At 73.1% G+C, this 55,102-nt stretch carries 59 protein-coding genes and 1 pseudogene (2 of these 60 cut by a window edge); 30 read left to right on the top strand and 30 right to left on the bottom strand.

From position 1 onward, the window contains the following. The 3 genes from ACN27C_RS24445 to ACN27C_RS24435 all read right to left on the bottom strand — a co-directional run. Window positions 1–480: the start of a beta-glucosidase family protein gene (locus tag ACN27C_RS24445; protein WP_422748391.1), read on the bottom strand. It extends 1,929 nt beyond the left edge of the window; only the first 480 of its 2,409 coding nucleotides appear in the window; it begins with the start codon at window positions 478–480; its stop codon lies off the left edge, out of view. 238 nt (window positions 481–718) lie between these two features. Then, window positions 719–1,915, bottom strand: coding sequence for an ROK family transcriptional regulator (locus tag ACN27C_RS24440; RefSeq protein WP_422748389.1), 1,197 nt, complete (start codon window positions 1,913–1,915; stop codon window positions 719–721). A gap of 47 nt (window positions 1,916–1,962) precedes the next feature. After that, a complete protein-coding gene (locus ACN27C_RS24435; protein ID WP_422748387.1) occupies window positions 1,963–4,326 on the bottom strand; it encodes a TIM-barrel domain-containing protein in 2,364 nt (787 codons plus the stop codon). A 115-nt stretch (window positions 4,327–4,441) separates the two neighbouring features. On the opposite strand from ACN27C_RS24435, the gene ACN27C_RS24430 reads away from it, so the two are divergent. After that, a complete protein-coding gene (locus tag ACN27C_RS24430; protein WP_422748385.1) occupies window positions 4,442–6,451 on the top strand; it encodes a beta-galactosidase in 2,010 nt (669 codons plus the stop codon). Between the two features lie 15 nt (window positions 6,452–6,466). On the opposite strand, the gene ACN27C_RS24425 is transcribed toward ACN27C_RS24430, so the two are convergent. After that, the gene (locus ACN27C_RS24425) at window positions 6,467–7,117 is read right to left on the bottom strand and encodes a LysE family translocator (RefSeq protein ID WP_358176744.1); all 651 of its coding nucleotides are present in this window, start codon (window positions 7,115–7,117) and stop codon (window positions 6,467–6,469) included. A gap of 179 nt (window positions 7,118–7,296) precedes the next feature. Between ACN27C_RS24425 and ACN27C_RS24420 the strand changes: the two genes are divergently transcribed. Continuing rightward, window positions 7,297–7,839: a GNAT family N-acetyltransferase gene (locus ACN27C_RS24420; RefSeq protein WP_120569921.1), complete on the top strand. Its 543-nt coding sequence runs from the start codon at window positions 7,297–7,299 to the stop codon at window positions 7,837–7,839. On the opposite strand, the gene ACN27C_RS24415 is transcribed toward ACN27C_RS24420, so the two are convergent. Then, window positions 7,834–8,238, bottom strand: a complete 405-nt coding sequence (locus ACN27C_RS24415) for a YkvA family protein (protein WP_422748382.1) — start codon at window positions 8,236–8,238, stop codon at window positions 7,834–7,836. The genes ACN27C_RS24420 and ACN27C_RS24415 overlap by 6 nt on opposite strands. A 134-nt stretch (window positions 8,239–8,372) precedes the next feature. On the opposite strand from ACN27C_RS24415, the gene ACN27C_RS24410 reads away from it, so the two are divergent. Further along, on the top strand, window positions 8,373–8,843 hold the full coding sequence (locus tag ACN27C_RS24410; RefSeq protein ID WP_422748380.1) for a DUF1992 domain-containing protein: 471 nt from the start codon (window positions 8,373–8,375) through the stop codon (window positions 8,841–8,843). A gap of 6 nt (window positions 8,844–8,849) precedes the next feature. On the opposite strand, the gene ACN27C_RS24405 is transcribed toward ACN27C_RS24410, so the two are convergent. Continuing rightward, window positions 8,850–9,416 carry a maleylpyruvate isomerase N-terminal domain-containing protein gene (locus ACN27C_RS24405; protein WP_121683776.1) on the bottom strand — a complete coding sequence of 189 codons (567 nt, stop codon included), beginning with the start codon at window positions 9,414–9,416 and terminating at the stop codon, window positions 8,850–8,852. 5 nt (window positions 9,417–9,421) lie between these two features. Then, complete coding sequence (locus ACN27C_RS24400) at window positions 9,422–10,198, bottom strand: class I SAM-dependent methyltransferase (protein WP_422748378.1); 777 nt, start codon at window positions 10,196–10,198, stop codon at window positions 9,422–9,424. Between the two features lie 234 nt (window positions 10,199–10,432). Here ACN27C_RS24400 and ACN27C_RS24395 point away from each other — a divergent pair, with 234 nt between their 5' ends. Both ACN27C_RS24395 and ACN27C_RS24390 read left to right on the top strand, forming a co-directional pair. Further along, on the top strand, window positions 10,433–11,398 hold the full coding sequence (locus ACN27C_RS24395; protein ID WP_422748377.1) for a TerC family protein: 966 nt from the start codon (window positions 10,433–10,435) through the stop codon (window positions 11,396–11,398). A 35-nt stretch (window positions 11,399–11,433) separates the two neighbouring features. Then, the gene (locus ACN27C_RS24390; RefSeq protein ID WP_120573780.1) at window positions 11,434–12,291 is read left to right on the top strand and encodes an MBL fold metallo-hydrolase; all 858 of its coding nucleotides are present in this window, start codon (window positions 11,434–11,436) and stop codon (window positions 12,289–12,291) included. 26 nt (window positions 12,292–12,317) lie between these two features. Here the strand turns inward: ACN27C_RS24390 and ACN27C_RS24385 are convergent, their stop codons facing one another. Beyond that, window positions 12,318–12,977 carry a hypothetical protein gene (locus tag ACN27C_RS24385; protein ID WP_422748375.1) on the bottom strand — a complete coding sequence of 220 codons (660 nt, stop codon included), beginning with the start codon at window positions 12,975–12,977 and terminating at the stop codon, window positions 12,318–12,320. A 319-nt stretch (window positions 12,978–13,296) separates the two neighbouring features. Between ACN27C_RS24385 and ACN27C_RS24380 the strand changes: the two genes are divergently transcribed. Beyond that, window positions 13,297–13,758: a tetratricopeptide repeat protein gene (locus tag ACN27C_RS24380; RefSeq protein ID WP_194802540.1), complete on the top strand. Its 462-nt coding sequence runs from the start codon at window positions 13,297–13,299 to the stop codon at window positions 13,756–13,758. A gap of 15 nt (window positions 13,759–13,773) precedes the next feature. Here the strand turns inward: ACN27C_RS24380 and ACN27C_RS24375 are convergent, their stop codons facing one another. Beyond that, entirely contained in the window at window positions 13,774–14,367 is a 594-nt protein-coding gene (locus tag ACN27C_RS24375; protein WP_194802541.1) for a TetR/AcrR family transcriptional regulator, read from the bottom strand. 127 nt (window positions 14,368–14,494) lie between these two features. On the opposite strand from ACN27C_RS24375, the gene ACN27C_RS24370 reads away from it, so the two are divergent. Further along, window positions 14,495–15,682, top strand: coding sequence for a macrolide family glycosyltransferase (locus tag ACN27C_RS24370; protein WP_422751668.1), 1,188 nt, complete (start codon window positions 14,495–14,497; stop codon window positions 15,680–15,682). A gap of 43 nt (window positions 15,683–15,725) precedes the next feature. Here ACN27C_RS24370 and ACN27C_RS24365 read toward each other — a convergent pair whose 3' ends face one another. Beyond that, complete coding sequence (locus tag ACN27C_RS24365) at window positions 15,726–16,262, bottom strand: DUF1062 domain-containing protein (RefSeq protein WP_281601074.1); 537 nt, start codon at window positions 16,260–16,262, stop codon at window positions 15,726–15,728. 333 nt (window positions 16,263–16,595) lie between these two features. On the opposite strand from ACN27C_RS24365, the gene ACN27C_RS24360 reads away from it, so the two are divergent. Then, a complete protein-coding gene (locus ACN27C_RS24360) occupies window positions 16,596–17,204 on the top strand; it encodes a TetR family transcriptional regulator (protein WP_422748371.1) in 609 nt (202 codons plus the stop codon). A 51-nt stretch (window positions 17,205–17,255) separates the two neighbouring features. Continuing rightward, window positions 17,256–18,824 (top strand): MDR family MFS transporter, encoded by a 1,569-nt coding sequence (locus tag ACN27C_RS24355; RefSeq protein WP_194802545.1) that lies wholly within the window; start codon window positions 17,256–17,258, stop codon window positions 18,822–18,824. Window positions 18,825–18,891: 67 nt separating this feature from the next. On the opposite strand, the gene ACN27C_RS24350 is transcribed toward ACN27C_RS24355, so the two are convergent. The 3 genes from ACN27C_RS24350 to ACN27C_RS24340 form a co-directional block, all read right to left on the bottom strand. Then, a complete protein-coding gene (locus ACN27C_RS24350; protein ID WP_194802546.1) occupies window positions 18,892–19,200 on the bottom strand; it encodes a hypothetical protein in 309 nt (102 codons plus the stop codon). A gap of 135 nt (window positions 19,201–19,335) precedes the next feature. Continuing rightward, window positions 19,336–20,154, bottom strand: coding sequence for a TIGR04222 domain-containing membrane protein (locus ACN27C_RS24345; protein ID WP_194802547.1), 819 nt, complete (start codon window positions 20,152–20,154; stop codon window positions 19,336–19,338). A gap of 13 nt (window positions 20,155–20,167) precedes the next feature. Beyond that, entirely contained in the window at window positions 20,168–21,709 is a 1,542-nt protein-coding gene (locus ACN27C_RS24340; RefSeq protein ID WP_422748367.1) for an ArnT family glycosyltransferase, read from the bottom strand. Window positions 21,710–21,817: 108 nt separating this feature from the next. On the opposite strand from ACN27C_RS24340, the gene ACN27C_RS24335 reads away from it, so the two are divergent. The 6 genes from ACN27C_RS24335 to ACN27C_RS24310 all read left to right on the top strand — a co-directional run bounded on the left by ACN27C_RS24335 (window position 21,818) and on the right by ACN27C_RS24310 (window position 25,726). After that, a complete protein-coding gene (locus ACN27C_RS24335) occupies window positions 21,818–22,306 on the top strand; it encodes a GNAT family N-acetyltransferase (protein ID WP_120569909.1) in 489 nt (162 codons plus the stop codon). A gap of 67 nt (window positions 22,307–22,373) precedes the next feature. Further along, complete coding sequence (locus ACN27C_RS24330; RefSeq protein WP_422748365.1) at window positions 22,374–22,928, top strand: isochorismatase family protein; 555 nt, start codon at window positions 22,374–22,376, stop codon at window positions 22,926–22,928. A 150-nt stretch (window positions 22,929–23,078) separates the two neighbouring features. Continuing rightward, window positions 23,079–23,606 (top strand): DUF2087 domain-containing protein, encoded by a 528-nt coding sequence (locus ACN27C_RS24325; protein ID WP_422748364.1) that lies wholly within the window; start codon window positions 23,079–23,081, stop codon window positions 23,604–23,606. Further along, the gene (locus tag ACN27C_RS24320; RefSeq protein WP_422748363.1) at window positions 23,603–24,112 is read left to right on the top strand and encodes a GNAT family N-acetyltransferase; all 510 of its coding nucleotides are present in this window, start codon (window positions 23,603–23,605) and stop codon (window positions 24,110–24,112) included. The genes ACN27C_RS24325 and ACN27C_RS24320 overlap by 4 nt, the downstream gene beginning before the upstream one ends. A gap of 74 nt (window positions 24,113–24,186) precedes the next feature. Then, window positions 24,187–24,621 (top strand): Hsp20/alpha crystallin family protein, encoded by a 435-nt coding sequence (locus ACN27C_RS24315; RefSeq protein ID WP_121683763.1) that lies wholly within the window; start codon window positions 24,187–24,189, stop codon window positions 24,619–24,621. 115 nt (window positions 24,622–24,736) lie between these two features. Further along, window positions 24,737–25,726: a tyrosine-type recombinase/integrase gene (locus ACN27C_RS24310; RefSeq protein ID WP_357236592.1), complete on the top strand. Its 990-nt coding sequence runs from the start codon at window positions 24,737–24,739 to the stop codon at window positions 25,724–25,726. A 55-nt stretch (window positions 25,727–25,781) separates the two neighbouring features. Here the strand turns inward: ACN27C_RS24310 and ACN27C_RS24305 are convergent, their stop codons facing one another. Beyond that, a complete protein-coding gene (locus ACN27C_RS24305; protein WP_120569904.1) occupies window positions 25,782–26,153 on the bottom strand; it encodes a VOC family protein in 372 nt (123 codons plus the stop codon). Window positions 26,154–26,252: 99 nt separating this feature from the next. Between ACN27C_RS24305 and ACN27C_RS24300 the strand changes: the two genes are divergently transcribed. Then, a complete protein-coding gene (locus ACN27C_RS24300; protein ID WP_120569903.1) occupies window positions 26,253–26,711 on the top strand; it encodes a hypothetical protein in 459 nt (152 codons plus the stop codon). Between the two features lie 3 nt (window positions 26,712–26,714). Here the strand turns inward: ACN27C_RS24300 and ACN27C_RS24295 are convergent, their stop codons facing one another. The 3 genes from ACN27C_RS24295 to ACN27C_RS24285 form a co-directional block, all read right to left on the bottom strand. Further along, window positions 26,715–27,401, bottom strand: a complete 687-nt coding sequence (locus tag ACN27C_RS24295) for a thymidine kinase (protein ID WP_374669042.1) — start codon at window positions 27,399–27,401, stop codon at window positions 26,715–26,717. Between the two features lie 98 nt (window positions 27,402–27,499). Then, window positions 27,500–28,891, bottom strand: a complete 1,392-nt coding sequence (locus ACN27C_RS24290; protein ID WP_422748359.1) for an MFS transporter — start codon at window positions 28,889–28,891, stop codon at window positions 27,500–27,502. A 20-nt stretch (window positions 28,892–28,911) separates the two neighbouring features. Further along, entirely contained in the window at window positions 28,912–29,679 is a 768-nt protein-coding gene (locus tag ACN27C_RS24285) for a glycerophosphodiester phosphodiesterase family protein (protein WP_120569900.1), read from the bottom strand. An 88-nt stretch (window positions 29,680–29,767) separates the two neighbouring features. Between ACN27C_RS24285 and ACN27C_RS24280 the strand changes: the two genes are divergently transcribed. Next, window positions 29,768–30,217, top strand: coding sequence for a helix-turn-helix domain-containing protein (locus ACN27C_RS24280; RefSeq protein ID WP_233585525.1), 450 nt, complete (start codon window positions 29,768–29,770; stop codon window positions 30,215–30,217). Beyond that, complete coding sequence (locus tag ACN27C_RS24275; protein WP_252453289.1) at window positions 30,210–30,578, top strand: DUF4180 domain-containing protein; 369 nt, start codon at window positions 30,210–30,212, stop codon at window positions 30,576–30,578. Before ACN27C_RS24280 ends, ACN27C_RS24275 begins: the two co-directional genes overlap by 8 nt. Before the next feature lie 151 nt (window positions 30,579–30,729). Here ACN27C_RS24275 and ACN27C_RS24270 read toward each other — a convergent pair whose 3' ends face one another. Both ACN27C_RS24270 and ACN27C_RS24265 read right to left on the bottom strand, forming a co-directional pair. After that, the gene (locus tag ACN27C_RS24270) at window positions 30,730–31,377 is read right to left on the bottom strand and encodes a flavodoxin family protein (RefSeq protein WP_422748356.1); all 648 of its coding nucleotides are present in this window, start codon (window positions 31,375–31,377) and stop codon (window positions 30,730–30,732) included. A 62-nt stretch (window positions 31,378–31,439) separates the two neighbouring features. Beyond that, entirely contained in the window at window positions 31,440–32,207 is a 768-nt protein-coding gene (locus ACN27C_RS24265) for a lysophospholipid acyltransferase family protein (RefSeq protein ID WP_121684272.1), read from the bottom strand. Window positions 32,208–32,402: 195 nt separating this feature from the next. Between ACN27C_RS24265 and ACN27C_RS24260 the strand changes: the two genes are divergently transcribed. Then, window positions 32,403–33,815, top strand: coding sequence for a cytochrome ubiquinol oxidase subunit I (locus ACN27C_RS24260; RefSeq protein ID WP_252453295.1), 1,413 nt, complete (start codon window positions 32,403–32,405; stop codon window positions 33,813–33,815). A 17-nt stretch (window positions 33,816–33,832) separates the two neighbouring features. Further along, a complete protein-coding gene (gene cydB, locus ACN27C_RS24255; protein WP_121684271.1) occupies window positions 33,833–34,831 on the top strand; it encodes a cytochrome d ubiquinol oxidase subunit II in 999 nt (332 codons plus the stop codon). 71 nt (window positions 34,832–34,902) lie between these two features. Here the strand turns inward: cydB and ACN27C_RS24250 are convergent, their stop codons facing one another. Then, window positions 34,903–35,592, bottom strand: a complete 690-nt coding sequence (locus ACN27C_RS24250; protein ID WP_422748353.1) for a hypothetical protein — start codon at window positions 35,590–35,592, stop codon at window positions 34,903–34,905. Window positions 35,593–35,657: 65 nt separating this feature from the next. Then, window positions 35,658–36,122, bottom strand: a complete 465-nt coding sequence (locus ACN27C_RS24245) for a peroxiredoxin (RefSeq protein ID WP_256487405.1) — start codon at window positions 36,120–36,122, stop codon at window positions 35,658–35,660. A 90-nt stretch (window positions 36,123–36,212) separates the two neighbouring features. Between ACN27C_RS24245 and ACN27C_RS24240 the strand changes: the two genes are divergently transcribed. Beyond that, window positions 36,213–36,605 carry a YciI family protein gene (locus tag ACN27C_RS24240; RefSeq protein ID WP_355511719.1) on the top strand — a complete coding sequence of 131 codons (393 nt, stop codon included), beginning with the start codon at window positions 36,213–36,215 and terminating at the stop codon, window positions 36,603–36,605. A 19-nt stretch (window positions 36,606–36,624) separates the two neighbouring features. After that, on the top strand, window positions 36,625–37,353 hold the full coding sequence (locus tag ACN27C_RS24235; RefSeq protein ID WP_422748350.1) for a sigma factor: 729 nt from the start codon (window positions 36,625–36,627) through the stop codon (window positions 37,351–37,353). 18 nt (window positions 37,354–37,371) lie between these two features. On the opposite strand, the gene ACN27C_RS24230 is transcribed toward ACN27C_RS24235, so the two are convergent. Further along, the gene (locus ACN27C_RS24230) at window positions 37,372–38,205 is read right to left on the bottom strand and encodes a patatin-like phospholipase family protein (protein ID WP_252453301.1); all 834 of its coding nucleotides are present in this window, start codon (window positions 38,203–38,205) and stop codon (window positions 37,372–37,374) included. A gap of 75 nt (window positions 38,206–38,280) precedes the next feature. On the opposite strand from ACN27C_RS24230, the gene ACN27C_RS24225 reads away from it, so the two are divergent. Then, window positions 38,281–39,009, top strand: coding sequence for an SDR family NAD(P)-dependent oxidoreductase (locus ACN27C_RS24225; protein ID WP_120569888.1), 729 nt, complete (start codon window positions 38,281–38,283; stop codon window positions 39,007–39,009). Between the two features lie 50 nt (window positions 39,010–39,059). On the opposite strand, the gene ACN27C_RS24220 is transcribed toward ACN27C_RS24225, so the two are convergent. After that, a complete protein-coding gene (locus ACN27C_RS24220; protein WP_255419521.1) occupies window positions 39,060–39,185 on the bottom strand; it encodes an MFS transporter small subunit in 126 nt (41 codons plus the stop codon). Next, on the bottom strand, window positions 39,182–40,600 hold the full coding sequence (locus ACN27C_RS24215; protein WP_120569887.1) for an OFA family MFS transporter: 1,419 nt from the start codon (window positions 40,598–40,600) through the stop codon (window positions 39,182–39,184). The genes ACN27C_RS24220 and ACN27C_RS24215 overlap by 4 nt, the downstream gene beginning before the upstream one ends. 179 nt (window positions 40,601–40,779) lie before the next feature. Between ACN27C_RS24215 and pdxY the strand changes: the two genes are divergently transcribed. The 5 genes from pdxY (at window position 40,780) to ACN27C_RS24190 (ending at window position 45,468) form a co-directional block, all read left to right on the top strand. Beyond that, the gene (gene pdxY, locus ACN27C_RS24210; protein WP_120569886.1) at window positions 40,780–41,631 is read left to right on the top strand and encodes a pyridoxal kinase PdxY; all 852 of its coding nucleotides are present in this window, start codon (window positions 40,780–40,782) and stop codon (window positions 41,629–41,631) included. Between the two features lie 96 nt (window positions 41,632–41,727). Further along, on the top strand, window positions 41,728–42,192 hold the full coding sequence (locus ACN27C_RS24205) for a helix-turn-helix transcriptional regulator (protein WP_121684696.1): 465 nt from the start codon (window positions 41,728–41,730) through the stop codon (window positions 42,190–42,192). A 5-nt stretch (window positions 42,193–42,197) separates the two neighbouring features. After that, window positions 42,198–42,608 (top strand): VOC family protein, encoded by a 411-nt coding sequence (locus tag ACN27C_RS24200; protein ID WP_120573776.1) that lies wholly within the window; start codon window positions 42,198–42,200, stop codon window positions 42,606–42,608. 8 nt (window positions 42,609–42,616) lie between these two features. Further along, window positions 42,617–43,066 (top strand): pyridoxamine 5'-phosphate oxidase family protein, encoded by a 450-nt coding sequence (locus tag ACN27C_RS24195; protein ID WP_422748345.1) that lies wholly within the window; start codon window positions 42,617–42,619, stop codon window positions 43,064–43,066. Window positions 43,067–43,092: 26 nt separating this feature from the next. Then, window positions 43,093–45,468 carry an ATP-binding cassette domain-containing protein gene (locus tag ACN27C_RS24190; RefSeq protein WP_422748343.1) on the top strand — a complete coding sequence of 792 codons (2,376 nt, stop codon included), beginning with the start codon at window positions 43,093–43,095 and terminating at the stop codon, window positions 45,466–45,468. A 40-nt stretch (window positions 45,469–45,508) separates the two neighbouring features. On the opposite strand, the gene ACN27C_RS24185 is transcribed toward ACN27C_RS24190, so the two are convergent. The 3 genes from ACN27C_RS24185 to ACN27C_RS24175 form a co-directional block, all read right to left on the bottom strand. Then, window positions 45,509–46,216: a response regulator gene (locus ACN27C_RS24185; protein ID WP_252453322.1), complete on the bottom strand. Its 708-nt coding sequence runs from the start codon at window positions 46,214–46,216 to the stop codon at window positions 45,509–45,511. A gap of 98 nt (window positions 46,217–46,314) precedes the next feature. Continuing rightward, window positions 46,315–47,577, bottom strand: coding sequence for a sensor histidine kinase (locus ACN27C_RS24180; RefSeq protein ID WP_252453325.1), 1,263 nt, complete (start codon window positions 47,575–47,577; stop codon window positions 46,315–46,317). 6 nt (window positions 47,578–47,583) lie between these two features. Next, the gene (locus tag ACN27C_RS24175) at window positions 47,584–48,000 is read right to left on the bottom strand and encodes a hypothetical protein (protein ID WP_252453328.1); all 417 of its coding nucleotides are present in this window, start codon (window positions 47,998–48,000) and stop codon (window positions 47,584–47,586) included. 441 nt (window positions 48,001–48,441) lie between these two features. Between ACN27C_RS24175 and lanKC the strand changes: the two genes are divergently transcribed. Together lanKC and ACN27C_RS24165 are read left to right on the top strand one after the other, a co-directional pair. After that, window positions 48,442–51,087 (top strand): class III lanthionine synthetase LanKC, encoded by a 2,646-nt coding sequence (gene lanKC / locus ACN27C_RS24170; protein WP_422748340.1) that lies wholly within the window; start codon window positions 48,442–48,444, stop codon window positions 51,085–51,087. 355 nt (window positions 51,088–51,442) lie between these two features. Beyond that, complete coding sequence (locus tag ACN27C_RS24165; protein WP_422748338.1) at window positions 51,443–52,711, top strand: MFS transporter; 1,269 nt, start codon at window positions 51,443–51,445, stop codon at window positions 52,709–52,711. A 106-nt stretch (window positions 52,712–52,817) separates the two neighbouring features. On the opposite strand, the gene ACN27C_RS24160 is transcribed toward ACN27C_RS24165, so the two are convergent. From ACN27C_RS24160 to ACN27C_RS24150, 3 genes and pseudogenes are all read right to left on the bottom strand, one after another. After that, window positions 52,818–53,963, bottom strand: a complete 1,146-nt coding sequence (locus ACN27C_RS24160; protein ID WP_422748336.1) for a winged helix DNA-binding domain-containing protein — start codon at window positions 53,961–53,963, stop codon at window positions 52,818–52,820. A gap of 57 nt (window positions 53,964–54,020) precedes the next feature. Next, on the bottom strand, window positions 54,021–54,863 hold the full coding sequence (locus tag ACN27C_RS24155; protein ID WP_422748334.1) for an NAD(P)H-binding protein: 843 nt from the start codon (window positions 54,861–54,863) through the stop codon (window positions 54,021–54,023). Between the two features lie 62 nt (window positions 54,864–54,925). Then, window positions 54,926–55,102, bottom strand: a pseudogene (locus ACN27C_RS24150) (epoxide hydrolase family protein); it runs 1,001 nt beyond the window's last position.

Genomic DNA, 55,102 nt, shown 5'->3' with positions numbered 1-55,102 from the left:
GTTGTTGTAGCCGAGGAAGTGTTTGAGCGTCGGTGCGGTCCGCAGCCGGATCGGGTGGTCGCCGCGCAACCCGAGCGCGTACGCGGTGGCGAGCCGGCCGGTCAGCCACGGGTCCTCGGACCAGCCTTCCTCGTTGCGTCCCCACCGGGGGTCGCGCAGCGGGTTGACCACCGGCGCCCACACGTTGAGGCCGACGCGGTCGGGGTCGGCCCGGTGCTTGACGCGTACCTCGTCGCCGACGGCGGCGCCGACCGCCCGGATCAGGTCCGGGTTCCAGCTCGCGGCCAGGCCGATCGCCTGCGGGAAGACGGTGGCCGTGCCGAGCCACGCGACGCCGTGCAGCGCCTCGGTGCCGGTGCGGAACGCGCGCAGGCCGAGCCGGGGCACCGGCGCCTGCCACTGGTGCAGCAGGCCGAGCTTCTCCGGCAGCGTGAGCCGGGCCAGCAGGTCGTCGAGACGGTGGGGGACGGGGTCGGTCATGGTGGGCGCCTCCGGTCGGCGTACGTGTTGCCACTCGTCCGTCGAAGCGCTTCGACGGACGAGCCGGTGATGCGGCGTCGCGTACGCGAAAAGGGGTGGTGGGGGTGCGGCGGTGTCGGCCCGGAGCGGTGGTGAAGCGCTTCGACAACCGCCGAAGAACACGCCGCTTCGCAGGTTGCCCGGTCCCGGAACGCGGCGCTACCGAGGTTGGCACCTTCCGGCCGGTGCGGTCAAGGGGTCATCCGGCGGGCAGGCGCCCGGCCTCCACTGTGGCCAGTGCGGCGGTGGCTCCGCCCAGTGCCCCGGCCGCGGACCCGAGCGTGCTGGCCTCCAGCCGCACGCCGGGCGGGACCGGTGTGCGGGCGGCGAGTTCGGCGTGGGCGGCCGGCAGCAGCCACGGCGCGAGCGCCGCCAGGTGCCCGCCGACCACCACCACCTCCGGGTCGAGCAGCCCGGACAGCACCGACGCCGCCTGCCCGAGCAACCGGCCGATCTCGGTGAGCCCGGTCCGTACCGGCTCGTCCCCGGCGCGGGCCAGGGCCTGGATCCGTTCGATCTCCGGCAGGTGGTCGGTGACCGGTCCGGCGTCGGGCAGCAGGCGGCGGATCACCGCGTCCACGCCGAGCAGCGCGGTGAGGCAGCCGCGCCGCCCGCAGTCGCAGGACGGTCCGTCCGCGGCCAGGGGCAGGTGCCCGACGTCGCCGGCGAAGCCCCGCCCGCCGCGCAACAGCCGGCCGCCGCTGATCAGGCCCGCGCCGATCGCCGGGCCGCCGGTGAGGTGCACCAGGTCGGTCGTGGCGGCGTACGGGCCGTGTCGTCGCTCGGCCAGCACGGCGAGGTTGGCCTCGGTGTCGACGGCGACGGGGAAACCCCTGTCGCGCAGCGCGCGGCGCACCGACGCCGCAAGCGGCACGCCGCGCCAGCCCAGCGCGGGGGCGGCCGGCACGTCGCCGTCCGGGTCGACCAGCCCTGGTACGGCAACGGTCAGGCCGAGCACGGTGCGGTCGGCGCCGATCCGGGTGACGGCGCGCCGGACCAGCGCGGCGAGCGCCTTCACCGTCTCCTCGGGACCGGCGGTGGCGGCGGGGAACGCGCGCCGCCAGGTGAGCACCGGGTCGCCGCCCGGTCCGGCGGCGACCGCGACCAGTTCGTCGGCGCCGACGCGCAGGCCGAGCCCGGCGTAGCGGGAGCCGTCGAGGACGAGCATGGTGGCCGGGCGGCCCACCCGGTTCTCGGTCAGCCCGGTCTCCCGCAGCATGCCGTGCTCGATCAGCTCGGCGACCAGGCTGGAGACGGTGGCCTTGTTCAGCCCGGTGTGCGCGGCCACATCAGCCCGGGAGCAGGGGGCGTGGCGGCGGACGTGCCGGAGCACCGCGGCCCGGTTGGTCACCCGCACGTCGCCGAGGTCGGCCGTCGGCCGGTCGATGCTGATCACGTACTGCCCGCCTCCTGCGCCCGGCCCGAGTTCGGCTACAGCTTAAACTAAATGGGCGAGATGCCGGCCGGCCGGTCCCGGCCGCCGAACCACGGCGCGAACGGCGTCACCGGCATCGGCTCGCCGTCGAGCACCACCCGGCGCGGCAGGTCCGTCCCGACCACGCTGACCGCCCGGACGTCCAGCGGCCCGTCCACGCGTACGCGGAGCGTGTCGCCGTCACGTACCGCGGTGACGGTGGTGTCGCCGTCGGGATCCCGCACCACGCTCACGCCGTCGACGCCACCCCAGGCCACGAGCGTGACATCCCGGAACGGGCCGGTCCCGACCGTCGTCGCGGGTGCCACGGTGGGGATCAGCGCGCCGTGGCGCACGTACAGCGGCAGCCGGTCCAGCGGCACGCGTACCCGCAGGTGCCGGCCGCCGGGGTGCCGCTGCCCGGTGTACGCGTCGAGCCAGTCGTCGCCCGCCGGCAGGTAGACGGCGCGTTCGCCGGACGGGTCGAGCACCGGCGCCACCAGCAGATCCGTGCCGAGGCGGTACTGGAGGTCGGCGGTCCAGGCGGCCGGGTCGTCCGGGGTGTCGACGAGCAGCGCCCGCAGCATCGGCCCGCCGGTTCGGGCGCTCGTCACCGCCGCCGACCAGAGGTACGGCAGCAGCCGGTAGCGCAGCCGCAGCGCGTCCACCGCGTGCCGTTCCGCCTCGGGCGGGAACTCCCACGGCAGCCGGCTGGTGGTGCCGTGCAGCCGCACCAGCGGGGAGAGCGCGCCGAACTGGGTCCAGCGCACGTACAGGTCCGGCTCGGGGGTGCCGTGGAAGCCGCCGGTGTCGTGGCTCCAGAACGGCACCCCGGACAGCCCGTGGGACAGGCCGCCGCGCAGCGTGCTGGCCATGCCCGGCCAGGTGGCGTTGACGTCGCCGCTCCACTGCGCGCTGTGCCGCTGCCCGCCCAGGTACGACGAGCGCGCCCACACGGTGCGGTGCCCGGCCACCTCCTCGGTGACGTCGGCTACCGCGTCGTTGAACAGCAGCGCGTACACGTTGTGCAGTTCGACGCCGGTCATGCCGTTGTGTGCGACCGCGTCGGCGGGCACGCCCTCGGCGAAGTCGGTCTTGAACACGGCGACGCCCTGCGCCAGCAGTGGCCGCAGCAGGCCCTGGAACCAGCGCACCGCGGCCGGGTCGGTCAGGTCCACGATGGCGCATTCCGGGTAGCTGCCGTGCCAGGTGTCGGCGACGTACGTGCTCCCGTCCGGGCGGCGCAGGAGGTACCCGGCGGCCTCGGCCTCGGAGTAGAGCGGGCTGCCGGTCATCAGGTACGGGTTCATCCACAGACACACCCGGAAGCCCTGCTCGGTGAGGTCCTTGAGCATGCCGTCCGGGTCGGGGAAGGCATCGGCGTCCCAGCGCAGGTCCGACCAGTGCCCGGCGACCTGCCAGTAGCAGTCCAGGTGCAGCACGTCGCAGGGGATGTCCCGCTCGCGGATGCGCCGGGCCCGTTCCAGCACGCGCTGCTGGCTGTCCGGGAAGAAGCCGGACGAGATCCACGCGCCGAATGCCCACCTCGGCGGCAGGTACGGTCGTCCGGTCAGCGTGTCGAGCCGGTCGAGCACCTGCGACGGGGCGGGTCCGGCCAGCACGTAGTAGTCGAGCAGGTCGTCCGGGACGAGGATCTGCACGCTGCTGTGCGTGCTCGCGCACACGTCGAACTGCACCGGCAGCCCGCTGTCGACCAGGACGCCGTAACCCCTGTCGGACAGGTAGAACGGCACGTTCTTGTGCGAGCGGTCGGACTCGCCGCCGAAGGCGTCGAAGTTCCACATCAGCGGGCGCTGGCCGCGCTTGTCCAGCGGGGTGAACTTCTCGCCGAAGCCGACGAACCGTTCGTCGCCGGGCGCGACGAAGCTCTCGTGCCAGGCGACCGGCTCGCCGTCGAACGTGGAGCGGCCGAGCGGCAGCGTGCGGCGGCGACCGCTGATGTCCCGGGTACCGCCGTCGGAGGCCAGCAGCAGCCGCCCGTCGGAGGTGAGGAACCGCAGCCCCCACGGGTCCAGGCGCAGCTCGGCGACCACGCCACCGGCGCCGACCCGGACGTGTCCGTCGGTGACGGTCACGGCGGCGGGGTGCGGCTGCGGGTGGACCAGTGTCAGCGCGGCCGCGGACCGGCTGCGGACCGAGAGGTCGTCGGCGAGGCGTACCCGGATGATCCCGTCGCCGGCGGCCTCGACCCGCGCGACGAGCGTGCGGCCGGACGCGCAGGTCGCGGTGAGGGTGACCCCGTGCGCGTCGGTCGCGGCCACCTCGGCCCGCAGCACGTCGTCGGCGCCCTCCTCGCCGGGGGCGCGGACCGGCAGGTCGGGCGGGTCGGCCACGAACGTCTCGTACGGGACCAGCGGCGGGCGGTACGGCATGGGCGTCTCCTCGCGGCGTCCACGGGCGGTCCCGCCAGTTTCTTTGGAAGCCCAACTAACTGTCAATGATCGACGGCATTGACTTTCCTTCCCACCTGTTCCTATTTTGGCCGGGATGACAACTAAAGCGCCGTGGGACGACGGCCGTCTCTGCTACGGCGGCGACTGGAACCCGGAGCAGTGGCCGCCGCGGGTGTGGCGCGAGGACGTCGCCCTGATGCGCGCCGCCGGGGTCAACCTGGTCACCGTCGGCGTGTTCGCCTGGTCCCGGCTGGAACCCGAGCCCGGCCGGTACACGCTCGACTGGCTCGACGACGTGCTGGACCTGCTGCACTCGGCCGGCATCCGCGCCGCCCTGGCCACCCCCACCGCCTCGCCGCCGCCCTGGTTCTCGCTGCGCCACCCGGACGCGCTGCCGGTCACCGCCGACGGCGTCCGCCTGACCCACGGCAGCCGGGACACCTACTGCGCCGCCGCGCCCGCGTACCGCGACGCCGCCCGCGGCATCGCCGAGGCGCTCGCCGCCCGGTACGCGCACCACCCGGCACTCGCGCTGTGGCACGTGCACAACGAGTACGGCACCACGTGCCACTGCCCGCACGCCGAGGCGGCGTTCCGCCGCTGGCTCACCACCCGCTACGGCGACCTCGACGCGCTCAACGACGCCTGGGTCACCAGCTTCTGGAGCCAGCACTACTCCGACTGGGCGCAGGTCGGCACGCCCCGCGCCACCCAGTACCTCGCCAACCCCGGCCAGCTGCTCGACTTCCGCCGCTTCTGGTCCGACACGCTGCTGTCCGCGTACACCGAACAGCGGGACCTGCTGCGCGCGGCGAACCCGGCCGTGCCGGTCACCACCAACTCCGTGCTCGGCGACTGGGTGCCGGTCGACCACGCCCGCTGGGCGCGAGAGGTCGACCTGGTGGCGATCGACCACTACCCGTCCACGACCGACGCGGGCGCGGAGGAACAGACCGCGCTCGCCGCCGACCTCGCCCGCGGCTGGGCCCGCCACGGCGCCGGACGGCCGGTGCCGTGGCTGCTCATGGAGAGCGCGCCCAACCAGATCCACACCGCCGGGCGGATGCACACCAAGGAACCCGGCCGGATGACCCGGCAAAGCCTCACCCACGTCGCACGCGGCTCCGCCGGAGTGATGTTCTTCCAGTGGCGCGCCCCGGCCGGCGGCGCGGAACGCTTCCACTCCGCAGTGGTGTCGCACGCCGGGGCGGACACCCGCGTGTTCCGCGAGGCCACCGACCTGGGCGCCGCGCTGGGCCGGCTCGCCGGGACCGCGCCGGGCCGCGTCCAGGCGGCCGTGGCCGTCGCGTACGACGCGGCGAGCAGCTGGGCGCTGCGGCACCCGGGGATGCCCCGCGACGGACTCGACCACCCCGGCGAGGTGGCCGCCGCGCACCGGGCGCTGTGGCACGCGGGCGTCACCGCCGACGTCGTGCCGCCCGGCAGCCCGCTCGACGGCGCCCGGCTGCTCGTGCTCCCCGCCCTCTACCTCGCCTCGGACGCCACAGTCGACTGGGTACGCCGGCACGTCCACGGCGGCGGGCATCTGCTGGTGACGTGGCTCAGCGGCGTGGCCGACGAGCACGCCCGGGTGCGCCTGGGCGGCTACCCCGGGGCGTACCGGGACCTGCTCGGCGTGCGGGTGGAGGAGTTCCACCCGCTCGCCGACGACGAACAGGTGCCGCTGACCGGCGGCGGGACCGGCCGGATCTGGTCGGAGACGGTGCACCCGGCCGGCGCCGAGACCATCAGCGCGTACGCCGGGGGAGTGCTGGACGGCCGGCCCGCTGTCACCCGCAACCGGGTCGGCGACGCGTACGCCTGGTACGTCTCGACCCGCCCCGACGACGACACCTACCGCCGGCTGCTCACCGAGGCGGCCCGGCTCGCCGGTGTGACCCCCACCTGCCCCGGCGCACCCTCGGGCGTGGAGGCGGTACGCCGGCACGACGCCGACGGAAGCCTGCTCTACCTGCTCAACCACACCGACCAGCCGCAGCGGGTGCCGGTCACCGGGCTCGACCTGCTGACCGGCGCGACGGTCGACGGCTCCCTGACGCTGGAGCCGGGCGGAGTGGCGGTGCTACGCGAGGCAGTGCGCTGATGCGCGTACCCCGGGTCAGGGGGTGGCGACGGCGGCGCGGGAGCGGTCGGCGGCGATCCGCACCGCGAGCGCCGCCAGCACCGTGCCCATCACGTACCGCTGCAGGCGCGCCCAGCCCGGCCGGCGGGTGAGGAACGCCGACACCGAGCCGGCACTGAGCACGATGAGCGCGTTCACGGTGAGCGCCACGACGATCTGGGTCAGGCCGAGCAGCAGACTCTGCACCGCCACGTGCCCGCGCGCCGGGTCGACGAACTGCGGCAGCAGCGACACGTACAGGATGGCGATCTTCGGGTTGAGCAGGTTGGTGACCAGGCCCATGGTGAACAGGCGCCGGGGCCGGTCGGGCGGCAGCGGCGTCGGGGTGAACGCCGACGTGCCACCGGGACGCAGCGTCCGCCAGGCCAGCCACAGCAGGTACGCCGCGCCGGCCAGCTTCACCGCCGTGTACAGCGGCGGGACCAGCACGAACACGGTGGCGATACCGGCCACCGCGGCGGCCAGGTAGACCAGGAAGCCGGCCGCCACGCCGAGCAGCGACACCAGCCCGGCCCGCCGCCCCTGCGTCACCGACCGCGACACCAGGTAGACCATGTTCGGCCCGGGCGTGAGCACCAGACCGAGCGCCACCAGGCCGATTCCCATCACCGCACCGACAGTGACCACGACGCCTCCCCGTTTGCCGCCCTTCCCCGGACCCTACGCCCACCCACCCTCCACTTCCGCCCCTCTGCTTCGGCGATCATGAGGTTGGCTGCCGTTGGCGTCCGATTTGTCGCCGCCAACCTCATGATCGCGGGAGCAGGGGGCGGTGGTGCCGGTGTGGCGGCGGTGATACTTGCGGCATGTCGATCGTGCTGTCCGCGCCGGCCACCCCGACCGCGCCCGCCCTGCTGCTGCGTCCGTGGCGCGACGGTGACGCCGACGCGCTGATCGAGGCGTACCGGGATCCGGTGCTGCGTGCCTGGACCAGTCATCCGGTGACCGGCCCGGCGCAGGCGCAGGTGTTCCTGCGCCGCAGCCACCAGGGCTGGGCCGCCGGGCACCGGTTCATGTTCGCGGTGCTGGAGGGGGAACAGGTGGTGGCCTGCGTGGTGCTCAAGGACGTCCGCCCGGGACGCCCGGCCGCCGAGGTCGGCTACTGGACGGCCGCGCCGGCCCGGGGCCGGGGCGTCGCGCCGCGGGCGGTCGAGGCGGTCACCGCGTGGGCGTTCGCGCGGTTCGCCGCCACCGGGCTGACCCACCTGGAGCTGCTGCACCAGGTCGACAACCCGGCGTCCTGCCGGGTGGCGGAGAAGAGCGGGTACGCGTTCGCCGAGGTGCTGCCGGCCCGCCCGCCGTTCCCCCGGGACGGCCACCGCCACGTCCGCCACCGGCCGGTCTCATGACGAAGAAGTGACAGTGCCGCCGATCAGGCGCAGCAGCAGCCGCGGCTCGCCCGGCCACGCGTCGAGCAGCACCTGCCGGGGCATCTGCCGGGCGGTGTAGCGCAACGCGAGCGCCACCACCACGATGTCGTCGAGCGGGCCGATCACCGGCAGGAACTCCGGGATCAGGTCGATCGGGCTGGCCACCCAGAGCCCGGCGACCACGATCGCGACCCGGGCGCGGCGGGGCACCCGCGGGTCACGGCGCAGCCGTCGCACGGCGGTCACGCAGTCGGGTACGAACGCGGCCAGATCGCGCAGGATCCCCGGCGGCAGGCGCCGGGCCAGCAGCACCAGCACCGCCCAGCTCGCGACCAGGCAGGCCGTCGCCACAGCGAGTCCGATGAGCCAGTCGCGCACGCCGTCACCCCTTTCCGTTTCCGGTGGCACGCTACGGGGCGTCCCCGCCCGGGCGCGCGGGAACAGTCGGGCCCCGCACGACGCTGAGTCTTGTCGGACGGCGGCGGATACCGTGGGTACGGGAGGTGACGGCGGTGACGACAGGCTGGGAGGCCGCGGTCGAGGCGCAGATCCGCTCGGCCCAGGAACGTGGCGAGTTCGACAACCTGCCGGGTGCCGGCAAGCCCATCCCGGGGCGCGACATGCCCTACGACGAGGGCTGGTGGATCCGCAGCTTCATGGAGCGCGAGCAGATCCCGTCCGACCTGCTGCTGCCCACGCCGCTCCAGTTGCGCCGCCGCATCGAACAGCTCCCGGCCGAGCTGCGCGACCTGCCCACCGAGGAGGCCGTCCGCTCGTACGTGGCGGCGCTCAACACCGAGGTGGTGGCCTGGCTGCGTACCCCGACCGGGCCACGCGTGGTGGTCCGCCCGGTGAACGTCGAGGAGGCGGTGCGCCGCTGGCGTGCCGATCGGGACGGCGGCGCGCCGGCCGTCACGGCACCGGAGCCGCCCCGCGCCGACCCGGCCCGCCCGCGCCGCCGCTGGCGCTGGTGGCGCCGCTGAGAACGCTCAGCGAAGCGCCGCCTGCCAGGTCCACGCGGTACGCCGCGGCCGGTCGCCGAGCGGCGCGCGGCCGGTCAACCACAGCAGCACCGGCGCCGGCTCGCCGTCCGGTGCGTCGGGGAACAACCGGTGCACCACCCCGGCACACAGCCCGGCGGGTGGCGACCAGTCCAGGCCGAGCCCGCGGGCCAGGTCGCCTGTGTGCAGCAGGATCTCGGCCACGCCCATCGCGGCGAACCCGCCCGGATCGCACGGGCCGAAGTGCCACGCCCGGTCGTCCGGGCTCGCGGCGTCGACGGTGGCGGCGAGCATCCCCGCCGCGGCCGCCGCGACAGTGAGCACCTCGGCGGGCGCGGCGTCGGCCCGTACCCGCAGGTCGAACGGCAGATAGCCACCGTCGGGCCGGCCCGAGACCTGACCGGTGTACGCGACCAGGTCGTGCGCGATGTGCGCGGCGGTGGTCCAGCAGGACCAGTCCAGGTCTCCGGCGCGTACCGTCCAGTCCCGGCCGGCGGCGGGCCGCAGCACGGCGGCCATCGCGGCGGCGGCGGACCGGACGTCCGCGCCGGTCATCGTCCTCACAACCGGCGTAGGCGCAGCACGCAGGTCAGCATCGGAAGCGTGAACTCACCGTCGGCCGTCTCCGGCCGGCTCGCCAGGTACGCGCGGATGCGGTCGAGGGTCTCCGTGCGTTCCTGTTCCGGCATGACCAGCATCCCGGCCCGGGTGGCGAGCGTCGCCACGAGCGAGTCGGCGGTACGGCGCTGCCCGTGCGGGAACTCCGCCTGCTCGGGTGAACCGAACCGGGCCTCGCCCGTCTTCGGCAGGTGCATGCCGGCCGTGGCGGCGCGCCAGCTCGCGGGCGTGTCCCGGGGACCGATGGCGGCGCTGCCACTGACCGCCGCGAGCCCTGCCACCCAGTCGACCCGGTCGTCCACCACGTTCCACAGTCCGGCCAGGACACCGCCGGGGGAGAGGACGCGGGCGATCTCCGGCCCGGCCACCGCCATGTCGAACCAGTGCATGGCGTTGCCGGCGACCACCGCGTCGACGGAGGCGTCCGGCACCGGGATCGCCTCCGCGCTGCCGGACAGCGCCCGTACGTCCGGCAGGGTGCGGCGCAGTTCGGCGAGCATCGCCGGGTCCGGCTCGACCGCGGTCACGTCGCCGCTCACCTCGACCAGCGTGGCGGTGAGCTTGCCGGTGCCCGCGCCGAGGTCGAGCACCCGCGCGCCGGGGGCGGGTTCGAGCACCCACCGCAGGGCGGCTCGCGCATAGTCCGGGCGGTGTTCGGCGTACGCGGTCGCCGCCGCGCCGAACGACGAGGAGTGCCGGCGTCGTGCGTCTTCGTCCATCCGGTCACCCTATCGACGGCCCGGCTCCCTTGACGTACGAACGGTGCTTCGTGAATACTGGATCGTAGTTCGAGGGGGAGTACCCGACGATCCACGCACCGCCGTCAGTACGGGCCCGGCCCATCCGGCTCCCGGCGATGCAGTCACCGTCAGAGGTGGCCCGGGGAGACCTTCGTCCAGCAGCGCCGGCGCACCTCGCGTGGGCCGGCCCGGGCGAGAGGTCTTCCCGTCGTCATGTCGGTGTCCTGGTGGATCTGGGCCGTGCTCATGCTCGCGATCGCGGCGATGCTCGCCGTCGACCTGTTCCTGCACCGCGACAACCACGTCGTCGGCTTCCGTGAGGCAGCGGCCTGGTCCGGCATCTGGATCGCCGCCGGCCTGCTCTTCGGCGCCGTCCTCTGGGCCTGGCAGGGCGGTGACGTCGCCGGCACCTACTACGCCGGCTACCTGATCGAGAAGGCGCTGTCGATCGACAACGTCTTCGTCTTCGCGCTGATCTTCACCTACTTCGCCGTGCCCGCCGCGTTCCAGCACAAGGTGCTGTTCTGGGGTGTCATCGGCGCCCTGGCCTTCCGGCTGGTCTTCATCTTCGTCGGCGCCGAGCTGCTCGAGACGTTCTTCTGGACCGCGTACGTCTTCGGCGCGTTCCTCGTCTGGACCGGCTACAAGATGGCGTTCCGCCACGATCAGCAGACCCCGCCGGACCGCAACCCCGTCGTCCGGCTGGTCCGCAGGGTCGTTCCGACCGACCCGGCCTTCCACGGTGACAGGTTCTTCGCCCGGGTCGACGGCAGACGGGTCGCGACGCTGCTGTTCGTGGTCCTGATCGCGGTCGAGGCCACCGATCTGATCTTCGCCATCGACAGCGTCGCCGCGATCCTGGCCATCACCACCAGCACGTTCATCGTCTGGACCGCCAACGCCTTCGCCGTCCTCGGCCTGCGCAGCCTCTACTTCTGCCTCGCCGGGCTGCTACGCCGCTTCGTGCACCTGCACTACGGTCTGGCCGTCCTGCTCGCCTTCGCCGGCGTGAAGTTGATCCTCTCGGAGACGCCGGTCGGCAAGCTGCCCATCCCGGTCACCCTCGGCGTGATCGTGGTGACGATCGCGGTGTCGATCGGGTGGAGCCTGCGCAGCACCACTCCGGACACCGAAGCACGTGGCGCCGACGCCGGCTCCTCGCCGGGCACGGCGCGCTGATGATCAGCGGCTCGTCGGCGCACTACCATCCGTCCATGGGCTCCAGCGGGGCATCCGTCGAAGCCACCTTCTTCGGCACCACGACCGTCCACCTGTCCGACGGGACGTCGGGAATCCTGATCGACGGCTTCCTGAGCAGGCCGTCCCTGCTCCGGGTCGCGCTCGGCCGCGTCGCCCCCGACCTCGGGCGGATCAACCGCGCCCTGACCCGGGCCGGTGTGACAGATCTCGACGCGCTCTTCGTGGCCCATTCCCACTACGACCACGCCATGGACGCCCCCGAGATCGTCAAGCTGCTCGGCGGACGACTGTTCGGCTCCGAGTCGACTCTTCACGTGGGGCGCGGCTCGGGCCTCGGCGAGGAGTCGATGACGCGGATCGCCGACGGCGACGAGCACACGATCGGCGCGTTCACCGTGCGCGTGCTCGCCGGCGCCCACAGCCCCGGCAACAGGTTCCCGGGCACGATCGAGCAGCCGCTCGTTCCGCCGGTCAGGGCGAGCAGTTACCGCGACGGCGGATGCTTCTCCTTCTTCATCACCCACCCGGGCGGCTCGCTGCTGATCCATCCGAGCGCCAACTTCGTCCCGGGCAGGTTCGACGGGCTCGACGCCGACGTCCTGTATCTCGCCGTCGGCGCCCTGGGGGTGCAGCCGCAGCAGTTCCAGAGCGACTACTGGCGGCACGTGGTGGAGGCGACGCGTCCGGACCTGATCGTGCCGATCCACTGGGACGACTTCTTCGTCTCGCTGGACCGCAGGCTGCGCCCGCTGCCGGCCGTCTTCGACAGGTTCGCCGTGACGAAGGCGTTTCTCGACCGCAAGAGCGCAGAGAGCGGCATCCCGGTGCGGTTCCCCGAGCCGTTCGAGATGATCAGGCCGTTCGCGCGCTAGGACAGGGTCCGGAGCACGTGCCGGTCTCAGCGGAACCGGTCGACGGTGACAGGGATCATCCCCTGCCGGCGCATCTGCGTCGTCAGACCGCGCAGCAGCACACCGACCGCCTCGTCGCGATCCCCGAGAAGATCGCAGGTCACGTCCAGACCCCAGGCCGCACCCGCAGCGACCCTGCGCAGATCCCAGCGAAAGGCGTCGCCCGAGACCTGACGGCGCACCGGGCCCAGCGTGCGCACCCGGGGATCCGCCAGGTCGCCGGTGATCGGCATCTGCCAGGCCTCACTGAGCGCCGCAAGTCCGTCCGGGCTCAAGTCGCCGGCGAACAGGATCCGGTAGACGCGCGTCTCGCGGAACCCCGGCCGGGGCTCGGAACCACCCAACCGCAAGGGGGACGGTGGCTGAGACGGAGGGGCACCGAAGCACTCCCGCAGAGCGTCCTCGTCCGGCAGGTCCGCACCGCAGAGGTCCCGATAGAGCGTCGCTGCCGCGGAGCGGCCGACGGGGGTCACTCGCTTGCGCAACACAGGGTCCACGCGTAGGCGCCGGCTGGTGGCCGACGCCTCGTACCAGCGCCCCTCCGGCTGGCTCCAGCCACCGCTCGCCAGTCCGACGGAGGAGTGGTCCGCCGCGAACAGGAACTCCTCAGCCAGCAGCCCTTCCAGCGCGCCGGCAGCGTCGTACACCAGGTAGTAGTGCAGTGCGGGAGGTGAGCCCGCTGCCTGTCGCGTGCGAGAAGGCGTCGTCATGCGTTGATTTTCGAGCCGGGCGGGACGCGCCGCCTTCCGGCGCGCCGAGGGCTCTGCCGACGCGGAAGAGAACCTCCCCCAAGTCCGCCGCTGTTATGGTCAATTATCGGATTACCGGTAACAGCAATCATCTAATCCATGCGGTCAAAAAGGACAAACCGATGGCGCACCATAATGACAGTTATGTGCGCGCGGGTTCAGGAGGCCGCTGTCGGCGTACGATCAGGCCACCGCAGCCGACCCCAGAAAGCAGGCGATGGTGTTCGACGCGACGCTGACCCGGATCAACGACGGCGTGCAGATGCACCACCAGCACGGCCGACGGGAGGACGCCCGCGACCTGTTCGCCCGGATCTGGGACGAGATCGGCGGGGAACAGGGCGACCCCCTGCACGTCTGCGTCCTCGCCCACGCGATGGCCGACGTGCAGGACGACGCACGTCAGGAGCTTGCCTGGGACCGGCGGGCGCTCGCGGCGGCCGACCTGCTCACCGATGCCCGGGTCGCACAGGCCGGGGTGCCGATGTCGGTCGCCGGGCTGTACCCGTCGCTGCATCTGAACCTGGCGGAGTGCCACCGCAAGCTCGGCGAACTCGACCAGGCCCGGGACCACCTCCAGCGGGCCCGGGAGGGGATCGGCGCGCTCGGCGACGACGGCTACGGAAAGCTGATAAGGGCTGGACTCGATCGGCTGTCGCAGGAACTGGCCGCCGGATAGGCCGCAGACGACTGGCTAGCCGCTGGTGCGCGCTGACGGGGTGACGGCGGCGACGACCAGGTCGACGATGCCGTCGGCGTAGTCGTCGGTCAGTGGGCCGTTGCGCAGCAGCCAGCGGTGGTAGAGCGGGCCGAACAGCAACTCCACCACCTGGTCCAGGGCGGCGTCGGGGCGCACCTGGCCGGCCTCGCGGGCGGCCTCCAGGCGGGCGCGGACCGCGTTCAGCTGGGGACGGAGCAGCCGGTCGCGCGCCTGGCCGCCCAGGTCCTCGTCGGCGAGTGTCTCGATGGTGACGGCGCGGGTGGTGGCGGACAGCCGTGGATCGGCGAACTCGGCGACGGTGGCCCGGAGCACCTGGCGCAGATCGGCCCGCAGGTCACCGGTGTCGGGAAGGGTGATGACCTCCGGCATGTCGTCGGCGAGCGCGTCCAGGATGACCGCGCCCTTGCCGCGCCACCAGCGGTAGATGGTCTGCTTGCCGACCCCGGCACGGGCGGCGATCGCCTCGACGGTCAGGGCCTGGTAGCCGGTCTCGGTCAGCAGCTCCAGCGCGGCGGCGAGGATCGCGCGGCGGGACTGCTCGTTGCGGCGGGTGGGCTGCGGGGTCACAGCGAGAGCCTACAACGAGACGAGACGTATCGTCTTGACGGCCACGTCGAGCTGTGCTCTGCTTTGGCAAGCGAGACGGGACGTCTCGTCTCAACAGAGATCAGGAGATCACGTGCCGCACATCGCAATGGTCAGCATTCCGTTCCACGGCCACGTCAACCCGAGCCTGGAGATCATCAGTACCCTCGTGCGGCGCGGTCACCGGGTCACCTACGCCAACGATCCCGCCTTCGCCGAGGTCATCCGCGCCACCGGCGCCGAGTTGAAGCCGTACACGTCGACGCTGCCCGCCGACGGCGGCGCCGGCATCGACGACCCGATCGCGCAGCTCACGCCCTTCCTCGACGATGCGATCGCCATGCTGCCGCAGCTGCGGGCCGCCTACGCCGACGACCGGCCGGACCTGTTCCTCTACGACATCGCCGGCGCGCCGGCCCGGCTGCTCGGCGAACAGTGGGGGATCCCGGCCGTCCAGCTCTCCTCGACGTTCGTCGCCTGGGACGGCTACGAACAGGAGATGGCGCCCGCCGTGGAGGCGATGCGGGCCGATCCGCGCGGCGCCGACTACTACCGGCGGTTCACTGAATGGCTGACCGCCGAGGGTTCCTCGGTCACCGACAGCATGGCGTTCCAGGGGCGGCCGGTGCGCAGTCTCGTCCTGCCACCGGAGGCGCTCCAGCCGAACGCCGACCGGGTGGACCGGTCGGTCTACAGCTTCGTCGGCCCGGTGCTGGGCGACCGCTCCGGCCAGGGTTCCTGGGTACGACCGGAGCGCGCCGAGAAGGTCCTGCTCGTCTCGCTCGGCTCTGCCTTCACCCGGCAGCCCGAGTTCTACCGCCGCTGTGTCGCCGCGTTCGGTGACCTGCCCGGCTGGCACACCGTTCTCCAGATCGGCAAGCACGTCGAACCCGCCGAACTCGGTCCCGTCCCGGACAGCGTCGAGGTGCACCGGTGGGTGCCGCAGCTGGCCGTACTGGAGCAGGCGGACGCCTTCGTCACCCACGCCGGCATGGGCGGCAGCAGCGAGGGTCTCTACTGCGGGACGCCGATGATCGCCGTACCGCAGGCGGCCGACCAGTTCGCGAACGCCGAGCAGCTGGCCGCGCTCGGCGTCGCCCGGGTCGCCGACTCGGCCGGCGTCACCGCCGCGGAACTGCGCGAGACGCTGCTCGCCCTCACCTCGGACCCCGCCGTGGCCGCCCGCAGCGCGGAACTCAAGCGGCAGGCCCGCGCCGCCGGCGGCGCCGACCGGGCCGCCGACCTGATCGAAGCCGAACTCGCCGCGGTACGGGGCGGCGCCGCGAGCGGCGGGTGAGGCGTGGTCGCGGCGGCACCCGGCCGCCGCGACCACGCCCCGGTCAGTCCTCCGCCAGCACCGTGAAGGTGAAGGCGGAGCTCGTCGGACGCTTCAGCGGAATGTCGCACTTGACCCGGCGCAGCACCTCGGACCGGGTGAGCCCGAACCGGCGGGCGATGAGCCGGTCCGGGCGTACCGGCACCGGGTCGGCGAAGGTGACGTCCACCTGGACGGGCCACCGGTCCAGCGGCACCGTGGGCGCATCGAGCGTCCACGCGTCCGTCCAGTCCAGGGTGAAGCGGCAGCGCCGGGCGAACGCCGGATCCAGCAGTGTGGCAGCCACCAGGGCGGGGTCGTTGAGCTGGTGGCCGTGCAGCTCGGTGGGATCGAACGAACTGACGGTCGCCCGCTCCCGGACGGTGAGCTTGACGGTGCGGTCGCAGGACACGCACCGGACGAGCAGCCACACGTCCAGCAGCTTGCCGTTGGCGTTGACGCGGAACCGGCCCTTGGCGGCGGTGGCCGACTCGGCCCGGCAGACGGCGCAGCGCAGCGACAGCAGCGGAAGGCGGGTCCGGCGCACGACCCAGGGCAGCACGATATGCGGTTGGGATGACATGGAGACCTGATCTCTGAAGACCTGACGCGAGGCCGATTACGCGCGGCCTCGGACGCTGTGGCCGGGCGCGCGAGGGCAGCCCGGGGAGCCGGCGCGCAACGGCCGGCTACAGGCGTGGGGAACGTGTCAGGTTCTAGAGAGCAGGAGGGGTCACGCGAAATCGTCCTTCTTCGCTGCGGCAGGAGTGCGGGAAACGTACGGGACGTCCGGAACCGCTCTCAACCCGTTTTCCGGCGCCGCTGCCATGGGGCGCCCGTCACTTCACTCACTAAAAGTTTGCACTGTCTGCAAGATCACTCGTAGAGTCGGCGCGTGACCCCGGATCAGGGCCGCCCCGGCCTGCGTGACCGCAAGAAGCGCCAGACCCGCGCCGCCCTCAGCGCCGCCGCGCTGCGCCTGGTCGCCGAACGCGGCCTGGACCAGGTGACGGTGGAGGAGATCAGCGAGGCCGCCGACGTGTCGGCCCGCACCTTCTTCAACTACTTCCCCAGCAAGGACGAGGCGCTGCTCGGCGACCAGCCGACCGACCGCGAGGTGCTTGCCGCCCGCATCGTCGCCGCCCCGCCGGAGCTGTCCGCGTTCGACGCGCTGCGGCAGGCCTTCGACGACGTGGTCGAGGCCATCGAGGCAGATCGGGACGTGTGGCTGCTGCGCCTGCGGGTGATCGCGGCGAACCCGTCGCTTCTTCCGCGCCTGATCAGCGGCAACGCCGAGACCGAGCAGGTGATCGTCGCGGCGGTGGCCACCCGGCTGGGGCTCGGCCCGTGCCACGGCCACCCGACGCTCGTCACCACAGTCGCCGGCGCGGTCTTCCGCACGGCCCTCATGCAGTGGGTCGAGCGACCCGGCACGGCGACGCTGCGCGAACTGACCGCCGAGGCGTTCGCCGCCGTCGCCGCCGGCCTGCCCGACCCGTACTGACCCCTCCCGCCCGCGCACGGCCGCTCGCCTGCGCACACGACAAGGAGTTCGATGACCACCGCCACTGTTCCGCCCGCCGAGACGGGTACGCGGATGTCACGCCGGGAGGTCCTCCAGGCGTTGTCCGGCCTGATGGTCGGCATGTTCGTGGCGATCCTCGCCTCGACGGTGGTGGCGAACGCGCTGCCCCGGATCATCGCCGACCTCGACGGCAGTCAGACCGTCTACACCTGGATCGTCACCAGCGAGCTGCTGGCGATGACCGCGACGGTGCCGCTGTGGGGCAAGATGGCCGACCTCTACAGCAAGAAGCTGCTGATCCAGTTGTCTCTCGGCCTGTTCGTGGTCGGCTCGCTGGTCGCCGGCTTCACCCCGAACGTCGAGGTGCTGCTGTTCAGCCGGGTCATCCAGGGCATTGGCGCGGGCGGCATGACCGCGCTCGCCACGATCGTCATGGCGGCCATGATTCCGCCGCGTGAGCTGGGCCGGTACGCCGGAATCTTCGGCGCCGTCTTCGGTGTCGGCACCATCGCCGGCCCGCTGATCGGTGGCGTCCTGGTCGACACGTCCTGGCTCGGGTGGCGCTGGTGCTTCCTGATCGGCGTGCCGTTCAGCCTGCTGTCCATCGCGCTGCTGCAGAAGACGCTGCACCTGCCTGTGGTACGCCGCAAGGTCCGCATCGACTGGCTCGGCGCCCTGCTGATCACCTCGGGCGTGTCCACGCTGCTGATCTGGTCGTCGCTGGCCGGCAACAAGTTCGACTGGGCGTCCGGCTGGACCGCGCTGCTGGTCGGCGGCGGGCTGGCGCTGCTCGCGCTCGCCGTGTTCGTCGAGTCCCGCACCGAGGAGCCGATCATCCCGCTCGGCATCTTCCGCAACCGCACCGTCAGCCTCACCACGATCGCGAGCATCCTCGTGGGCGTGGCGATGTTCGGCGGCACCGTCTTCCTGTCGCAGTACTTCCAGACCTCGCTCGGCAAGTCGCCGACGGCGGCCGGCCTGATGAGCCTGCCGATGGTCCTCGGCCTGCTGGTCTCCTCGACGGTGGCCGGCCAGCTGATCACCAAGTACGGCCGATGGAAGATGTTCCTGGTCGCCGGCGCCGCGGTGATGACGGTCGGCATGCTGCTGCTGAGCACCATCGACGCGAACACGAGCGTGCCGATGCTGTCGGTGTACATGGCGGTGCTGGGTGTCGGCGTCGGCATGCTCCTGCAGAACCTGGTGCTGGCCGCGCAGAACGACGTACCGGCCGCGGAACTCGGCGCGGCCACCTCGGTGCTGACGTTCTTCCGCAGCATGGGCGGCGCGGTCGGCGTGAGCGCGCTCGGCGCGGTCCTGGCGAACCGGGTGACCTCGCTGACCGTCGAGCGGCTGGGCCCGATCGCGACCGGCGGCGGATCGGCCGAGGTGCCGGACCTGTCCGCCCTGCCGGAACCGGTGCTGCGGATCGTGCAGGACGTCTACGGCATCGCCACGTCGGAGATGTTCCTCATCGGCGCGCCGTTCGCGCTGCTCGCCCTGATCGTCGTGCTGTTCATCAAGGAGAAGCCGCTGAACACGCTCAGCGGAGACGAGCGCCGGGCCCGCGAGGAGGCGGCAGCAGCCGGCATGCACTGACCGCGTCCGGTCGAGCGTGACGGGCCGCCCCCGGGAGCACCGGGGGCGGCCCCTTTCTCCCGTACGGTCAGCGTTCGGTGCGGTCGTTGATCTCGGTGCCGGACTCGCCGGGCATGGCGCCGATCGCCTCCTCGGCGGCCCGGCCGCCGGTGCTCTCGTCGCCCTGCGTCAGCGAGCTGCGGGGCAGCCCGGCCAGGTGCGCCGGGTCCTCGATCGGCTGGGGCGGCCACTGGTCCTGCGTACCGTTCGTCACCCCGGCGCGGCGTAGCGCCTCGACCAGTTGGTCCGGCGACAGGCGGTCGACCTCCTGTATGCCGGCCCCGCGCGCAATCGCCTGCAGTGTCTTCAGGTCTTCGCTCACGAATGTCTCGGCCATGCCCGAGCCTTCCCGGCCCCCAAGACAAGGAAACCGGCGGGCCTGCCCCGTCCGGGTCGATCATGAAGTTGTACCGGACAAACCGGGGCGCCGGACACCGTCAACCTCATGATCGACGCGAAATGGGGGGTTCGGTCAGCGGCGGGCGGGTTTGCGGTCGGGGCGAGGACGGTCCCGTTCCGGGTCGACGCCCACCTGCACGGCGAACGCCGGGTCCACCGCGAGCAGGGGACGGGGGCCGAACAGGGCCATTCCGGTGAGCAGCGTGTCGGTGTCCCGGCCCTGCCAGACCGGGCGGCGCTCGGGGTCGAGGTCGGCGTGCTCGCGGCGCAGCCGTCGCAGCAGCGCGCGGGCGGCGGCGCCGGTCTCCGGCACCTCGGTCAGCCACCAGCCACCGAGCGCGGTGGCCAGGCAGCACAACAGCAGCCCGGCGACCGACGCCGGACCGCCCGCCGAGCGCCCCTCGACAGCGCTGTCCACGAGCCGGGTCAAACCGACCGCGGCGACCGCGAACAACGGCACCGTGCCCAGCGCGATCCGCCGCCGCTGCCCGGGGGTGAGCAGCCAGCCGTCGCGGACCAGCCGCCCGACCGTACGGCGCAGCGCCCGGCCCACCGCCGGGTCGGCGAGCACCGCCGCCCAGGTCTGCGGGCGGCGCAGCGCGGAGTGCAGGGCGCGCACCAGCGCGGGCGAGCCGGCCGGGGGCGGTCCCTGCGCGTGCAGGGTGGCGAGTTCGCCGACGTCGACCCCGCCTGCGCGGCGCAGCGCGGCCACCCCGACCTGGCAGGCCAGCAGCGCCCGGTCGGTCAGGTACGCCAGCTCGACCCGGTCGGGTGTCGCACCGCGGGTACGGCGGCCGGTCAGTTCGCGTACCGCCACGGCGATCACGACTGCCACGGCGACCGCGCCGAGGTAGTCGAGGAGGAAGATCGGCCCGCTGACTCCCCAGAGCATGGCGGCAATTATCTCAGGAGCCGTGGCGTACCTCGGTGTCCCAGATCTGTGACCACGGACGCCGCAGGCCCCGGGCGAGGAAGATCGGCTCGCCGTTCTCGTCGTTGTCGACGTCGACCCGCTGGTCGACCCGGCCCGCCTCGGTGACCTCGGTGAACCAGGCACGCAACGGCTCCGGCCGGGACCAGCCGACGACGATCACCACGTCGGCGTCGTCGGGCGGCCGGCCGAACGTGGCCATGCTGTTGTGCCCGGAGTACGCGCGGGGCAGTCCCCGGGCCGGCCCGTACCGGGCCAGCGCGCCGGCCTCGCCGTAGTTGCCGGTCAGCACCACCGCCCGGTCGCGCTCGGCCGGCGGCAGCGCGCGGTGCACGGCGGCCACCGAGTCGGCGAACTCGGGCCAGCCAATGGTCTCGCCCGCGTCGTAGTTGGCCGCGACCACGAACCCGGGCAGCCGGTCGGCCGGCAGCGTGGGCAGCAGCAGCACCGCGCTGCTCGCGGCCATCAGCACGGCGGCGGTGACCAGCAGCGCCTGCCGGGCCCGGGCCGCACCACGCCGCGCCCACTCGACGGCCGGCACCACCCCGGCGGCGGTGAGCACCAGCAGCAGCGGCGCGTCGTAGTAGCCCTTGCCGCCGGCCACCACCACGATCGCGACCACCGCCAGCCACGCCCAGGCCAGCGACCGGTACGCCGCCCAGGACGGCCGGCGCAGCAGCGCGACCAGCCCGGCGACCCACACCGGAACCGCGAACGGGCTGATGATCAGGAACTGGAGCACCACCGCGTCGATCCGGCCGCTGTAGGAGCTGTCGCCGCCGGCGATCGACGCGGCGACGTCGAGCTGCGGGAAGCCGTGCGCTGCCTGCCACGCCGCGTACGGCACGGCGAGCAGCAGGGCGACGCCCGCTCCCGCGAGCACCCACCGGTCGCACAGCAGCCGGCGCGGCCCGGCGATCAGCACACCGGCGACCAGGCCCACGCCGAGCAGGGCGGGCAGCGGCTTGTTGAGCAGGCCGGTGCCGAGCGCGAGCCCGGCACCGAGCGCCCACCGGGTGTCGCCGGTGCGCAGCATCCGTACCACGCAGAGCGCGGCGGCCAGCCACACCAGCAGGTCGACGCTCGTGGTGCTGAGCAGGTGGCCCCCGGCCAGGACGATGCCCGAGGCGGCGGCGAGCACCGCCGCCGCCGTCTGGGCGGCGCGGCCGGCGCCGAACTGCCGGGCGATCGCGGCGACCAGGACCACCGCCGCGCCGCCGATGAACGCCGACGGGGTACGCAGCACCACCAGGTTGCCCGGCGCGATCGTGTCGGCCAGCCGCGCCAGCGCCGGCACGAGCGGCCCCTGGTCGACGTAGCCCCAGTCGAGGTGCCGCCCGCACAGCAGGAAGTACAGCTCGTCGCGGTGGTAGCCGTAGCGGCCGGCGAGCGACAGCAGCACCGCGGTGAGGACCGCGCCGACCGCCAGGGGCACTGCGGTACGCGGACCGGCGGGCGGCGGGCCACCGGGCGCGGCGGCCTCGCTCCGATCGACGTCGGCGACTGATTCGGCCACCTGTCCATGATGGCCCCGGCCGGTGGTCCGCCGATGCCCCGCCGCCCTCGGCCGGGTGGACGGAAACCGGTGGCCGGACGGCCGGGGCGGCGGCTAGCGTGCGCGCCGATGCTGATTCGTGACTACACCGACGCCGACTGGGACCAGGTCGGGCCGATCCTCGCCGACGTCGTCACCGCCGCCGACACCTTCCCGTACGACCCGGACTGGCCGCCGGAGACGTTGCGGGAGGTGTGGGTGGAGCGCCCGCCGGGGCGTACCTCGGTCGCGGTGGACCACGACGGCGCGGTGCGCGGCACCGCGAAGATGGGCCCGAACCGGCCCGGGCCGGGGTCGCACGTGGCGACGGCCAGTTTCATGGTCGCGGCGCACGCCCGCGGCCGGGGTGTGGGCCGGGCGCTGTGCGAGGAGGCGCTGGACTGGGCCCGCCGGCACGGTTTCGCCGCGATGCAGTTCAACGCCGTGGTGGAGACCAACACGGCGGCCGTGGAGCTGTACCGGCGGCTCGGCTTCAGCGTGATCGGCACCGTGCCGGAGTCGTTCGCGCACCCGGCGCGGGGACGGGTGGGGCTGCACGTCATGCACCGGCGGCTGTGAGCGCGAACCGGAACTGTCGGGGGCCGGGGCTAGGTTGACCTGGACCGTCACCACCCGAGGAGCCGCCATGACCACGCTCACCGACCGCCCGCGCACCGCGCTGCTCGTCATCGACGTGCAGAACGGCGTGGTGCGCGGCGCCCACGACCGCGACCGGGTCGTCGCCACCATCGCCGGCCTGGTCGACCGGGCCCGCGCCGCCGACGTTCCGGTGGTGTGGGTGCAGCACCGCAGCGACGACCTGCCGGCCGACAGCGAGCAGTGGCGGATCGTGCCCGAGTTGACGCCACGCGACGACGAGCCGCTGGTGCACAAGGCCTACGGCGACTCCTTCGAGGACACCGACCTGGAGCCGGTGCTCGCCACCGCGCGGGTGGGCCGGCTGGTCGTGACCGGCGCGCAGACCGACGCGTGCGTCAGCTCGACGCTGCACGGCGCGTTCACCCGCGGCTACGACGCCACGCTCGTCGCCGACGCGCACACCACCGAGGACCTGTCCGCCTACGGCGCGCCGCCGCCCGCGCAGGTGATCGCCCACACCAACCTCTACTGGCGGTTCCAGACCGCGCCGGGGCGCACCGCAGGCACCGTCGACGCCGCCGACGTGGACTTCGCCGCCTGACCCGCCTCACCTGCGGGCTCGCCGGTCGGCGTTGCTCGGCGTCGGAGCCCGCGCAGGCCGGCGCCGTGAACCGCACGGCCGTCGGCGCGGGCCGGGTGCGGCACGAAAACGCCTGGCCGGATCCGGCGGGTTGCTGACAGGCTGCCCGCCATGACCGCTCATGCCCTCGCCGGGGCGCTCGCCGACGAGCGCCGCCGGACCGTGTTCGCCGCGATCGTGCTCGGCGCCCGGGACGTGCCGGCCGTGGTGGCCCGCACCGGCCTGCCCGCCCGCGACGCCGCAGTGGCCGTCCGCCGCCTCACCGACGCCGGGGTGCTCGCCGACGACGAGGGCGGGCTGCGGGTCGACGCCGAGCGGCTGCGCGAGTTCGCCCGCGCCGGTGCGGCGTCCCCGGCGGTCCCGGCCGCGAACCCGCGCGAGGCGATCCTGCGCACGTTCCTGCGCGACGGCGCGCTGACCCGGCTGCCCGCGCAGCGAGGGCGCCGCCGGGTGCTGCTGGAACACATCACCGAACGCAGCTTCGAACCCGGGCGGCGCTACCCGGAGCGGGAGGTGAACGACGCGCTGCGCCGATGGTGCGAGGGCGGCGAGGCAGACCACGTGACGCTGCGCCGCTACCTGATCGACGACATGCTGCTCACCCGCGAGCAGGGCGTCTACTGGCGGACCGGCCCGTGACCGGCTGGAGCACGCGGGCCGCGCGCCCGGACGAACCGGACGCGACGCTGATGTTGCGCGAGTACATGGCGGAGATGGTGCGCCGCTGGTACGGCCGTCCGGAGCGGCCCGGTGAGGTGGACGCCGCGCTCACCGAGGACCCGAGCGACGACCTGGCCCCGCCGACCGGGCTGCTGGTGCTGGCCCGCCGCGACGGCCGGCTCGCCGGGTGCGCCGGGCTCAGGTGGCAGCCGGGCTGGGCCGAACTGACCCGGGTGTACGTGCGCCCGGAGCACCGGGGCGCCGGGGGCGGGGCGGCGCTGATCACGGCGATCGAGGCGTACGCGGCCGGCGGCGGGGCGACGCGGATCCGGCTGGACACCCGCTCCGACCTGGTCGAGGCGCGTGCCCTGTACGCCCGGCACGGCTACCGGGAGATCCCCGCCTTCAGCAGCGGTCCGTACGCGCAGCACTGGTTCGAGAAGGCGCTCGCGGGCCGGGTTGACGACGCGGCGGAGGCGCGCTAAAACAGAACCAGGAACTTGAGTCACCCGGACTCAACTTGAGACCTTGGGCCAGGAGAACCGAGGAGGCAAGAGCCATGTTGATGCGTACCGACCCGTTCCGCGAGATCGACCGGATCGCCGAGCAGTTCTTCGGCACCACCGCCCGGCCCGCCGTGATGCACCTGGACGCGTACCGCGACGGTGACCACTTCTACGCGGCGTTCGACCTGCCCGGCGTGGACCCGGACAGCATCGACTGCACCGTCGAGCGCAACGTGCTGACCGTCCGCGCCGAGCGCCGCCGTCCCACCGGTGAGAACGTCGAGCTGGTCGCCGCCGAGCGTCCGATGGGCACGTTCACCCGGCAGCTGTTCCTGGGCGACACGCTCGACACCGACCGGCTGGAGGCCGGCTACGACAACGGGGTGCTGACGCTGCGCATCCCGATCGCTGAGCGCGCCAAGCCGCGCCGGATCACCGTGAGCACGCCCGCCGAGGGCAACGGCCGGCGTCAGCTCACCACCGCCTGAGCACGTCACACCGACACGCGGGGGAGGCCGGGCCACCGGCCGACCCCGCTTCGTCGTACCGGCGGATCAGCGCGCCTCGTCGCCAAACCCCCCGCCGGCTGAGAACCTTTCTCACATGCTTCGCCCCGAGGTGCTGCCCCGCGCCCGCCCCGCCGCCCTGCCCGCCGGCCCGGCCGACGTCACCGAGGCGTGGCTGCGCAACCGGCGGCTGTCCGAGCACACCCGCGACGCGTACCGCCGCGACGTCACCGGCTGGCTGACCTGGTGCGCCGAGCACGCCGTCGACCCGCTGCGGGCCACCTTCCTCGACGTCAACACCTACGGCCGCGAACTGGAGTCCACACCCCGCGGCCGCGCCGGCCGCCCGCTCACCCCGGCCACCGTCGCGCGCCGGCTGTCCGCGCTGTCGAGCTGGTACGACTTCCTCGTCAAGCTGGGCGCGGTGCCCGCCAACCCGGTGTCGGCGGCGGACCGGCCGCGCGTCGACCGGGACCACTCCGCCACCGTCGGCCTCACCCCCGACGAGGTCGACGCGCTGATCGCCGCCGCCGAGGCCGACACCGGCCCGGCCGCCGCCCGCAACCAGGCCGCCGTCGCGCTGCTGGCCGACCTGGGGCTGCGGGTCGGGGAACTGGTCGCGCTCGACGTGTCCGACCTGGGCACGGAACGCGGTCACCGCAGCGTCCGCTTCGTCGGCAAGGGCGGCAAGGTACGCCGGCGCGCGCTCACCCCAGGCACCGCGTACGCGGTCGACGCCTACCTGGCCGCCCGGGCCGCCGCGCAGGGTGTCACCGTGCCGGAGCTGACCGGTCCACTGCTGATCACCGCCACCGGCGGCCGGATGGACCGGCACGCCGTGTTCCGGCTGGTGCGCCGCCTCGCGCAGCGGGCCGGGATCGCCGCGTGGGCGAAGTTGTCGCCGCACTCGCTGCGCCACGCGTTCGCCACCACGGCGCGCTCGGAGGGGGTGCCGCTGGAGGACGTACAGGACGCGATGGGGCACGCCGATCCGCGTACCACCCGCCGCTACGACCGGGACCGGCACAACCTGGACCGCGATCCGGCGTACGCGATCTGGGCGGCCCGGGCCCGCCGCCGCGGCTGACCGCCACCAGCCGCGCAGCGGGCCGCGGAGCACTGCGGCCCGCTGCGCTGACCGGTCAGCCCTGCGGGCGGGGGCAGAGGCAGAACGGCTGCCCGATCGGGTCGATCAGCACGGTCCACCGCTCGCCGCCGGGCTGGAACTCGGGCCGGGTCGCGCCGGCCGCCACCAGGTCCTTCTCCGCGACCGCCACGTCGTCGACGTAGAGGTCGAGGTGGTAACGCTTGTCGCCGCTCTCGTCCGGCCATGCCGGCGGCGTGTACCCGGGCACCAGGCCGAACCCGATCGCCGGACCGTCCTTGACGATCATGGCGTACTCGGCCTCGCTGTGGGTTATCTCCCACCCCAGCGCCTTGGCGTAGAAGGCGGCGTGCGCGGCCGGGTCGGAGCTGTCGATACTGATCATGGCGATGTCGGCGTGAGCTGTCATGCGGACAGTCTGCCGCCGATGCCCGCCATTTGCTGTCCGGTACGAGCGCGCGTCGCAACCGGCTGCGCGTCACCGTCCGGTTGCCTACCGTCGACAGTGATGGGCAGGCAGCGGGAGTGGCACCACACGGCCCGGCGTCGCCGGCCGCTACGCGCGGGCGTGCTGATCGCCGGTCTCGGCGTGGGCACCTGCCTGATCGGGGTGGCCGGGCTGGCGGCGTGGAACGCGCAGGTGGTGCTCCAGGCCGACGGGCCCGTGCGGGAGACCGCCGACGGGTTCTTCCGCGACGTCGCGGCCGGCGACACCGACGCGGCGTACGAGCGGCTGTGCGCCGAGGCCCGCGGCAAGTGGAGCCGTACCGGCTTCGGGAGCTGGGTGCGGACCCCGCCCCAGGTGAGCGGCTACGAGATCGTCGACGTGTCGGTGGCGACCCGGTCCGGCAAGCCGACGGGGACGGTGATCGTGCGGATCAACCGCGACGGCGGTGGCAGCGAGGAACGTGAGTTGCCGGTCGTGCCGGAGGGCGGGTCGTGGCGGGTCTGCGGGGATCCCTTCTGAGGCTCAGGCACGCGGGCCGAGGTCGCCCGAGCGGTAGTGGCGCCGGCACAGCACCTGGTAGCGCACGTCGGCGGTGTCCACGGTGTCGCCGATGACGACCTGCGCGCCCTCGCGGACCACCCGGCCGCCGACCACACGGGCGTTGAGCAGCCCTTCCCGGCCGCACCAGCACAGCACCTCGACCTGGATGCGGGCCACCTCGTCGGCCAGCTCGAACAGCCGCTGCGCGGCCGGGAACAGGCAGGAGCGGAAGTCGGTGGCCAGGCCGAAGGCGTAGACGTCGACGTCGAACCGGTCGACCAGCTCGGCCATCTGCTCGATGTGTTCGAGGTTGTAGAACGAGGCCTCGTCGCAGATCAGGTAGTCCACCCGTACCCCCTCGGCCCACGCGTCGCGGACCAGGACGCGCAGGTCGAGGTCGTCGGTGACCTCGACGGCCTCGTGGGCCAGGCCGATGCGGGTGGTGACCTGCGGGCCCAGCGAGCGGTCGATGCGGGTGGTGACCAGGCCGCGGCGGCCCTGCCGGGCGTGGTTGTGGTTCATCTGCAACGCCATGGTGGACTTGCCGCAGTCCATCGGCCCCCAGAAGAACTTGAGCGCGGCGGCGTGCAGCGGCCGGCCGTCGACGCCGCGGGCGGCGGCGCAGCCGGAGGCTCGGTCGTCGCCGGGCCCCGGCAGGGGGCGGGCCAGGCAGGTCGGGGCGGCGTCGTCGGTCACGTCGGGGCAGCCTAGTCCATCGACGCCGCCTGATCCGGCCCGCGATGATCCACAGGTCGGGGCTCCGGGGGTCAGAGCACCCGGGGCGGGGTGTTGCCGGCGGCGATGATGGCCCGGCGCATCGGCACGGCGGCCAGCAGCGCGAAGCCGACCACGAAGAAGATCAGCAGCGACACCAGGCCGACCCGGTACGACGAGGTCAGCTGGAAGACCAGGCCGAACGCCAGCGGGCCGAGCCAGCTCGTGCCCTTGTCGCTGATCTCGTAGAAGCCGTAGTACTCGCCCTCCTTGCCGGCGGGGATGAGCTGGCTGAACAGCGACCGGCTCAGCGCCTGGCTGCCGCCGAGCACCAGGCCGATGCAGCCGCCGAGGATCATGAACGGCACGGGCGCCTCGGCCGGCAGCCGGAACGCGGCGATGATCACACCGGTCCAGAGCACCAGCGACAGCAGCACGGTCTTCCAGGCGCCGATGCGCTTGGCGAGCGCGCCGAGGGCGAGCGCGCCGCCGAAGGCGAGGAACTGCACCAGCAGGATGGTCACGATCAGCGTGCTCTGCTCCAGCCGCAGTTCCTCGGTGCCGTACTGGCTGGCCAGGGTGATGACGGTCTGGATGCCGTCGTTGAAGACCAGGAACGCGAGCAGGAAGTACAGCGTCAGCGGGTACGCCTTGATCTCGCGCAGGGTGCGCCCGAGCTGCCGGAACCCGTCGGTGAGCACGTTGCCGCCCGCCTGCAGGGCCGCGGCGGTGGGGTGTTCGCGCAGCCAGCGCAGCGGGACCAGGGTGAACGCGGCCCACCACACGCCGGCCGACACGATCGACCAGCGGGCCAGGTCCAGCGTGCGCTGGGCGTTGCCCTCCTGGCTGAGCATGGTGACCGCGACCAGGTTCAGCGCGAGCAGCAGACCGCCGCCGAGGTAGCCGATGGCCCAGCCGCGACTGGAGATGCCGTCGCGCTCGTCCGGGCCGCCGAGTTGCGGCAGGAACGAGTTGTAGACGACCACGGCGGCGCCGAAGGAGATGTTCGCGATCAGGAACAGCGCGCCGCCGAGCAGGTAGCGCTCGCCGGTGACGAACGCGAACGCGATGGTCGCGCCGGCGCCGGTGAACGCCGCGCCGGCGAGCAGCCGCTTCTTGTGCGCCGACCGGTCGGCGATCGCGCCGATCACCGGCAGCACGAACACGGTGAGGAAGACCGACAGCGAGATCAGGTACGGGTAGAACGAGCCGGCGGCCACCTTGACGCCCAGCGGGTACACGGCTCCGTCGCAGCTGTCCGCGCCCAGTTCGCAGCCGGCGGCGAGTTCGGTGACGGTGGTCAGGAACGGCCCGAGGAAGACCGTGATGACTGTGGTCTGGAACGCGGAGTTCGCCCAGTCGTAGAAGTACCAGCCGGTGCGCTCGCGGCGGGTGCTGCCCGGTCCGGCGGGGTCGGCGACGGCGGGGGTGACCGTATCGGCCATCGGGGGTCGTCCTCGGGGGCTCAGGCGGCCCAGTGGCCGCGACTGCGATAGACGTCACGGAGCACGCTGACGTGATCGGTCATGATGCCATCCACACCAAGATCAAGTAAGTGGTGCATCTGGGCGGGTTCGTCGATCGTCCAGACGTGCACCTGCAACCCGATCCGGTGGCAGTACGCGAGGAACCGCCGGTCCACCACCGGCACCCGGCCGAAGGAGACCGGCACCTGCGCGGCGACCACGGACGGGGGCAGCCGCAGCGGCCGTCCGTGCAGCGAGGCCAGCCGCAGCCGGGCCACGCCGCGCATGCCGAGGCTGGTGGCGGCCTTCGGCCCGGCCAGTGCCCGCAGCCGTGCCAGCCGGGCGTCGCTGAACGAGGCGAGCAGCACCCGCTCGCCCGCGCCCGCCCGGGTGACAGTGGCGACTGTGGGTTCCACGCCGCCGTCGGACTTCACGTCGATGTTGAACCGCACCTGCGGCCAGGCGCCGAGCACCTCGTCCAGGCGGGGGACCAGCGCGGCGCCGCCGACGCGTACCGAGGACAGGTCGGCCCACCGCAGGTCCGCGATGCGGCCCGGCTCGCCGGTGACCCGGCGCAGCGTCGGGTCGTGAAAGACCACCGGTACCCCGTCGGCGGTGGCGTGCACGTCGGTCTCCACGTACCGGTAGCCGAGGGCGACGGCACGGGCGAACGCGGCGGCGGTGTTCTCGTCGCCGTCGGCCGCGCCGCCGCGGTGGGCGAACGCCAGCGGGGCGGGCGCGTCGAGGTAGCCGTGACGGGGCTGCACGCGGGCAGTATGCCCGGCGTGGGTGGCGCACACATGGCCGGGCGGTGGAATTACCTATCGTTCCCTTAGATAGCTAGGATAGGGTGCGATGAGTAACGACATGTACTCGGTGGAGCAGGTCGCGGACCTGCTCGGCCTGCACGTGCGCACCGTGCGCGGCTACATCCGCTCCGGCCGGCTGCGGGCCACGCGGATCGGCAAGCAGTACCGGATCGCCCGCGCGGACCTGGACGCGCTGACCGGCCGGCCCGCGTCGCCCTCGGCGCCGGGGGCGGAGGTGTCGAGCGTCGTGCGCCTCGACGGCGTCGACCGGGCCGCCGCCGACCGGCTCGGCACGCTGGTGCTGGCCGGTGTGAACACCCACCACGACCCGGACCGTCCGCTGCGCGTGCAGACGGTCCACGACGAGGAGCGGCACCGCATGACCATCGTGATCCTGGGCGACCTGACCGCCACCGCCGACCTGCTGCGCCTGCTCGACGGGGTGCTCGACGGCGGCAACGGCCTGCTCGGCGGCGGGGAGCACGGCCGTGGCTGACCTGATGCAGGAGCGCGCCGGCGTGCCGGTGCTGGTCTGCGACCCGGACGGCCCGCCGATCGCCACCGAACGCGACGCGCTGGACCTGATCGGCGCGGCGTTCCTCGGCGCGACAGTGGTGGCGGTGCCGGCCGACCGGCTCGATCCCGACTTCTTCACGCTCGGCACCCGCTTCGCCGGTGAGGTGATGCAGAAGTTCGTCAACTACCGGCTGCGCCTGGCGATCGTCGGCGACATCTCCGCGCATCTGGAGCGCAGCGGCGCGCTGCGCGCCCTGGTGGCCGAGTCGAACCGGCACGACCAGGTGTGGTTCGTCCCCGACCTGACCGCCCTCGACGACCGCCTGCGCGCCACCCCCTGACCCCCCGCGCCCCGCCCCGCGCTCGCCTCACCTCGTCGATCTTGCGGTTGCGGCCCTCGTCGGGGGCGGTTGGCCGGGTTCGCCCGGGCACCAACTGCAAGATCGACGGCGGTGCGCGCAGGCGGCCAGCGCGGCCGGGGTCGGGGCCGGGTCAGCCGGGCTGAGTGCTGGGGCCGACGCCCGCGTCGCGGGTTCCGGGCGGCGGGTAGGGCCGCTCCGCGAGCAGCCGGGCCAGGTGGGCGCTGTTGAGCGCCAGCGCGGCGGTGGTGCGGCCGGTCGTGTCGGGCTTGGGGCGGGCGTCGACGTAGTCGGTCTTGTGCAGCGCCTCCCCGACCCAGTACGTGGCCCCGGCGGCCGGGCAGGTGAACCCCACCTCGTTGAGCGCCTGCTGCACCTCGGCGATGGTGTGGTGCGCGCCGTCCTCGTTGCCGACCACGGCCACGCCGCCGACCTTGCCGTAGGTGCGCAGGCGGCCCTGCTCGTCGGTCTCGGACAGCTCGGCGTCCAACCGTTCGAGGACCATCTTGGTCACCGACGAGGGCTGACCGAGCCAGATCGGCGTGGCGATGATCAGGATCTGGGCGGCGAGCAGCTTGGCGCGGATGTCGGGCCAGCCGTCGCCGTCGCCCTCGTCGACGGACACCCCGAAGCGCACGTCGTGGTCGACCACCCGGACGATCTCGCCGTCGACACCCTGCTCGGCCAGCGCGTCGAGCACCTCCTGGCCGAGCACCTGTGAACTGGACGTCGCCGGGGAGCGCTTCAGGGTGCAGTTGAGAACGAGTGCTCGAACGGTCATGGCCGGGTCCTCTCCGCGTACGGGATGCGCGGCTTGATACCCGCGACCGGGCCCGGGATGCGTCAGCCGGTACGGCGGCGGTGCGCGCGACTGTCGTCCACCGGGCGGCCGGGGTCGACGTGCCGGGGCCGATCGGGCTCGTCGGGGCGCAGCGGCACGAGATCCTCGGTGATCGCGTCGATGATCCGGTCGGTGGCCTGCCGGGCCGCGCCGGGGGAGTCCGACCGCAGGTCGTCCAGCGGCACCGGGGCGCCGAAGTGCACCCGGATGACGGGCCGGCGGGCGACCGCCCGCGCCACCGCGCCGAGCATTCCCCTGGGCGCCCGGTAGGGCAGCACCTCGTGCGAGCCCCACTGGGCCACCGGTACGACGGCGGCGCCGCTGGCGAACGCGAGCCGGGCCGCGCCGGTCTTGCCCCGCTCGGGCCACATGCCCGGGTCGAGCCCGATGCGTCCCTCCGGGTAGACCAGCACCACCGACCCGCCGGCCACGGCCCGGGCGGCGACCTCCAGCGAGCGGTGCACCGCTGCGGTGCCGCGGTCGACGCGGATGTGCCCGGCGCGGCGCATCAGCGCCCCGATCACCGGGGCGCGGAACAGCCCGCCGGTCGCCATGATCCGGGGCGCGACGCGCCGGACCCGGCAGGCGGCGGCGAGCACCACCGGGTCGAACGGGCTGATGTGGTTCGCGGCCAGGACCAGCGGGCCGTGGCGCAGCGCGTCGGGCACGTCGCCGGTGACCTCCAGCCGGCCGACCAGCCCGACGACCGCGCGGGCGAGCGTCTGCGCGCCCCGCCACAGCAGCGGCGCGCGCCAGGGGGTGCTGTTCATCAGTGCTGGATCGTCGCACGAGCCGGGGCGACCCCGGTGCCCGGCACGGGTGAGCCCGGGACCGCAGGTCCTCCGGCAAGGGTGATCAGGGTCATTGGTCCCGGGCCGGGTGGGGCCCTGCGGCCCTGCTGCTTTCTCTACGACGACGAGTAGTATCTACTACGTCTCGTAGTATGCACAGCTGGGGGTTTTCTGGTGGACGCGTTGGACGTCGCCCGCTGGCAGTTCGGTGTCACCACCGTCTACCACTTCTTGTTCGTGCCGTTGACCATCGGCCTGTCCGTGCTGGTGGCGATCCTCCAGACCATGTGGCACCGCACCGGCAACGAGCGGTACCTCAAACTCACCAAGTTCTACGGCAAGCTCTTCCTGATCAACTTCGCGATGGGTGTGGTCACCGGCATCGTGCAGGAGTTCCAGTTCGGCATGAACTGGAGCGACTACTCCCGCTTCGTCGGCGACATCTTCGGCGCACCGCTGGCCATCGAGGCCCTGGTCGCGTTCTTCCTCGAATCCACCTTCATCGGCCTGTGGATCTTCGGCTGGGACCGGCTGCCCAAGCGCCTGCACCTGGCCGCGATCTGGGCCGCCGCGATCGGCACCAACCTGTCGGCGTACTTCATCCTCGCCGCGAACTCGTTCATGCAGAACCCGGTCGGCTTCCGGATCAACCCGGAGAGCGGCCGCGCCGAGCTGACCGACTTCGTCGCCGTGCTCACCAACAAGGTCGCCCTGGTCACCTTCCCGCACACCCTGGCCGGCGCGTTTCTGGTCGCCGGGTCGCTGATGGTGACCGTCGGCCTGTGGCACGTGATGCGCAACCGCGACAGCGCCGACACCGGCGCGTACCGCTTCGCCACCAAGCTCGGCTCCTGGGTCGTCCTGTTCTCCTCGGCGCTGGTCGTCCTCACCGGCGACATCCAGGGCAAGATCATGACCGACGTGCAGCCGATGAAGATGGCCGCCGCCGAGGGCCTCTACACCACCGAGAGCCCCGCCTCGTTCTCCGTGCTCACGGTCGGCAGCCTCGACGGCAGCCGCGAGCTGTTCGCCATCAAGATCCCGTACCTGCTGTCGTTCCTCGGCACCGGCGACCCCAACGGCACCGTCCAGGGCATCAACGACCTCCAGGCCCAGTACGCCAGCCAGTACGGCCCCGGCAACTACGCCCCGATCATCCCGGTCACCTACTGGAGCTTCCGGTTCATGATCGCCTTCGGGCTGGCCGCCGCCGCGATCGCGCTGCTGGTGCTGTGGAGCCAGCGCAAGGGCCGCACCCCCACCAGCAAGTGGCTGCTGCGCGCCGGCCTGGTCATGCCCGTCCTGCCGCTGCTGGCCAACTCCTTCGGCTGGATCTTCACCGAGATGGGCCGCCAGCCGTGGATCGTCTTCGGCGAGATGCTCACCCGTGACGGCGTGTCCCGCAGCGTCTCCCTGACCGAGGTGCTCACCTCCTTCACCGCGTTCACACTCATCTACGCCGTCCTCGCGGTGGTCGAGTTCAAGCTGCTGGTCCGCTACGCCCGCGCCGGCGTACCGGACGTCACCCCGCAAACCGACGACGACGACACCGACGACGCCGAGCGCCCGCTGGCGTTCGCCTACTGACACCCCGGAGCCCAACCGTGGAACTGACGACCGTCTGGTTTCTCCTCGTAGCAGTGCTCTTCACCGGCTACTTCATCCTCGAAGGCTTCGACTTCGGCGTCGGGATGCTGCTGCCGGTGCTCGGCCGCGACGACCGGCAGCGCCGCGTCCTGATCAACACCATCGGCCCGGTCTGGGACGGCAACGAGGTGTGGCTGATCACCGCCGGCGGCGCCATGTTCGCCGCCTTCCCCGAGTGGTACGCCACCCTGTTCTCCGGCTTCTACCTGCCGCTGCTGCTCATCCTGCTGGCCCTGATCGCCCGCGGCGTCGCCTTCGAGTACCGCCACAAGCGGCCCGAGGCGTCCTGGAAGCGCCGCTGGGACCAGGCCATCTTCTGGGGCTCGGCGATCCCGGCCGTGCTGTGGGGCGTGGCGTTCGCCAACATCTTCCGCGGCGTGCCGCTGGACGCCGACCACGAGTACGTCGGCGGCCTGTTCGACCTGCTCAACCCGTACGCGCTGCTCGGCGGCCTGACCACGCTGGGGCTGTTCCTCACCCACGGCGCGGTGTTCCTGGCGCTGAAGACCACCGGTGACATCCGCGAGCGCGCCGGCGCCCTCGCCGTCAAGCTCGGCGTCGGCACCGCCGTGGCCGCCGTGGCGTTCCTGAGCTGGACGCTGACCATCCGTTCCAGCGCCGCCGCCGTCGTGCTCGCCGTCGGCGCCGCCCTCGCCCTGCTCGGCGGTCTGGCCGCGGCCAGGGTACGCCGGGAGGGCTGGGCGTTCACCGGTACGGCGGTGGCCATCGCGCTGGCCGTGGCGACGCTGTTCGCCGCGCTGTTCCCGAACGTGATGCCGTCCACCCTGGATGCGGCCGGCACGCTGACGGCCACCAACGCCGCGTCCACCCCGTACACCTTGAAGATCATGACCTGGGTCGCAGTGGTGTTCACGCCGATCGTGCTGGCGTACCAGGGTTGGACGTACTGGGTGTTCCGCCGCCGGATCGGGGTACAGAACATTCCGCAACACTGATCGACCTGTGGGCGCAGGGGACGTGGGGCCGGTGCGAGGGGGTCGCACCGGCCCCGCGGGGCGTCACGGGGTCAGCGCGCCTCGCGCAGCTCCGCCAGCCGCGCCTCGATCTCGGCCAGCTCGGCGCGCAGCTTCTCCGCCTGCTGCTCGGCCTCGGCCCGCTCGGCGGCCAGGATCTGCTCCACCGCCTCCTGCACGCCGGGCACGTCGACCAGCGCCACCATCCGCAGCGCCTCGGCCGGCTTCACCACGTACGGCCGGGCCAGTGCCTTCGTGCCCTGCTGCGCGGCCACCGTCCACTCGCCCTCGGCGTAGGCGAGCGTCACGGTCAGCCCCGGCGAGGTCTTCGGCTTGGCGGCCTTCACGGCTCGCTTCGCCGGCTTCGGCTCCGCCGGCGGCTGCTCGGTCTTCGGCTCCTCCCGTCGCGGCGCGGGCACCCGCGGCGTGTCCAGCACGAACGCGGGCTCCGGCGGCGCGGCCGGCGCCTGCTCCGGTTCCGGCTTCGCCTCGGCCGCCGGACGCCGCCCGGCGCCCTTGGGGGCGATCGCCACGTCGGCGGGGGAGAAGGGCAGTTCGTCGCGGCCGAACCGCACCACCACGAACTCCTCCGACGCCGCCGGGTCGGTCAGCTCCACCACCTGCCCGAGCTGCCCGGCCATCTGCCCGGCCGCCTCGGTGAACACCACCCGGGGCTTGCGGCCAGCCGCAAGAGCCTCCCGGATTCCCTGAACCTCGTCAGTGGACAAACCCTGACCCGCCATCACGCCCTCTTCCGTACACCTGTTTGACGCAGCCTTGATACCAGCCGGCTGCGACACCGCGATGATCAGCCCCCGAGGGCCCGTAGCGCCGCGTCGGCGTGCTCGTTCATGCTCAGCTCGCTGTGCACCACGGCGAGCACCCGCCGGTCGGTGCCGATCACGAACGTCATCCGCCGGGTGCTCAGCGCGCCCAGCGGCAGCCGCCGCCGCACCCCGAACGCCCGTGCCACCTCGCCGTCGGCGTCGGACAGCAGCGGATAGCCGAGCCCGTGCCGGCGGGAGAACTCCGCCTGCCGCTGCACCGGGTCCCGGCTGATCCCCACCCGTTGCGCGCCGACCGCCGCGAACTCCGCCGCCAGGTCCCGGAAGTGGCAGCTCTCCGCCGTGCAGCCCCGCGTCATCGCCGCCGGGTAGAAGAACAGCACCACCGGACCGGCGGCCAGGAACTCCGACAGGCGCCGTGGCGTGCCCGTCTCGTCCGGCAGCGTGAAATCCTCGACCAGGTCACCGACACCCACCGCGTCACTCATGAGGCGAGGATATGTAGACATCGGCGATCCCGCTCCGTCGTACCGGGCGAGCGGCGGGGAGACACCGCCGCACGACGCGAAGGACAGACAGTGAAGTACGTGATCATGATCCACTCCAACCCGGAGCCGTGGGGGCACCCCACCTCGGAGTACCTCGCCGCCCACCAGGAGCTGCCCGCCGAGGTACGCGACCGGCTCAACGCCGACTTCGAGCAGGTGATGACCGAGCTGCACGCCAACGGTGAGCTGGTCGTCGGCGAGGCGCTCGCCGACCCCCGAACCGCGCGGCTCTACCGGTGGAGCGACGGCGCGCCGCTGGCGACCGACGGCCCGTACTCCGAGGCCAAGGAACACCTCGCCGGCTTCTTCCTCATCGACGTCGAGGACCAGGCCCGCGCCGAGGCCGTCGCCGCGAAGTTCGCCGGCCCCGGGGAGACCGTCGAGCTGCGGCCCTCGATGTGGCCGGGCGGGTCCGATCAGTAACGCCACGCCGCTCGCGGACGTGTGGCGCCGGGAGGCGCCGCACGTCCGCGCCGCGCTGCTGCGCCGATACGGGCAACCCGACGCCTGCGAGGACGCCGTCCAGGACGCGGCGGAGGCCGCAGCCGCCCGGTGGCCGCTCACCGGCGTCCCCGACGAACCCCGCGCCTGGCTCATCCAGGTCGCCGCACGGCGGCTGATCGACCGGATGCGCGCCGAGGCGGCCCGGACCCGCCGCGAGCGGCTCGACGCGGTCCGGGAACCGGGCGCCGGCGTCGTACCGCCCGTCGACGACGACACGCCCGTGACCGGCGCCGACGACACGTTGCGGCTGCTGTTCCTGTGCTGCCACCCGGCGCTGAGCCGCCCCTCGCAGGTCGCGCTGACCCTGCGCGCGGTCGCGGGGCTGCGGGTGGAACAGATCGCCGCCGCCTACCTGGTGCCGGCCCGGACCATGACCCAACGGCTGAGCCGGGTCGCACCCAGCCCGTTCGTCACGCTCAACCAGGCCGTCGCCGTGGCCATGGCGCACGGCCCCGACGTCGGGCTGGCGCTGCTCGAACCGCTGCTGGCCGACCCGGCGATGCGCCGTCACCACCGGCTGCACGCCGTCCGCGCCCACCTGCTCGAACTCGACGGCGACGCGCACGCCGCCGCCGAGCACTACAAGCTGGCCGCCCGCCTCACCGGCAGCCTGCCCGAACAGCGCTACCTCAACCGGCGGCTGGCGCGCCTGACCAGCGACTCCTGATCCGTACAGCGGCTGCGGTCACCGCCACACCCCGGCCACCTCGCCGGCCACCGCCTCGGCCTGCGCGAACCCGGCCCGCGCCGACGCCGCCCGCCGCGCCGGGTCCAGCACGTTGCGGCCGATCGCCGTGCGCGCCGCCCGGTCCGGCGACACCACGGCCACCCGCGCACCCGCCTCCCGCAACGCCGCCACCTGCGCCGACAGCCGTGGCATCGGCCCCACCGCCGCGCGCGTCGGCGCCAGGACCACCACCCGATCGCAGCCGGCCGCCAGATCCGCGTTCACCGGCGAGCGGACCCCGCCGTCGACGAAGCGCCGGCCGCCGACGGTGACCGGCGGCCACACCCCCGGCACCGCGCAACTGGCGCCGACCGCGTCCACCAGCGGCACCCCGCTGTCGGCGTCGAACACCACGAACTCGCCGGAGGCCGCGTCCACAGCGGTGACCAGCAGCCGCGCCGCCGGCCAGTCCGGCGACGGCAGCCGGGCCGCGATCACCGCCCGCCGCGACTGCTCCGACGGGGTACGCGCCGACAACGCCATCGCGCCGATACGCGCCCGGGCCCGCGCCGCGTCCCGGCCCCGACCGCCGGCCCACGCCCAGCGCAACAGCACCCCCGTCCCGAGCCGGGCCGGCACCTCGTCGCGGGGCGGCCGCAACTGCGCCTCGTACAACTGCGCCGGCGGCGTACCCGAGCGCACCTGCGCCCCGACCACCGACCCGGCCGACGTGCCCACCACCAGGTCCGCCTCGTCCAGCCGCAGGCCGTGCCCGGCCAGCCCGGCCAGCAGACCCAACTCCCAGGCCACCCCGGTCACCCCGCCACCACCCAGCACCAACGCGCGCCCCATGTGACAGTCCTCTCCATCCCGGATGGTCCCGCCCACGGTAACGTCGCCCCCACCGCAGAGCAGGGGAGCAGGGCATTGACCTCCGTCACCATCATCACCGGGGGAGGGCGCGGCATCGGCGCGGCCACCGCCCGCCGGCTCGCCACCGAGGGCCACGACCTGGTCATCGGCTACCGCGCCGACCACGCGGCCGCCGAGGCGGTGGCCGCCGACGTGCGCGCCGCCGGCCGCCGCGCGGTCACCGTCGCCGCCGACACCACCGACCCCGAGCAGGTACGCCGCATCTTCGACGCCGCCGACCGGCTCGGCCCGCTCACCGGCCTGGTCAACAACGCCGGCGTCACCAGCCCGATCGGCCCGTTCACCGACCTGCGCGTCGACGACCTGCGCGAGGTCGTCGACGTCAACCTCATCGGGTACGTCCTGTGCGCACAGCAGGCGGCGCGGAGGCTCACCCGCGGCGGCGCCATCGTCAACGTCTCCTCCGTGGCCGCGACGCTCGGCTCACCCGGGGAGTACATCCACTACGCCGCCGTCAAGGCCGCCACCGACACCCTCACCGTCGGGCTCGCGAAGGAACTGGCGCCGCACGGCATCCGCGTCAACGCCGTCGCCCCCGGCATCATCCGCACCACGATCCACGCCCGCTCCGGCGTGCCCGACCGTCCCGACACCGCCGCCGGGCGGATCCCGATGGGCCGGGCGGGGGAACCCGAGGAGGTCGCCGGCGCGATCGCGCACCTGCTCGGCGCGGACGCCTCGTACACCACGGGCGCGGTCCTGCGCGTCGGCGGCGGTCTCTGACCTGACGGCGGCCCGGGGGTTGCCGCCCCCGGGCCGCCGCGTCGCGTCTCCTACTGGGTGAACAGCTTCGCCGCCGTGATCACGGTCTGCACCACGCCGTAGCCCAGCAGCGCCGACACCACCAGCCACGACACCACCAGGCGAACCAGCTGCCCGCCACCGCTGTGCTCGTTCACGATCCGCTCCTCTCCGTCGCCCCCGGCTGTCCCTGCTCCGTCTCGCCCCGCCCGGACGCGGGCTCGTGGTAACGCTGCGGCACCGGCCGTACCAGCAGGTTCGCCACCAGCCCCACCGCCAGCAGGCCGACCATCGTGAACAGCGCCGGCCGGTACGCCGCCGCGGTCAACGTGCCCGGCTCGCCCTGCGCGTCGAGGAACCCGTTGACGATCAGCGGCCCGGCCACGCCCGCCGCCGACCACGCGGTCAACAGCCGGCCGTGGATCGCGCCCACCTCGAACGTGCCGAACAGGTCCCGCAGGTACGCCGGAATGGTCGCGAACCCGCCACCGTAGAACGACAGGATCACGGACGCCAGCAGCACGAACAACGCCGTCGAGGTCTGCCCCACCAGCGCCAGCACCAGGTACAGCACCATGCCCACGCCCAGGTACACCACGTAGATCGGCTTGCGGCCGATCACATCCGACGTGGACGACCACACGAACCGGCCCGCCATGTTGAACAGCGACAGCAGTCCCACGAACCCGCCGGCCGCCGCCACCGACACCGCCGACGTGCCGCCGTCGCGGAAGAAGTCCTGGATCATCGGGCTGGCCTGCTCCAGGATGCCGATCCCCGCCGTCACGTTGCAGAACAGCACCACCCACAGCAGCCAGAACGACCGTGTCCTGACCGCGTTGGCCGCCGACACGTTCGCGGTGGTCACCAGCGGCTTCTCGGCCACCTGGGCCGGGTCGAACCCGGCCGGGCGCCAGCCCGGCGCCGGCACCCGCACGTTGAACACCCCGAACATCATGATCACGAAGTAGCCGACGCCGAGCGTCACGAACAACCACACCAGCGCCGACCCCGACGCGGTGGAACCACTGTCGGACGGGTCGTAACCGGCGTCGTAGAACGACAGCAGCTGCCGGGACAGGGGAGAGGCAACCATCGCCCCACCACCGAACCCCATGATCGCCAACCCGGTCGCCAGACCCGGGCGGTCCGGGAACCACTTGATCAACGTGGAGACGGGGGAGATGTACCCGATCCCCAGACCGATGCCGCCCAGCACCCCGTACCCCAGATACAGCAGCCACAACTGCCCGGTCGCGATGCCCAGCGCCCCGACCAGGAACCCCGCCGCCCAGAAACACGCCGAGACGAACATCGCCTTACGCGGCCCGTTCGCCTCCACCCACGTACCGGCCACCGCGGCCGACAACCCCAGCATCACGATCGCGATGCTGAAGATCACCCCGATCGCCGTCTGCCCCGTGTCGAAGTGCGCGATCAGGGAGTTCTTGTACACGCTCGTGGCGTACACCTGCCCGATGCACAGATGGATCGCCAGCGCCGCCGGAGGGATCAGCCAGCGGCTGTACCCCGGCGGCGCGACGGTGTGCCGACGATCGAGTGCGGAAAGCATCGTTGCTTCCTCCGTCTAGATGGCGAGAACACCCGCGTTCATGCCCCCACCGCACGCTGCGCCCAAACCCGCCCCGCGCCCGGCGGTCGAAACGCTGAGCCGAACGGTCACCGCCGCAGCCACCCGTCATCACGCCACCACCACCCGTCACACCCGGCCCGGGATGCGACCATGAGCAGGTGAAGATCCTGTCCATCCAGTCGTCGGTCGCCTACGGCCACGTCGGCAACTCCGCCGCCGTGTTCCCACTGCAACGCCTCCGACACGAGGTCTGGCCGGTCCTGACCGTGCACTTCTCCAACCACACCGGCTACGGCGCCTGGCGCGGCCCGCTGCTCGCCCCCACCGACGTCGCCGACGTCATCGCCGGGATCGAGGACCGCGGCGTGCTCGGCACCGCCGACGCCGTCCTCTCCGGCTACCAGGGCGACCCCGCCGTCGGCGCGGTCATCCTCGACGCCGTCGCACGCGTCAAGGCCGCCAACCCGGCCGCCCTGTACTGCTGCGACCCGGTCATGGGCGACGTCGGCCGCGGCATGTTCGTCCGCCCCGGCATCCCCGAATACCTGCGCGACACCGTCGTCCCCCGCGCCGACATCGTCACCCCCAACCAGTTCGAGCTGGAGTTCCTCGCCGGCCGCACCACCGACACCCTCGACGACCTGCTCGCCGCCGTCGACGCCGTCCGCGCCACCGGCCCCCGGCACGTCCTGGTCACCAGCGTCCTGCACGGCGACCTGCCCGCCGGCCACCTGGAGGTCGTCGCCGTCTCCGACGACGGCGCCTGGGCCGTCACCACCCCGCTGCTGCCGATCGCCCCCAACGGCGGCGGCGACGTCACCGCCGCCCTCTACCTCGCCCACCTCGCCACCACCGGCTCACCGCAGACCGCGCTGGAACGCACCACCAACTCGATCTACGCGGTACTCGAGGCGACCCTCGAAGCCGGCACCCGCGAACTGCAACTCGTCGCCACCCAGGACGCCATCGCCGACCCACCCACCCGCTTCACCGCCCGCCGGCTGCGCTGACCGCCGCCGGGTGCGCCCGGGCCGCGGGTGCACCCGGCGGCGACTCGCCGCTCGAACAGGTGGACGACACCACCGCCCAGCAGGCAAGATGCGGACGTGCCACCGCACCCGGCCAACGACGACCCCGCATTCGCCCAACGACTGCGCGACCTGACCCGGCTGCGCCGCGTCCGCGACCGCATCGACCGCGAGTACGCCAAACCCCTCGACGTCGAAGCCCTCGCCCGCGGCGAGCACATGTCCGCCGGCCACCTCAGCCGCCAGTTCCGCCAGACCTACGGCGAATCCCCGTACGCGTACCTGATGACCCGCCGCATCGAACGCGCCATGGCCCTGCTGCGCCGCGGTGACCTCAGCGTCACCGATGTCTGCTTCGCCGTCGGCTGCCAGTCCCTGGGCACCTTCAGCACCCGATTCACCGAACTCGTCGGCGAACCACCCAGCGCCTACCGCGCCCGCCACGCACCCGACACCGCCGAACCACCCCCGTGCCTGACCAAACAGGCGACCCGACCGGTCAGGAATCGAGAAGCCCGCACCGGCCGGCCACCACTAGCGTGACCACCATGACGATCACCATTCACTACGCGTTCCTGCCCCACACCGACGCCGACGCCGCGCTCGCCTTCTACCGCGACACCCTCGGCTTCGAACTGCGCAACGACGTCGGCTACCAGGACATGCGCTGGCTCACCGTCGGCCCGCCGAACCAGCCCGAGACCGGCATCGTCCTGCACCCGCCGGCCGCCGACCCCGGCATCACCGACGACGAACGCCGCACCATCCTCGAACTCATCGCCAAGGGCAGCTACGGCGCGCTCACCCTCGCCACCGACGACCTCGACGGCCTGTTCGACCGCCTCCAGGCCAGCGGCGCCGACGTCGTGCAGGAACCCACCGAACAGCCCTACGGCGTACGCGACTGCGCCTTCCGCGACCCCACCGGCAACCTGATCCGCATCAACGAGCGGCGCTGACCGCACCCATGGCCGACGCGCCCCGCACCCGCGCCCGCCGCCGCCACGACACCACCCACCGCCTCGACCACGACGTCGACTGCTGGGTCGCCACCGCCGACCCCGACGGCACCCCGTACCTCGTGCCCCTGTCCTTCGACTGGGACGGCCACACGCTGCTCGTCGCCACCCCGGCCGGCAGCCCCACCGGCCGCAACCTCGCAACCGGCCGCGCCCGCGTCGGCCTCGGCCCCACCCGCGACGTCACCATGATCGACGGCGACGTGGAGAGCCTCGCCATCGACGCCCTGCCCACCGACCGAGGGGACCGCTTCGCCACCCGAACCGGCTTCGACCCCCGTACCCTGACCACGCCCTACCGCTGGTACCGCATCACGCCACGCCGCATCCAGGCCTGGCGCGAAGCCGACGAGCTGCCCGGCCGCACCCTGATGCGCGACGGCAGCTGGCTCGACTGACACCCGCAACACCGGACGGAGACACCATGAGCAAGGCCACCACCGGCCTGCACCACGCCGACAGCCACGACATCATCCGCGTCCACGGCGCCCGCGAGAACAACCTGCGCAACGTCGACGTCGAGATACCCAAACGCCGCCTCACCGTCTTCACCGGCGTCTCCGGCTCCGGCAAGAGCTCACTGGTGTTCGGCACCATCGCCGCCGAGTCCCAGCGCCTCATCAACGAGACCTACAGCGCCTTCGTCCAGGGCTTCATGCCCACCCTGTCCCGCCCCGAGGTCGACATCCTCGAAGGCCTCACCACGGCCATCATCGTCGACCAGGAACGCATGGGCGCCGACCCCCGCTCCACCGTCGGCACCGCCACCGACGTCAACGCCATGCTGCGCATCCTGTTCAGCCGCCTCGGCGACCCCCACATCGGCCCACCCAACGCCTACTCCTTCAACGTGCCCTCCGTACGCGCCGCCGGCGCCATCACCGTCGACCGCGGCCCCGGCAAGACCCAGACCAAGAAGGGCACCTTCAACCGCCTCGGCGGCATGTGCCCCCGCTGCGAGGGCCGCGGCGCCGTCACCGACTTCGACCTCACCGTCCTCTACGACGAGAAGCTGTCCCTCAACGAGGGCGCCATCACCATCCCCGGCTACACCATGGACGGCTGGTACGGCCGCATCTTCCGCTCCAGCGGCCTGTTCGACCCCGACAAGCCCATCCGCGACTACACGAAGCGGGAACTGGACGACCTGCTCCACAAGGAGCCCACCAAGGTCAAGGTCGACGGCATCAACGTCACCTACACCGGCCTCATCCCGGCCATCCAGAAGTCGATGCTCGCCAAGGACGTCGACGCCATGCAGCCGCACATCCGCAACTTCGTCGAACGCGCCGTCACGTTCACCACCTGCCCCGACTGCGACGGCACCCGGCTGGCCCCCGAAGCGCGCTCCTCGAAGATCAACGGCATCAACATCGCCGACGCCTGCGCCATGCAGATCAGCGACCTCGCCACCTGGGTACGCGACCTGCGCGAACCCTCCGTCGGCCCGCTGCTCAAGGCACTGGGGGACACCCTCGACTCGTTCGTCGAGATCGGCCTCGGCTACCTCAGCCTCGACCGGCCCGCCGGCACCCTCTCCGGCGGCGAGGCCCAGCGCACCAAGATGATCCGCCACCTCGGCTCGTCCCTCACCGACGTCACCTACGTCTTCGACGAACCCACCATCGGCCTGCACCCGCACGACATCGCCCGCATGAACAACCTCCTGCTGCAACTGCGCGACAAGGGCAACACCGTCCTGGTCGTCGAACACAAACCCGAGACCATCGCCATCGCCGACCACGTCGTCGACCTCGGTCCCGGCGCCGGCACCGCCGGCGGCACCATCTGCTACGAGGGCACCGTCGCCGGCCTGCGCGCCAGCGACACCACCACCGGCCGCCACCTCGACGACCGCGCCACCCTCAAGGACAAGCTGCGTACGCCCACCGGCGCGCTGCCCGTCCGCGGCGCCCGCACCCACAACCTGCGCGACGTCGACGTGGACATCCCCCTCGGCGTCCTGGTCGTGGTCACCGGCGTCGCCGGCTCCGGCAAGAGCAGCCTCATCCACGGCTCCCTGGCCAAACGCGAGGACGTCGTCAGCGTCGACCAGACCGCCATCCGCGGCTCCCGCCGCAGCAACCCGGCCACCTACACCGGCCTGCTCGACCCCATCCGCAAGGCCTTCGCCAAGGCCAACGGCGTCAAACCCGCCCTGTTCAGCGCCAACTCCGAAGGCGCCTGCCCGACCTGCAACGGCGCCGGCGTCATCTACACCGACCTCGGCATGATGGCCGGCGTCGCCAGCACCTGCGAGGACTGCGAAGGCAAGCGGTTCCAGCCGGCCGTCCTCGACTACCACCTCGGCGGCCGCGACATCAGCGAGGTCCTCGCCATGTCCGTCGACGAGGCCGAGACGTTCTTCAGCGAAGGCGAGGCCCGCACCCCGGCCGCCCACACCATCCTCGACCGGCTCGCCGACGTCGGCCTCGGCTACCTCACGCTCGGTCAGCCCCTCACCACCCTGTCCGGAGGGGAGCGGCAGCGGCTCAAGCTCGCCACCCGGATGGGGGACAAGGGCGGCGTGTACGTCCTGGACGAACCGACCACCGGCCTGCACCTGGCCGACGTCGCCCAGCTGCTCGGACTGCTCGACCGGCTCGTCGACGCCGGGAAGTCCGTCATCGTGATCGAGCACCACCAGGCCGTCATGGCGCACGCCGACTGGATCATCGACCTCGGCCCGGGCGCCGGTCACGACGGCGGCCGGATCGTCTACGAGGGCACCCCGGCCGATCTCGTGGCCGCCCGGTCCACACTCACCGGCGAACACCTCGCCGACTACGTCGGCGCCTGACCGCCGTACCCCGCTGAGGCCCCCGGCCGCGCCACGGGCCTCAGCGGGACAGGCCGGCCATCCGGGCCGGCGGCGCCGTGCCGGGTTCCACCAGGCCGCACTGGTACGCGGCCACCACCGCATGCGTCCGGTCACGCATCCCCAGCTTCGTCAGGACCCGGCTGACGTGGGTCTTGACCGTCGCGTCGCCGAGCACGAGGTGCTCGGCGATCTCCCGGTTCGACATCCCGTACGCCATGAGCACCAGGACCTCGCGTTCCCTCGGCGTGAGCCCGCGCATCTGGACCGGTGTGGGCAGCCCCGGGTCGGGCCGGGAGGCGAGGTCGTCGAGCAGCCGCCGGGCGACGGCGGGATCCAGCCACGCCTCCCCGGCGGCCACCGCGCGGATGGCCGACACCAGTTCCTCGGGCGCGGCGTCCTTGAGCACGAAACCGGAGGCGCCCGCCCGCAGCGCGGCGTGCACCGCCTCGTCCACGTGGTAGGTGGTCAGCATGATGATCCGTACCGGCCGGTCGGCGTCGTCGATGAGCTTCTCCTCGGCCATCGACCTGGTGGCGGCCAGACCGTCGGTGCCGGGCATCCGCACGTCCATGAGCACCACGTTCGGGCGCAGGCGGCGACCGAGTTCCACGGCCTGCGCCCCGTCGTCGGCCTCGCCGACGACCTCGATGTCCGGCTCGTTCGTCAGGAGCATCGCGAGTCCCGCCCGTACGAGCGGCTGGTCGTCGGCGAGCAGCACCCGGATCATGAAGGCTCCCGTCCTCGGCGGCCGTGACCGCGGCCCCACCACATGATCATCGGTGCCGGCGTCGGCGGCTAGCCGGATGTCGCACAGCGGACACGCGTTCACCCGACAGCGGACACCCCGCCGTCACCCGGCGCCGCCACGAGATCGCCGCGCTGCGCGACCGGCAGCGTCGCGCTCACCCGGAACCCGCCCTCCGGACGCGGCCCGGCGACCAGGCGACCACCGACGCGTTCCAGCCGCTCGGCCAGACTGGCCAGCCCGTTGCCGGTCGACAGCCCCGCCGCCGTACCGCCCGGGTCGCGGCCCGTGCCGTCGTCGTCGACACGCAGCAACACCACCCGCTCCTGCCACGCGAAATGCACAGTCGCGCAGGCACGCCGCCCGACGTGCTTCAGCGTGTTCGTCAGGCTCTCCTGCACCGTCCGGTACGCCGCCAGCTCGATACTCGGATCCAGCGGCCGGGGACTGCCGGACACGGACATCGTCACCGTCAGCCCCGCGCACCGCATCGACGTCAGGAGCACCTCGATGTCGTCCAGCCGCGGCTGCGGGCCCGGCTCACCGTCGCCCGCCGGACCCGACTCGGCCCGCATCACCGCCAGCAGCCGGCGCAGCTCCGCCATCGCCTGCTGCCCGGCCTGCTGGATGTGCAGCAGCGCCTCCCGGGTCCGCTCCGGGTCGGAGGCGCTGATCCGGGCGGCACCGGCGGCCTGCAGAACCATCACGGTCACCGAGTGGGACACCACGTCGTGCAGTTCGGCGGCGATCCGGCGACGCTCCAACGCCACCGCCTCGGCCCGGGCCAGCCGCCGCTCCCGTTCCAGCTGGGCCACCCGCCGCCGGTGCCGCCGCACCACCGAACCGGCCGCCCACGCGGCGGCGTAGATGAGCGCGAACATCAACGCGGTGACCACGAACTCCCCGGCCCGCGCGCCCGGGTTCGGTTCCACCCGGAACGAATCGAGCGCGCTGAGCAGGCTACGCGCGCACGCCGCCGCGTACGCCACCGCCGACACCACGAACGGCCGCAACGCCGCCACCGTGTACAGGGCGACGATCAGGCCCACCCACGGCCGGTAGTCGTGCACCAGGAACCACATCGCCACGCCGTGGGCGCACTCGAACACGAAGACGGCGACCGGCGCGCGGGCCCGCCACCACAGGGCGCCGATCGACAGCACCGCGGCGAGCACCTGCAGCCACTGCCGGGCCGGGCCGACCGGCTCGCTCTGGATCACCACCGACGAGGCCGTGAACAGGTCGAGCAGGCACAGCACCGGCAGCAGCAGAAGATCGTGACGCCACCATCTCGCAGCCCGCGCCGCGCCGGACGGCGCCACCGCACCGGTCACCGTGGTCATCGGCGGCTAGGAGTCTTCGGCCGGGCAGCCGATCCCGAACAACCGGCAGGTCCAGGACAGCGGGGAGCCGTCGTCGTCACCGCCGCCGTCACCGTCCGGCGGCGGCGTCGCCGCGCTCACCCGGTGCGTCGTCACCGGCGCCGCCGGCCGGCCCGGCACACCCGGCCGGCCCGCCCCCACCAGCACCACCGACGGTACGACGTCACCGGCGGCGTCCGCGGCCACCCGCCACCGCCGGTCCGTGTCGTCGGCGAGCAGCGCCAGCACCCGGCGCACCGCCGACGCGTCGGTGCCGTACCCACCGGGAACCACCTCGCCGGCGATCGACACCATCAGCAGGTCCGCCGGGTCACGGTGCAGCACCGACACCTCGGCGACAGTGAGCGGTCGCACCTCCGCGCCGCTGACCCCGACCAGACGCACCGCGTCACCGGACCGCGGCCGCCCGGCACCCACCGTCCTCAGCAGACAACGCCGGCCGTCCAACGCGACCCCACGCGCGACAGTCACCCACCCGGCCGGCCGCTGCGCCTGCAGGAGCACAACCGTCGGCGGCGACTGGACCTCGGTCTTCATCACGGACCTCCAGAGAACAGGGAAAGGCGGGCGCACAGCCCGCGTACGCGACGAATTCTGGCCGACACCGGGCCCCGCGGACGTCCCCGTACCGGGTGACATCCGGTGTCACCTTCCAGACGGACCCCCGGCGCCCGGCACCGGGCCGGGGAGGACCCCGAACCTCGCCCCACGGCCGGACGCCAGGACCGGCCGGCTACGACCACGATGGAACCAGTCCGGACGACGGCAGCGACACACCGAACGCCCCGGACACCCGTCCCATCCGTCACGGCCGCGAGGTTTGCCATGCCCACGCCCGGTGCGTTCCTGATCGCCGACCCGGTCCACGTCGACTTACCGGCGTACGTCGCCGACACGGCGAGCCGGTTCCCGCTGGCCGACCAGACCCCGCCCGCCGGCTGGCGCGTCGCCGAGCACGGCGGCTGGGTCATGTGGCACCCCACCCAGGCGCAGCTGCCGCAACAGGGCTGGAAGGTGCACGTGTCAGTGGGCCTCGACGACGCCGCCGACGTGCTCGACCTGGTACGCGACCACTGCGTCCGCCACCACGTCGCCTTCAAGTTCCAGCGCAGCCGCCGGCTCGCCCTGGTCAACAACGAGAAGTACGCCCACCGGGCCGGCAGCGGCAAACTCGCCGCCCTGTACCCGGCCGACGACACCGCCCTGCGCCGCATCCTCGACGACCTCGGCGCCCGGCTCGCCGGCTACCGCGGCCCGTACGTCCTCAGCGACCTGCGCTGGCACGACGGCCCGCTCTACCTGCGCTACGGCGGATTCGCCGAACTCTGGTGCGTCGACGGCGACGAACCCGTCCCCGCCGTCGTACGCCCCGACGGAGCCCTCGTCCCCGACCGGCGCGAACCCGTCTTCACCGTGCCCGACTGGGCCCCCGTACCCGACTTCGTCGCCGAACGCATCGCGGCGGTGGCCGCCGAAACCCACGACGACCCGCCCTACCGCATCGACGAGGTCCTGCACCACTCCAACGCCGGCGGCGTCTACCGCGCCACCGACCTGCGCGACGGCCGCACCGTCGTCCTCCGCGAAGCCCGGCCACTGGCCGGTCTCGACGGAGCCGGCACAGACGCGCTCACCCGCCTGCGCCGCGAGGAGGACATGCTGCGGCGCCTCGCCGGCCTCGATTGCGTACCACGACTGCTCGACCGCCTCACCTGGTGGGAACACGAATTCCTGGTCGAGGAGTTCGTCGAGGGGGACACCCTGCAACACCACCTCGCCATGCGGCACCCCCTGATCCACCCCGACCCCACCGACCAGGACCTGGCCGACTACACCGCCTGGGCCCTCGACGTCATCGACCGGGTCGAGACCGCACTGTCCCAGGTACACGCCAGGGGAGTGGTCTTCGGCGACCTGCACACCGCCAACGTCATGATCCGACCCGACGGCCGGATCGTCCTCGTCGACTTCGAACAGGCGTACCTGGTCGACGAGGACTTCACCCCGTCACTGGGCGACCCCGGCTTCGCCACCCCGCGGATACGCCGCGGCCCGGCCGTCGACAGGTACGCGCTGGCCTGCCTCCGGCTCGCCGTCTTCCTACCGATCACCCAGCTCACCGCCCTGACCGACGAGAAGTTCCACGACCTGACGACCGCGGCCCGACGGTTCCCCCTGCCGGCCGGCTACCTCCAGCGCATCCGGGACGACCTGCACACCGCACGCACCGCGCCCACCACCGACGGCGCCGCCACCACGGCACCCGGCCGCAGCCGCGTCACCCGCTTCCCCTGGCCCACCGCCCAGACCGCCGACCACACCCCGCTGCTCGAATCACTCGCCGCCGGAATCCGCGCCACCGCCACACCGCACCGCACCGACCGGCTCTTCCCCGGCGACCCCGGACAGTTCCCGCACGGCGGCGCCACCCTCGCGCACGGCGCCGCCGGCGTCATCTGGGCCCTCGTCACCACCGGCGCCGACTACCCCGAACGCGACGAACACCTCGACTGGCTCGTCCGCGCCGCACGGCACCTACCCACCACGCACCTCGGCCTCTACGACGGCCTCGCCGGCATCGCCGCGCTGCTGGACCGCACCGGACGCCACGACGACGCCGCGGAACTGCTCGACCGATGTCGCACCGGCCTCCACGACCGGTACGGCCCCGGCCTGCACAGCGGCCTCGCCGGCATCGGACTCGCCCTGCTCCGCACCGGCCGGCCCGTCCCCGACGACGCCCTGCGCATCGGCGACCGGCTCGCCCGCACCCTCACCGGCGACACGAAACAGCCCGTACCCGAACCCGCCCGCCCCGGCCTGCTGCGCGGCTGGTCCGGCCCGGCCGTCCTCCTCACCCGGCTCCACGAAGCCACCGGCGACCCCGCCTGGCTGCGCGCCGCCCGCACCGCCGTCCGCCGCGACCTCGAACACACCGTCCGCGACGACAAGGGCAACCTGCACGTACGCGACGGCGCACGACGACTGTTCTACCTCGACGAAGGCAGCGCCGGCATCGCCGTCGCCGCACACACGCTGCTCCACCACGGCGAACGCCCCTGGCTGCGCGACGTCGTCACCACCGTCCGCCGGACCGTCGACGTCGAGTTCGTCCTGCTGCCCGGCCTCTTCCACGGCCGCGCCGGACTGCTCGCCACCGCCGCCCTGCTCGCCGACGACCCACCACCGCACCGGCCGCGCGCCACGCGCCCCGTCGCCCTCGTCCGCGACGGCGCGACCCGCCACCACCCGGCACACCTGACCCGGCTCGCCTGGCACGCGTACGCCCTCGACGGCCGCCTCGCGTTCCCCGGCGACACCCTGCTGCGGATCTCGACCGACCTGGCCGCCGGCGGCGCCGGAATCCTGTCCGCGATGCACGCCGCGCTGCACCGCACCGGAGTCACCCTGCCCTTCCTCGACGCGCCCACCCACGTCGCGTCCACCGACCACCTCCTCGCCGCGAGCTGAACCAGCCGGCACCCACAGACCCCGTCGGACCCACCGACGGCCCTCCGGCCGACACCGGAGGCCCGACCACCACACCCACGAAGGAGGTGAACCCCCATGACGAAGCTCCTCAACCTGCAGGCCATGGCCACGCAGAACGGCACCCGCCACGCGGTCCCGCCGCAGTCCAGCAGCATCAGCATCGCCTGCTGCAACGGCTGAGACGGCAGTGGCGACAGGGCCACCGGCCCCGGCCACACCTGATCCGCCTGGCGACCCGGGCGGGCGGCCCCCCCGCCCGCCCGGGTCCGTCGTCAACCCGCCCCACAGCCGGTGGAGCCGACCTCCCGCCCGCCACCACGCCAACGGAGCCCCCATGCCGCCCACCGGCCTGCGACACAACCGCGACTTCCTCCTGATCACCGTCGCCCGGACCGCCTCCAAACTCGGCACCCAGGTCACCGCCGTCGCCACACCGCTGCTCGTCCTGATGATGACCGGCTCCGCCACCGACGCCGGCCTCGTCGCCTTCGCCGAGGGCATGGCCCTCGTCCTCGTACTCCTGCCCGCCGGCCTGCTCGCCGACCGCCGCGACCGGCGCATCCTCATGCTCTGCTGCGACGGCGGCGCCCTGCTCGCCGTCACCGGCGTCATCGCCCTCGCCCTCGTCGGAGACGCACCAGTCCTGCTGCTCGCCGTCCTCGCCGCCGCCACCGCCGGTCTCGGCGCCGCGCTGCAACCCGCCGCCGCGGCGGCGACCCGCGCCGTCGTCCCGGCCCGCGACCTGCGTACGGCGACCGTGTTCAACGAGACCCGCAACGGCGTCGTACACCTGGCCGGCCCACCGCTCGGCGGCTTCCTGTTCGGCCTCGCCCCGGCACTGCCGTTCCTCGTCGACGCGATGTCCTACGCCGTCTCCCTCGTCGCCGTGGCCCTGCTGCGCGGCCCGCTCGGCCGGTCCCTGACCGAGCCGGGGGAGTCCCTGCCCCGGCAGGCGGTCGCCGGTGTCCGCTTCCTGTGGCGCCACCCCTCACTGCGGTTCACGCTGCTCAGCGGCGCCGTCCTGAACTTCGCGTTCGCCGGCGTGCTGCTGGCGATCATCGTCGTGCCGGTCCGCAACGGCGCCTCCGGCCTGTCCGCCGGAACCGTCATGGCGTGCGTCGGGCTCGGCGCCGTCGCCGGGTCACTCGTCGCGTCCTGGCTGACCGCCCGGATACCCACCCGCTGGCTGATCCTCGCCGTCATCTGGGCCTGCGGCGTCCTGACCGCCGCCATGGCCACCACCGACAACGGACTGCTCCTCGGCGCGCTGGCCGGCGCCTGCGTCCTCGTCGTACCGGCGGCCAACATCAGCATGCTGACCCTCCAGACGCTGCTGACCCCCGGCGACCTCCAGGGCAGGGCGAACGCCGCCACCAGCTTCATCGCGCTGATCGTCGCGCCGTTCGGCCCGGCGCTGTCCGGTCTGCTGATCGACCAGGTACCGGCCCCGATGGTGTTCGGCAGCTTCGCAGCCGTCATGCTGGCGCTCGCCGTCGTCGCCGCCCTCGCGCCCGCCGTGCGCGCCATGCCCGATCTGCGGTCCGTCGAGGAGGACGCCCAGGAGGCGGGCGACGCCGAGCACCGCGACCCGCAGCCGGTCTGAGCCGACCGTCGCGCCGGCCGACGCGGGGGAGAGGCGCCGCTTGACGGCCCCACTCCCCATGGCCGCGCCGGGACATTCGGATGATCATGAGAGCGCATCGGTTCGATCACTGCTGACCGGTTTCCTCACTGGTCACCTTGTCCTCGGAGCCGACGGACGGGGCCGTGCCGTCGCGGAGGTCGTGGGCGGCGCCGGGCACGGCGAACTCCAGCAGCCGGGCGCCTTCGGCCTCGATCTCGGCGCGCTCGATGGCGGTCAGCGGCCGGAACGGGTCGATCTCCAGAGTCGCTGACGCCTTGCCCGGACGGAGCTTCCAGGCGCCCGTCACCTGCCCGTCCACGAGGAAGGTGGCGCGCATCCCGTTGCGCGTCATGACCCGTTTGCGGGCCTCCTCCGAGATCACGCGGGTGCGGTCGGTGTGGGAGGCCAGGAGGTTGTCGTATTCGGGCAGGAAGCGAACCGGCGCGCGGGCGTCGGCGTCGGGGCGTGGCGCATCCGGGAGGTCGAACAGCTCCACCCCGTGCTCGTCGCGGAAGACCGCCAGCCGTGGCCGCAGCCTCTCCAGGACGGGCCGCAGCCGGGTTCGGCCGGCCCACGTCTGCACGTCGGCGACCGACGCCGGGCCGAACGCGGCGAGGTAGCGCAGCACGACGTGTTCGGAGTCGGCGGCGCAGGCGGGCTCGGCTCCGGTCCAGCAGGCCGCCGTCGCGTACCGGGTGGTGCCGCCGACGCCCCAGACGGCGCGTGGCGGCACCTGCACCAGCGGTACCAGGTTCCGCACCACGGTGGCGAGTGCGCGGGGCTCGCGATCGGGCCACCGCTCGTGCAGCGCCGCGCCGAGTTCCTTCGGGGTGAGGGGTCGTGCGCCGAGCAATGCCCGGCCCGACTCCGCCACGGCCGCACGGTCCAGACCGGTCAGGATCGTCTTGAACGCGGTGTCCAGCTCACGGTCGAGCGCGGGCTGCGCCCATGGCCGCAACGAGCGGTAGTCCGCCGTGGTGACCAGGTGGACGGTGCTGCGCATCAGCGCGACCCGCACCAGGCGGCGTTTGGTCAGCGCGTCCGTCAGGTCGGCAGTGCCGAGCTTCCGCAACCTGCTCCAGAGCCCGAAGTAGGGCGCGTAGGGCGCCTGCGCCTGCATGCCGACCAGCCGGGTGACCGCCTCCTCGGCGGTCGCATCGGCCCGTTCCAGCAGCATCTGACGGGCCAGCAGGGCTCGTCCCAGCTCCCGTCGCCGCAGCACCTGTGCCACCGTGCCGTCCTTTCCATCGTATGGCAGGGGCGGCGGATGCCGCCCCAGCCTCGTCGATCAGCCGCCGAAGTCGGCCCGGTGATCCGCGGCCCACCGAGCGTAGGTACGCGCGGGGTGCCGGGTGATCTGCTCGATGACGTCGTTGACCGGCGCGGGCCTGCCGACCGCCTGCGCCATGAGACCGAACAGCGCCGCCACGAACTCGGGGTCCATGAACTGGCTCATCTGCTCCAGCACGGGCTCTGGGTCGAGGTCCTCGACGGTGAGCGGGCGCCCCAACGTCTCGCCGAGGATGCGGACCTGCTGCGCCTGGGTCAGCGACTCGGGGCCGGTCAGGTCGTAGGCCCGCCCCGCTTGGCCGCCGCCGGTCAGGATCCGCGCGGCCACCTCGGCGACGTCCCTCTCGTGCACGGCGCTGAACGCGGCTTCGGCGTACGGCGCGCGAATGACGTCACCGCCCTGGAGCTGCATCCCGAACGCCAACGAGTTGATGGCGGGGAAGAGAAGCCGCAGGAACGTCCACTCGATCCCAGACGCCTCGATGGCCTGCTCGACGTCGCGGTGGTACTGGGCGATTACGTCGGGCTGCCGCTCGGCGCCCGGGACGATCGCCCCCGAGGACAGGAACACCAGCCGCCGCACCCCGGCCCGCCCCGCGGCCGCCAATAGCGGAGCGACATCCATCCCGTACTGCAGAACCAGGAAGGCGGCTTCGACGCCGGCCAGCGCCGCTGGCAGCGTCTCGGGCTTGGTCAGATCGCCCTGGACGACGTCGGCTTCCGCCGGGAGCCCGGCCTGTTCCGGGGTACGGGTCAGCGCCCGTACCGGCGCACCCGCGGCGACCAGCTCTTCTACTGCCTGACGTCCGAACTGAGCCGTGGCACCAATGACGAGATACATGAGGGTTTCCGTTCGTGTGAAGACTGGGGGTCTGATGGGGTCCGCCTGCAACCGGCGGCGGATCAGCGAACCTTGCGGAAGAACTGCTGGATGTCGTGGACGAGCAGATCGGGCGCGTCGTGGGCGGCGAAGTGGCTGCCCCGGTCGTAGACGTTCCAGGAGACGATGTTTTCGTGATCGCGGTCGGCGAACGTCCGGATCGACTGGTAGTCCCAGGCGAAGTTGGCCAGGCCGAGGGG

It is taken from the genome of Micromonospora sp. WMMD1219 (genome assembly GCF_049315215.1).
GTDB lineage: Bacteria > Actinomycetota > Actinomycetes > Mycobacteriales > Micromonosporaceae > Micromonospora > Micromonospora tulbaghiae.
The sequence above is the reverse complement of the archived record's forward strand: the minus strand, read 5'-3'. Positions and strand labels throughout refer to the sequence as shown.

Bases quoted from the DNA above. Each gene is read 5' to 3' on its own strand.
- ACN27C_RS24330 (WP_422748365.1), top strand. From the start codon at position 22,374: ATGACCACGCTCACCGACCGCCCGCGCACCGCGCTGCTCGTCATCGAC.
- lanKC (WP_422748340.1), top strand. From the start codon at position 48,442: ATGCCCACGCCCGGTGCGTTCCTGATCGCCGACCCGGTCCACGTCGAC.
- ACN27C_RS24290 (WP_422748359.1), bottom strand. From the start codon at position 28,891: ATGGCCGATACGGTCACCCCCGCCGTCGCCGACCCCGCCGGACCGGGC.
- ACN27C_RS24180 (WP_252453325.1), bottom strand. From the start codon at position 47,577: ATGACCACGGTGACCGGTGCGGTGGCGCCGTCCGGCGCGGCGCGGGCT.
- ACN27C_RS24190 (WP_422748343.1), top strand. From the start codon at position 43,093: ATGAGCAAGGCCACCACCGGCCTGCACCACGCCGACAGCCACGACATC.
- ACN27C_RS24185 (WP_252453322.1), bottom strand. From the start codon at position 46,216: ATGATCCGGGTGCTGCTCGCCGACGACCAGCCGCTCGTACGGGCGGGA.
- ACN27C_RS24370 (WP_422751668.1), top strand. From the start codon at position 14,495: ATGGTCAGCATTCCGTTCCACGGCCACGTCAACCCGAGCCTGGAGATC.
- ACN27C_RS24265 (WP_121684272.1), bottom strand. From the start codon at position 32,207: ATGAACAGCACCCCCTGGCGCGCGCCGCTGCTGTGGCGGGGCGCGCAG.
- ACN27C_RS24270 (WP_422748356.1), bottom strand. From the start codon at position 31,377: ATGACCGTTCGAGCACTCGTTCTCAACTGCACCCTGAAGCGCTCCCCG.
- ACN27C_RS24335 (WP_120569909.1), top strand. From the start codon at position 21,818: ATGCTGATTCGTGACTACACCGACGCCGACTGGGACCAGGTCGGGCCG.
- ACN27C_RS24280 (WP_233585525.1), top strand. From the start codon at position 29,768: ATGAGTAACGACATGTACTCGGTGGAGCAGGTCGCGGACCTGCTCGGC.
- ACN27C_RS24165 (WP_422748338.1), top strand. From the start codon at position 51,443: ATGCCGCCCACCGGCCTGCGACACAACCGCGACTTCCTCCTGATCACC.
- ACN27C_RS24435 (WP_422748387.1), bottom strand. From the start codon at position 4,326: ATGCCGTACCGCCCGCCGCTGGTCCCGTACGAGACGTTCGTGGCCGAC.
- ACN27C_RS24380 (WP_194802540.1), top strand. From the start codon at position 13,297: ATGGTGTTCGACGCGACGCTGACCCGGATCAACGACGGCGTGCAGATG.
- ACN27C_RS24200 (WP_120573776.1), top strand. From the start codon at position 42,198: ATGACGATCACCATTCACTACGCGTTCCTGCCCCACACCGACGCCGAC.
- ACN27C_RS24230 (WP_252453301.1), bottom strand. From the start codon at position 38,205: ATGGGGCGCGCGTTGGTGCTGGGTGGTGGCGGGGTGACCGGGGTGGCC.
- ACN27C_RS24345 (WP_194802547.1), bottom strand. From the start codon at position 20,154: ATGCTCTGGGGAGTCAGCGGGCCGATCTTCCTCCTCGACTACCTCGGC.
- ACN27C_RS24405 (WP_121683776.1), bottom strand. From the start codon at position 9,416: ATGACCGGCGCGGACGTCCGGTCCGCCGCCGCCGCGATGGCCGCCGTG.
- ACN27C_RS24195 (WP_422748345.1), top strand. From the start codon at position 42,617: ATGGCCGACGCGCCCCGCACCCGCGCCCGCCGCCGCCACGACACCACC.
- ACN27C_RS24325 (WP_422748364.1), top strand. From the start codon at position 23,079: ATGACCGCTCATGCCCTCGCCGGGGCGCTCGCCGACGAGCGCCGCCGG.
- ACN27C_RS24305 (WP_120569904.1), bottom strand. From the start codon at position 26,153: ATGACAGCTCACGCCGACATCGCCATGATCAGTATCGACAGCTCCGAC.
- ACN27C_RS24300 (WP_120569903.1), top strand. From the start codon at position 26,253: ATGGGCAGGCAGCGGGAGTGGCACCACACGGCCCGGCGTCGCCGGCCG.
- ACN27C_RS24420 (WP_120569921.1), top strand. From the start codon at position 7,297: ATGTCGATCGTGCTGTCCGCGCCGGCCACCCCGACCGCGCCCGCCCTG.
- ACN27C_RS24245 (WP_256487405.1), bottom strand. From the start codon at position 36,122: ATGAGTGACGCGGTGGGTGTCGGTGACCTGGTCGAGGATTTCACGCTG.
- ACN27C_RS24250 (WP_422748353.1), bottom strand. From the start codon at position 35,592: ATGGCGGGTCAGGGTTTGTCCACTGACGAGGTTCAGGGAATCCGGGAG.
- ACN27C_RS24215 (WP_120569887.1), bottom strand. From the start codon at position 40,600: ATGCTTTCCGCACTCGATCGTCGGCACACCGTCGCGCCGCCGGGGTAC.
- ACN27C_RS24310 (WP_357236592.1), top strand. From the start codon at position 24,737: ATGCTTCGCCCCGAGGTGCTGCCCCGCGCCCGCCCCGCCGCCCTGCCC.
- ACN27C_RS24315 (WP_121683763.1), top strand. From the start codon at position 24,187: ATGTTGATGCGTACCGACCCGTTCCGCGAGATCGACCGGATCGCCGAG.
- ACN27C_RS24350 (WP_194802546.1), bottom strand. From the start codon at position 19,200: ATGGCCGAGACATTCGTGAGCGAAGACCTGAAGACACTGCAGGCGATT.
- ACN27C_RS24400 (WP_422748378.1), bottom strand. From the start codon at position 10,198: ATGGACGAAGACGCACGACGCCGGCACTCCTCGTCGTTCGGCGCGGCG.
- ACN27C_RS24395 (WP_422748377.1), top strand. From the start codon at position 10,433: ATGTCGGTGTCCTGGTGGATCTGGGCCGTGCTCATGCTCGCGATCGCG.
- ACN27C_RS24430 (WP_422748385.1), top strand. From the start codon at position 4,442: ATGACAACTAAAGCGCCGTGGGACGACGGCCGTCTCTGCTACGGCGGC.
- ACN27C_RS24155 (WP_422748334.1), bottom strand. From the start codon at position 54,863: ATGTATCTCGTCATTGGTGCCACGGCTCAGTTCGGACGTCAGGCAGTA.
- ACN27C_RS24390 (WP_120573780.1), top strand. From the start codon at position 11,434: ATGGGCTCCAGCGGGGCATCCGTCGAAGCCACCTTCTTCGGCACCACG.
- ACN27C_RS24355 (WP_194802545.1), top strand. From the start codon at position 17,256: ATGACCACCGCCACTGTTCCGCCCGCCGAGACGGGTACGCGGATGTCA.